Source organism: Streptomyces sp. G7(2002) (assembly GCF_028870195.1).
Classification (GTDB): Bacteria; Actinomycetota; Actinomycetes; order Streptomycetales; family Streptomycetaceae; genus Streptomyces; species Streptomyces nigrescens.
The window spans coordinates 2,173,973-2,230,410 of sequence record NZ_CP102609.1 but is presented as its reverse complement, the minus strand read 5'-3'; the positions used below and the strand labels follow the sequence as shown (position 1 = coordinate 2,230,410).

At 67.8% G+C, this 56,438-nt stretch carries 58 protein-coding genes and 1 pseudogene (2 of these 59 running past the window's edge); 26 read left to right on the top strand and 33 right to left on the bottom strand.

Annotation, left to right across the window (positions count from 1 at the left end; genetic code table 11):
* Positions 1 to 89: pseudogene (locus tag NUT86_RS40605) on the bottom strand (helix-turn-helix domain-containing protein) (its annotated part extends 13 nt beyond the left edge of the window); the annotation flags it as partial.
* 629 nt (positions 90 to 718) lie between these two features.
* Here NUT86_RS40605 and NUT86_RS08980 point away from each other — a divergent pair.
* The 11 genes from NUT86_RS08980 to NUT86_RS08930 all read left to right on the top strand — a co-directional run bounded on the left by NUT86_RS08980 (position 719) and on the right by NUT86_RS08930 (position 12,855).
* Complete coding sequence (locus NUT86_RS08980) at positions 719 to 958, top strand: DUF5999 family protein (protein ID WP_274734646.1); 240 nt, start codon at positions 719 to 721, stop codon at positions 956 to 958.
* Positions 959 to 1,356: 398 nt separating this feature from the next.
* Entirely contained in the window at positions 1,357 to 2,265 is a 909-nt protein-coding gene (locus NUT86_RS08975) for an aminoglycoside phosphotransferase family protein (RefSeq protein WP_274734645.1), read from the top strand.
* 126 nt (positions 2,266 to 2,391) lie between these two features.
* The gene (locus tag NUT86_RS08970) at positions 2,392 to 2,649 is read left to right on the top strand and encodes a helix-turn-helix domain-containing protein (protein WP_274734644.1); all 258 of its coding nucleotides are present in this window, start codon (positions 2,392 to 2,394) and stop codon (positions 2,647 to 2,649) included.
* Positions 2,650 to 2,834: 185 nt separating this feature from the next.
* A complete protein-coding gene (locus NUT86_RS08965) occupies positions 2,835 to 3,434 on the top strand; it encodes an NUDIX domain-containing protein (protein ID WP_274734643.1) in 600 nt (199 codons plus the stop codon).
* Entirely contained in the window at positions 3,431 to 5,428 is a 1,998-nt protein-coding gene (locus NUT86_RS08960; protein ID WP_274734642.1) for an ABC transporter ATP-binding protein, read from the top strand. Before NUT86_RS08965 ends, NUT86_RS08960 begins: the two co-directional genes overlap by 4 nt.
* 32 nt (positions 5,429 to 5,460) lie before the next feature.
* A complete protein-coding gene (locus NUT86_RS08955) occupies positions 5,461 to 6,510 on the top strand; it encodes a hypothetical protein (RefSeq protein ID WP_274734641.1) in 1,050 nt (349 codons plus the stop codon).
* 69 nt (positions 6,511 to 6,579) lie between these two features.
* Positions 6,580 to 8,385 (top strand): glycoside hydrolase family 15 protein, encoded by a 1,806-nt coding sequence (locus tag NUT86_RS08950; RefSeq protein WP_274734639.1) that lies wholly within the window; start codon positions 6,580 to 6,582, stop codon positions 8,383 to 8,385.
* A gap of 21 nt (positions 8,386 to 8,406) precedes the next feature.
* A complete protein-coding gene (locus NUT86_RS08945; protein ID WP_274734637.1) occupies positions 8,407 to 8,601 on the top strand; it encodes a hypothetical protein in 195 nt (64 codons plus the stop codon).
* A 204-nt stretch (positions 8,602 to 8,805) separates the two neighbouring features.
* Positions 8,806 to 9,864, top strand: a complete 1,059-nt coding sequence (locus tag NUT86_RS08940; protein ID WP_274734635.1) for a hypothetical protein — start codon at positions 8,806 to 8,808, stop codon at positions 9,862 to 9,864.
* Positions 9,806 to 11,431 carry an amino acid permease gene (locus tag NUT86_RS08935; protein ID WP_446750755.1) on the top strand — a complete coding sequence of 542 codons (1,626 nt, stop codon included), beginning with the start codon at positions 9,806 to 9,808 and terminating at the stop codon, positions 11,429 to 11,431. The genes NUT86_RS08940 and NUT86_RS08935 overlap by 59 nt, the downstream gene beginning before the upstream one ends.
* The gene (locus tag NUT86_RS08930; protein ID WP_274734632.1) at positions 11,428 to 12,855 is read left to right on the top strand and encodes a glutamine synthetase family protein; all 1,428 of its coding nucleotides are present in this window, start codon (positions 11,428 to 11,430) and stop codon (positions 12,853 to 12,855) included. The genes NUT86_RS08935 and NUT86_RS08930 overlap by 4 nt, the downstream gene beginning before the upstream one ends.
* An 86-nt stretch (positions 12,856 to 12,941) precedes the next feature.
* On the opposite strand, the gene NUT86_RS08925 is transcribed toward NUT86_RS08930, so the two are convergent.
* A complete protein-coding gene (locus tag NUT86_RS08925; RefSeq protein ID WP_274734630.1) occupies positions 12,942 to 13,349 on the bottom strand; it encodes an acyl-CoA thioesterase in 408 nt (135 codons plus the stop codon).
* A 112-nt stretch (positions 13,350 to 13,461) separates the two neighbouring features.
* Positions 13,462 to 14,904: a helix-turn-helix transcriptional regulator gene (locus NUT86_RS08920; RefSeq protein WP_274734628.1), complete on the bottom strand. Its 1,443-nt coding sequence runs from the start codon at positions 14,902 to 14,904 to the stop codon at positions 13,462 to 13,464.
* Between the two features lie 1,288 nt (positions 14,905 to 16,192).
* On the opposite strand from NUT86_RS08920, the gene NUT86_RS08915 reads away from it, so the two are divergent.
* The 9 genes from NUT86_RS08915 to NUT86_RS08875 all read left to right on the top strand — a co-directional run bounded on the left by NUT86_RS08915 (position 16,193) and on the right by NUT86_RS08875 (position 23,469).
* A complete protein-coding gene (locus tag NUT86_RS08915) occupies positions 16,193 to 17,212 on the top strand; it encodes a hypothetical protein (RefSeq protein WP_274734626.1) in 1,020 nt (339 codons plus the stop codon).
* On the top strand, positions 17,212 to 17,997 hold the full coding sequence (locus NUT86_RS08910) for an ATP-binding protein (RefSeq protein WP_274734624.1): 786 nt from the start codon (positions 17,212 to 17,214) through the stop codon (positions 17,995 to 17,997). The genes NUT86_RS08915 and NUT86_RS08910 overlap by 1 nt, the downstream gene beginning before the upstream one ends.
* 96 nt (positions 17,998 to 18,093) lie before the next feature.
* Positions 18,094 to 18,690 (top strand): WhiB family transcriptional regulator, encoded by a 597-nt coding sequence (locus tag NUT86_RS08905; protein WP_274734622.1) that lies wholly within the window; start codon positions 18,094 to 18,096, stop codon positions 18,688 to 18,690.
* Complete coding sequence (locus tag NUT86_RS08900) at positions 18,687 to 19,709, top strand: DUF2637 domain-containing protein (RefSeq protein WP_274734621.1); 1,023 nt, start codon at positions 18,687 to 18,689, stop codon at positions 19,707 to 19,709. The genes NUT86_RS08905 and NUT86_RS08900 overlap by 4 nt, the downstream gene beginning before the upstream one ends.
* A 101-nt stretch (positions 19,710 to 19,810) precedes the next feature.
* A complete protein-coding gene (locus tag NUT86_RS08895; RefSeq protein WP_274734619.1) occupies positions 19,811 to 20,035 on the top strand; it encodes a hypothetical protein in 225 nt (74 codons plus the stop codon).
* Positions 20,036 to 20,304: 269 nt separating this feature from the next.
* On the top strand, positions 20,305 to 20,655 hold the full coding sequence (locus NUT86_RS08890) for a plasmid mobilization protein (protein WP_274734618.1): 351 nt from the start codon (positions 20,305 to 20,307) through the stop codon (positions 20,653 to 20,655).
* Between the two features lie 2 nt (positions 20,656 to 20,657).
* Positions 20,658 to 22,406 carry a relaxase/mobilization nuclease domain-containing protein gene (locus NUT86_RS08885; RefSeq protein ID WP_274740422.1) on the top strand — a complete coding sequence of 583 codons (1,749 nt, stop codon included), beginning with the start codon at positions 20,658 to 20,660 and terminating at the stop codon, positions 22,404 to 22,406.
* A 61-nt stretch (positions 22,407 to 22,467) separates the two neighbouring features.
* Positions 22,468 to 22,887 carry a hypothetical protein gene (locus NUT86_RS08880; protein ID WP_274734617.1) on the top strand — a complete coding sequence of 140 codons (420 nt, stop codon included), beginning with the start codon at positions 22,468 to 22,470 and terminating at the stop codon, positions 22,885 to 22,887.
* Positions 22,888 to 23,091: 204 nt separating this feature from the next.
* Entirely contained in the window at positions 23,092 to 23,469 is a 378-nt protein-coding gene (locus tag NUT86_RS08875; RefSeq protein ID WP_274734616.1) for a DUF6193 family natural product biosynthesis protein, read from the top strand.
* A gap of 83 nt (positions 23,470 to 23,552) precedes the next feature.
* Here the strand turns inward: NUT86_RS08875 and NUT86_RS08870 are convergent, their stop codons facing one another.
* Entirely contained in the window at positions 23,553 to 23,858 is a 306-nt protein-coding gene (locus NUT86_RS08870; RefSeq protein WP_274734615.1) for an esterase, read from the bottom strand.
* Between the two features lie 110 nt (positions 23,859 to 23,968).
* The gene (locus NUT86_RS08865) at positions 23,969 to 24,235 is read right to left on the bottom strand and encodes a hypothetical protein (RefSeq protein WP_274734613.1); all 267 of its coding nucleotides are present in this window, start codon (positions 24,233 to 24,235) and stop codon (positions 23,969 to 23,971) included.
* Between the two features lie 206 nt (positions 24,236 to 24,441).
* Between NUT86_RS08865 and NUT86_RS08860 the strand changes: the two genes are divergently transcribed.
* The 4 genes from NUT86_RS08860 to NUT86_RS08845 all read left to right on the top strand — a co-directional run bounded on the left by NUT86_RS08860 (position 24,442) and on the right by NUT86_RS08845 (position 27,081).
* On the top strand, positions 24,442 to 24,630 hold the full coding sequence (locus NUT86_RS08860) for a hypothetical protein (protein WP_274734611.1): 189 nt from the start codon (positions 24,442 to 24,444) through the stop codon (positions 24,628 to 24,630).
* A 98-nt stretch (positions 24,631 to 24,728) separates the two neighbouring features.
* The gene (locus NUT86_RS08855) at positions 24,729 to 25,019 is read left to right on the top strand and encodes a hypothetical protein (protein ID WP_274734610.1); all 291 of its coding nucleotides are present in this window, start codon (positions 24,729 to 24,731) and stop codon (positions 25,017 to 25,019) included.
* Positions 25,020 to 25,721: 702 nt separating this feature from the next.
* A complete protein-coding gene (locus tag NUT86_RS08850; RefSeq protein ID WP_342456231.1) occupies positions 25,722 to 25,997 on the top strand; it encodes a DUF397 domain-containing protein in 276 nt (91 codons plus the stop codon).
* 292 nt (positions 25,998 to 26,289) lie between these two features.
* On the top strand, positions 26,290 to 27,081 hold the full coding sequence (locus NUT86_RS08845; RefSeq protein ID WP_274740420.1) for an SAM-dependent methyltransferase: 792 nt from the start codon (positions 26,290 to 26,292) through the stop codon (positions 27,079 to 27,081).
* Between the two features lie 21 nt (positions 27,082 to 27,102).
* Here the strand turns inward: NUT86_RS08845 and NUT86_RS08840 are convergent, their stop codons facing one another.
* The 8 genes from NUT86_RS08840 to NUT86_RS08805 all read right to left on the bottom strand — a co-directional run bounded on the left by NUT86_RS08840 (position 27,103) and on the right by NUT86_RS08805 (position 33,155).
* Positions 27,103 to 28,035 (bottom strand): helix-turn-helix domain-containing protein, encoded by a 933-nt coding sequence (locus NUT86_RS08840; protein WP_274734607.1) that lies wholly within the window; start codon positions 28,033 to 28,035, stop codon positions 27,103 to 27,105.
* Between the two features lie 277 nt (positions 28,036 to 28,312).
* The gene (locus tag NUT86_RS08835; protein ID WP_274734606.1) at positions 28,313 to 28,540 is read right to left on the bottom strand and encodes a hypothetical protein; all 228 of its coding nucleotides are present in this window, start codon (positions 28,538 to 28,540) and stop codon (positions 28,313 to 28,315) included.
* A 32-nt stretch (positions 28,541 to 28,572) separates the two neighbouring features.
* Positions 28,573 to 29,427 (bottom strand): DUF317 domain-containing protein, encoded by an 855-nt coding sequence (locus NUT86_RS08830; RefSeq protein WP_274734604.1) that lies wholly within the window; start codon positions 29,425 to 29,427, stop codon positions 28,573 to 28,575.
* A gap of 30 nt (positions 29,428 to 29,457) precedes the next feature.
* Positions 29,458 to 30,303 (bottom strand): DUF317 domain-containing protein, encoded by an 846-nt coding sequence (locus tag NUT86_RS08825; RefSeq protein ID WP_274734602.1) that lies wholly within the window; start codon positions 30,301 to 30,303, stop codon positions 29,458 to 29,460.
* Positions 30,304 to 30,399: 96 nt separating this feature from the next.
* Positions 30,400 to 31,134, bottom strand: coding sequence for a winged helix-turn-helix transcriptional regulator (locus tag NUT86_RS08820; RefSeq protein WP_274740418.1), 735 nt, complete (start codon positions 31,132 to 31,134; stop codon positions 30,400 to 30,402).
* A 128-nt stretch (positions 31,135 to 31,262) separates the two neighbouring features.
* Positions 31,263 to 31,739 (bottom strand): type II toxin-antitoxin system RelE family toxin, encoded by a 477-nt coding sequence (locus NUT86_RS08815; RefSeq protein ID WP_274734600.1) that lies wholly within the window; start codon positions 31,737 to 31,739, stop codon positions 31,263 to 31,265.
* Entirely contained in the window at positions 31,736 to 32,542 is an 807-nt protein-coding gene (locus NUT86_RS08810) for a hypothetical protein (RefSeq protein WP_274734598.1), read from the bottom strand. Before NUT86_RS08810 ends, NUT86_RS08815 begins: the two co-directional genes overlap by 4 nt.
* 1 nt (position 32,543) lies before the next feature.
* The gene (locus NUT86_RS08805) at positions 32,544 to 33,155 is read right to left on the bottom strand and encodes a DUF4913 domain-containing protein (protein WP_274734596.1); all 612 of its coding nucleotides are present in this window, start codon (positions 33,153 to 33,155) and stop codon (positions 32,544 to 32,546) included.
* Between the two features lie 719 nt (positions 33,156 to 33,874).
* Between NUT86_RS08805 and NUT86_RS08800 the strand changes: the two genes are divergently transcribed.
* A complete protein-coding gene (locus NUT86_RS08800) occupies positions 33,875 to 35,065 on the top strand; it encodes a hypothetical protein (RefSeq protein ID WP_274734594.1) in 1,191 nt (396 codons plus the stop codon).
* A gap of 348 nt (positions 35,066 to 35,413) precedes the next feature.
* On the opposite strand, the gene NUT86_RS08795 is transcribed toward NUT86_RS08800, so the two are convergent.
* The 13 genes from NUT86_RS08795 to NUT86_RS08735 form a co-directional block, all read right to left on the bottom strand.
* The gene (locus NUT86_RS08795; protein WP_274734592.1) at positions 35,414 to 37,207 is read right to left on the bottom strand and encodes a type IV secretory system conjugative DNA transfer family protein; all 1,794 of its coding nucleotides are present in this window, start codon (positions 37,205 to 37,207) and stop codon (positions 35,414 to 35,416) included.
* A gap of 94 nt (positions 37,208 to 37,301) precedes the next feature.
* A complete protein-coding gene (locus NUT86_RS08790) occupies positions 37,302 to 37,727 on the bottom strand; it encodes a hypothetical protein (RefSeq protein ID WP_274734590.1) in 426 nt (141 codons plus the stop codon).
* A gap of 34 nt (positions 37,728 to 37,761) precedes the next feature.
* Entirely contained in the window at positions 37,762 to 38,268 is a 507-nt protein-coding gene (locus tag NUT86_RS08785) for a hypothetical protein (RefSeq protein ID WP_274734588.1), read from the bottom strand.
* A gap of 31 nt (positions 38,269 to 38,299) precedes the next feature.
* Complete coding sequence (locus NUT86_RS08780) at positions 38,300 to 38,797, bottom strand: hypothetical protein (RefSeq protein ID WP_274734586.1); 498 nt, start codon at positions 38,795 to 38,797, stop codon at positions 38,300 to 38,302.
* 44 nt (positions 38,798 to 38,841) lie between these two features.
* Complete coding sequence (locus NUT86_RS08775; RefSeq protein WP_274734584.1) at positions 38,842 to 39,612, bottom strand: hypothetical protein; 771 nt, start codon at positions 39,610 to 39,612, stop codon at positions 38,842 to 38,844.
* 27 nt (positions 39,613 to 39,639) lie between these two features.
* Positions 39,640 to 40,356: a hypothetical protein gene (locus NUT86_RS08770; protein ID WP_274734582.1), complete on the bottom strand. Its 717-nt coding sequence runs from the start codon at positions 40,354 to 40,356 to the stop codon at positions 39,640 to 39,642.
* 449 nt (positions 40,357 to 40,805) lie between these two features.
* Positions 40,806 to 42,314 carry an ATP-binding protein gene (locus NUT86_RS08765; protein WP_274734580.1) on the bottom strand — a complete coding sequence of 503 codons (1,509 nt, stop codon included), beginning with the start codon at positions 42,312 to 42,314 and terminating at the stop codon, positions 40,806 to 40,808.
* Between the two features lie 20 nt (positions 42,315 to 42,334).
* Complete coding sequence (locus NUT86_RS08760; protein WP_274734578.1) at positions 42,335 to 42,790, bottom strand: DUF6238 family protein; 456 nt, start codon at positions 42,788 to 42,790, stop codon at positions 42,335 to 42,337.
* Between the two features lie 41 nt (positions 42,791 to 42,831).
* On the bottom strand, positions 42,832 to 44,301 hold the full coding sequence (locus tag NUT86_RS08755) for an SCO6880 family protein (protein WP_274734576.1): 1,470 nt from the start codon (positions 44,299 to 44,301) through the stop codon (positions 42,832 to 42,834).
* 94 nt (positions 44,302 to 44,395) lie between these two features.
* The gene (locus NUT86_RS08750; protein WP_274734575.1) at positions 44,396 to 45,781 is read right to left on the bottom strand and encodes an SCO6881 family protein; all 1,386 of its coding nucleotides are present in this window, start codon (positions 45,779 to 45,781) and stop codon (positions 44,396 to 44,398) included.
* 31 nt (positions 45,782 to 45,812) lie between these two features.
* Positions 45,813 to 46,502: a hypothetical protein gene (locus NUT86_RS08745; RefSeq protein WP_274734574.1), complete on the bottom strand. Its 690-nt coding sequence runs from the start codon at positions 46,500 to 46,502 to the stop codon at positions 45,813 to 45,815.
* Entirely contained in the window at positions 46,502 to 46,810 is a 309-nt protein-coding gene (locus NUT86_RS08740) for a DUF6112 family protein (protein WP_274734573.1), read from the bottom strand. The genes NUT86_RS08745 and NUT86_RS08740 overlap by 1 nt, the downstream gene beginning before the upstream one ends.
* A gap of 73 nt (positions 46,811 to 46,883) precedes the next feature.
* The gene (locus tag NUT86_RS08735) at positions 46,884 to 48,017 is read right to left on the bottom strand and encodes an NlpC/P60 family protein (protein WP_274734570.1); all 1,134 of its coding nucleotides are present in this window, start codon (positions 48,015 to 48,017) and stop codon (positions 46,884 to 46,886) included.
* A gap of 611 nt (positions 48,018 to 48,628) precedes the next feature.
* Here NUT86_RS08735 and NUT86_RS08730 point away from each other — a divergent pair.
* Entirely contained in the window at positions 48,629 to 49,378 is a 750-nt protein-coding gene (locus NUT86_RS08730) for a DNA-methyltransferase (RefSeq protein ID WP_274734568.1), read from the top strand.
* A 93-nt stretch (positions 49,379 to 49,471) separates the two neighbouring features.
* On the opposite strand, the gene NUT86_RS08725 is transcribed toward NUT86_RS08730, so the two are convergent.
* The 7 genes from NUT86_RS08725 to NUT86_RS08695 all read right to left on the bottom strand — a co-directional run.
* Positions 49,472 to 50,389, bottom strand: a complete 918-nt coding sequence (locus tag NUT86_RS08725; protein ID WP_274734566.1) for a DUF5655 domain-containing protein — start codon at positions 50,387 to 50,389, stop codon at positions 49,472 to 49,474.
* A gap of 265 nt (positions 50,390 to 50,654) precedes the next feature.
* Positions 50,655 to 51,530: an immunity 49 family protein gene (locus NUT86_RS08720; protein WP_274734564.1), complete on the bottom strand. Its 876-nt coding sequence runs from the start codon at positions 51,528 to 51,530 to the stop codon at positions 50,655 to 50,657.
* Positions 51,527 to 52,378, bottom strand: a complete 852-nt coding sequence (locus tag NUT86_RS08715; protein ID WP_274734562.1) for an immunity 49 family protein — start codon at positions 52,376 to 52,378, stop codon at positions 51,527 to 51,529. Before NUT86_RS08715 ends, NUT86_RS08720 begins: the two co-directional genes overlap by 4 nt.
* Before the next feature lie 12 nt (positions 52,379 to 52,390).
* On the bottom strand, positions 52,391 to 55,288 hold the full coding sequence (locus tag NUT86_RS08710; RefSeq protein ID WP_274734560.1) for a hypothetical protein: 2,898 nt from the start codon (positions 55,286 to 55,288) through the stop codon (positions 52,391 to 52,393).
* A complete protein-coding gene (locus NUT86_RS08705; protein ID WP_274734559.1) occupies positions 55,285 to 55,737 on the bottom strand; it encodes a DUF6507 family protein in 453 nt (150 codons plus the stop codon). Before NUT86_RS08705 ends, NUT86_RS08710 begins: the two co-directional genes overlap by 4 nt.
* A 123-nt stretch (positions 55,738 to 55,860) precedes the next feature.
* Entirely contained in the window at positions 55,861 to 56,172 is a 312-nt protein-coding gene (locus NUT86_RS08700) for a pore-forming ESAT-6 family protein (protein WP_274734558.1), read from the bottom strand.
* 57 nt (positions 56,173 to 56,229) lie between these two features.
* Positions 56,230 to 56,438: the 3' portion of a hypothetical protein gene (locus NUT86_RS08695; protein WP_274734556.1), read on the bottom strand. Its footprint extends 124 nt past the window's final position; only the last 209 of its 333 coding nucleotides appear in the window; the start codon falls outside the window, past its right edge; its stop codon occupies positions 56,230 to 56,232.

Genomic DNA, 56,438 nt, shown 5'->3' with positions numbered 1-56,438 from the left:
GTCCCATTTTCCAGCATGGACAATGCGGACTGACTCAGGCCCGTCATCTGAGCCGTGTCCTCCTGCCGAAGCGAGGCAAGGCGGCGCACCAAGCTCAGCGTCTTCCCCAAGTCCCATGCGGCCAGAGCCTCCTGCACCTGGTGATCCCGCCAAACATGCTCCGGAACCCTCGACGACAGATCCGCGTCGCCGACACCAAGGATGCGAGCACATGCCCCGCACCGCGAAGTGACGTTGTACCGACTCAACCGGCAACCACACCGGCTGCAGCACCGATTCACCTCCCCGACCACCACGTCTCCCGTCCCCTGGGCTCGACCAACGCACAGTGTTTGGTCGTTATCACTTCAGTGATATCACCGTCGGGATGTGCGGCGAGGAAGTGCGGCAGACATCCTCAACCTCCTGCCAACTAGCGGGAGAAGCGCGGTAGACGCGTCTCCACCTGGCCAATAGACCGGATCCAGTCCGGGCTTCAGAAGGTGTTGGCCTACCGCGGCGCTGCACTCAGCCAGGTGTCGTGCCGTACCGATCAATTGACTTGGCCGGATTCAAGCGTTGAGGCGACGTCCGTGACCGGAAGGTGAGGGTGGCAGTGATCGACAGGTTCGCTCCTGCCATTCATCTTCCCGGGCCGTGTACCAGCCGAGACCACCTCCTTTCCCCGGTTCCTAGCCAGTCAGGGATCGAAGGAGTTGTCAGAGAGGAATCTTCTCAGATGTGCCTGCACCAGCCGCCCTGTCCAGTTCCCGACGCGTCTGACTGCGAGGCCGCGCGTCCAGTGGTTCAGCACCCGGAGCAAGGGTGGTCGCTCTTGTGTAACGGGGTGGTTCTCCTCGACGACACAGGGGCAATTCGTCCCGATGGCGAAAGTGTCGCCCCGCACCTGTTTGGCAGGTCGAAGTCCCATCAGCCGGCCTCATCCGAGCTCCGGCGCACCACCAGCTGTGGTGCGTGATCGGCAATGCCCGGTCATGCCGTTTCGCTGGTTTCACGTTCCGGTGGAGCCAGAAGCCGTGGGGGAGCGTCCCCGGTGAGCGCCTGGCCGTGAGAGGGCGGCATCTGCTTTGTCCCCACGAGGACCAGCTCTTTCACCGAGGTGGGTGCCACCCCTTCCGCGTGTGGCTTCTCCCGCAAGATCCAACTGTTGTCACCGATTCAGAGCCACTGCCGCGCAGCTGGATGCGATGCGCGCAACGAGGCCGCAGCACGTCGCCGCAGCTGCCTGACCGTCGCACCGGTCTTTGCCCTTCCCGTATCCACTCCAGCTCGAAGCCGGGCCCCCTTTTCAACCTGCTGTGATCGAGGAGTCTTCATGAGCCGCCAAAGGCCAGTCGAATACGGAGATGGGTGGTCGTGTTGACCAGCACTCCGATGGCCCGGCCCCGCATGAGCATTCCCGGGAGCGTCCTCGATTGGGCTTCCTACGTGATCGGCCCCATCACGCTCGTACGCCACACTTCGTGGGATCGGGGAAACTCCAAGGTCTGGGAGCTGACCTGTCCCGACAGCACCCGGTACTTCCTAAAGATCTCGCCCTCCAAGGCGCTCTACGCACGCGAAACTCATGCCTACCGCTTCGCTGTGCCCTCCCTTGGCCCCGACCGCGCTCCCCGTCTCCAGGCCGCCGACCCCGATCAGCTGGCCCTGCTGCTCACAGCAGCACCCGGCCAGCCCGTCGCCGCGGGGCTCACCATGCGCGACCTCCTCAAGGTGCACCGTCAGGTCGGCTGGCTGCTGCGCGCGCTCCATGACGCTCCGCGCGCCTCCAGCAGCGCTAGTTGGGACTTTCTCGCGGAGGTCCGCGCGCGAACGGAATCCGTGGGCAAACACGTAGCTGCGGCAGGTGACCTGCTCACGCGCGCCGAGCAGGAGACGGTGCTTCGGCTGGCCAGGAACCTCCCGCACCTGGAGGCGTGCCCTGCCGCCTTCATCCACGGCGACGCGCAGGAACGCAACGTTCTCTGGGACGGGCGTAGCGATTGCGCTGCCCTGCTCGACTTCGAGCGGGCGCGACCTGCTTTGGCTGTTGATGACTTCGTGCATCTGGCCGTCGGCCCGTGGCAGCAACAACCGCGGCTGCGGAGGGTGTTCTTCACAGGGTACGGACGGGAGCTGACAGGGCCCGAGCGGCAGGTGCTGCCGGCGCTGGCTGCGGCGGATGCTGTCAGCGGCTTGGTGTGGGGCACGCGTGCCGGAGACAACGAAATCGCTCATCGTGCCCGCGTGACGCTCAAGCTGCTTTGCAAGGGAGCAGTCCTGTGACCCTGCACGAGGCGACGGGCCGCCCGTCCGACGGCCGAAGGCCAGGATCCACCAGCACCGTCGGTCGCCGTATGCGTGAGCCGCCATGTCGAGAGGCAGGCCGAGACCTGGCTGGAGGGGGGCCGCATGAAAGCGCGCCGGACGGAGCAGGGCGGTGCCTTCGACGGACTGTTGCTGACGGCGCGGGAGTCGGCCGGAATCCTCGACGTCAGTACACAGGTCGTGGAGCATCTCGTCTCCGCGGGATATCTCACCGCGGTGTATCGCGGTCAGCACTGGTTCGTCACCCTCTCCAGCGTCCTGGCATACCGGCGCCGGCGCGGTCACTCGGCGCGAAGCCTTCAGTTGGCAGCATGCTCCCAGGAGGCCCCGCGCTCTTCGTAAGAGCGCGCCCCTTGCCGAGCCGTTATGTCGCGGACTCGATGAGCCTCTCGTCTCCGGTCGACTCCTGTGGGGAGCGACCGGCCGCAGACGAGGCCGTACGCCGAAGAGCAGACCTCGGGCACTTCCTGGGCCTGGTGCTCCCTTCCCCCCGCTTTCCCTCCGACCGCCTATGTGAGGAGCAGCCCGTGACCATCACCGCTGTCCGCCCCCAAGCTGTTCACAGATTCGGGGACTTGGCGCCGCCCCGGCTCTGTATGGAATGGCCCTGGCACGAAAACGAACCGGTTCCCGGCTCCCTGCCCGTCACGCAATGCTGGGGTTGGCTCTTCGTGCCCGACGGACGCTGCCTCGTCCTGATCGACACCCGCCGCAGACTGCCGATGCTCCCGGGCGGAACCGTCGAGACACAGGACGCCGACCCCACGCAGACCCTCCAGCGAGAAGCCCACGAGGAAGCACACCTCGCGCTTGGACCGACGCATTACCTCGGGTACCTGCACGACACGACCTCGGCTGCGTACATCGGAATCGGCGCCTGTGCTCGCGTCCGCATGGCCAGCGTCATAACCCATATCGGGCCTTCCGTCCCCGACGCGGCCACCGGCGACACCATGCTTCGCCTGATCGCCACGCCGCACCGCATCGTCGAGCTGTTCGGCTGGGGAGAGCAGGGACGCCAGCAGGCTGACGCCGCGATCCGCGCCGCCACCGGCCTGTGGAACTACCCCATTGCTCCCCAGTCCCCGGACATACAGCACGTCCCCGTCGAAGGGCTCCGCCCATGAAAGAAGAACCCGCCTCGACTCCCCGCGGGGCCTCTGCAGACGGCGATGCGACGCCGGATCACGAGGAGCTGTTGTTCGGCGGCCCGTTGCGTTACGACATGGGTTGGAACAAGCACCAGGACGCGTTCCTTCAGCTGAACCTTCGTTCCATGGTCACCCAGCTCCCGAAGCTGCTGTCCGGCACCATCCGACTGGCTGGGCAGGCGGACCGGCGAGCTCTGCGGCTGGTCGCTCTCGCGGAGGTCGGCCGGGGAGTGAGCCAGGCCGTCGGCCTGATCGCGGTCAACCGCGTGCTCAGCCACCTGCTGGACGGCGGCAGTACCGTCGACCGGCTCAGCCACGCGGCTCCTGCCCTGGCCGCTGCCGGCCTCACCGCCATGGTCTCGGCCGTCTTACGCGCCTTGTCCACTGCGGGCACCGGGCAGCTGGAGCCGAAGGTCGAGCGGGTCGCCACCGAGATGTACCTCTCCCACACCGCGAACGTGGAGCTGGCGGCGATCGAGGACGAGGAATTCCACCGGCTCCTCGACAGCGCCCAGTACGGGGCCGGATCCGCGCGGCGGTTGGTCAGGTACAGCACCAGCATCGTCAACGCCCTGTTGTCCCTCGTCGCCACCGCCGGGGTTCTCTCCGTGCTGCACCCTGTTTTGTTGCCGATGCTCGTGGCGATGTCCCTGCCCAGCGCGTGGGCGGCCCTGTCCGTGGCGCGCCGCCGCTACCTGTCTTTCCACGCCTACGTCCAGCACGCTCGTGCTGGGCAGCTGATCAGCCGCCTGCTGATCAGCACCGACGCAGCCCCCGAAATCCGCGTCCACGGTGTCGCCCCGTTCCTACTTCGTAGCTTCCGTGCCATCTCCGAATCCCAGGAGGCCGAGCAGAAACGCCTGTCCCGCCTGGCCGCACGCACCGGTCTGATTGCTGCCGCATGGAGCGGGCTGGCCGCCGTGGCCACCTACGCCACCCTCGGCGGGCTGCTGTGGACCGGAGCCATGGCGTTGTCGGTGGGTGGGACTGCCGTCCTGGCCATCCGTAACGGAGCCTCCAGCCTCCAAAACCTCGTCCAGCAGATCAACTCCGCACACGAGGACACCCTGTTTATCGGTGACCTCCACCAGCTGTGCAAGGAAGCCGACACCCGAGCCATCCCCACCGACGGTCTCTGCCTGCCCGACCATCCCAAGCAGATCACCTTCGAAGACGTCCACTTCACCTACCAGGGCAAGGACACAACCCGCGCTCTGACCGGCGCCACCCTGACCATCCCCACGGGGAAAGTCGTTGCCCTCGTCGGTGACAACGCCAGTGGCAAGAGCACCTTGACCAAGCTGCTGTGCGGGCTCTATCAGCCGGATGCTGGGCGCGTCCTGTGGGACGACACCGACGCCGCGCTCGTCGACCGCTCAGCGCTCATCGACAAGATCGCCGTCGTCGGGCAGGACTTCTACCACTGGCCCTTCACTGCCGCCGTCAACATTGCCATCGGCCGCCCCGACGACCCGATCGTCCAGGAGCGCCTGGACCAGGCCATCGAGTCCGCCGGTGCCACCGAACTGGTCAAGGAGCTGCCGCGTGGCCTCAAGACGCTCCTGGCCCGCGGATACAAGGGCGGCCACAACCTCTCGGGCGGCCAGTGGCAGCGCCTGGGCATCGGCCGGGCCCACTACCGGGCAGCCGACGTGCTGATCGTCGACGAACCCACCGCCGCCCTCGATGCCAAGGCCGAACAGGAATTTTTCGACAACATCCGCACCCTGGCCGCAGCCGGCCAGACCGTCCTGCTCATCACCCACCGGCTCGGCTCGGTGCGCACAGCAGACCTGATCCACGTCCTCGACCACGGCCGCGTCGTCGAAAGCGGCACGTTCGACGAACTCCTCGACGACAGCGGCCCGGGGGTCTTCCGCGACCGCTACCGCATCCAGGCAGCCCAGTACACAACGATCCCCACCCAGAGCGTGACCGCCTCCGACACCACAGCGAGCAGCCCCCGATGACCCGCACACCACGCAACCGCCCCCGATGGCGCATGCCCGCGGACCAGCAGTCCGAAATACCGACGGACCGACAGCCGATGGTCTCTGTAGCAGTCCTCGTCGTCGCCGCACCCGACCTCTTGATCGTCACCGATCCCAACCGCCGTGGCTATATCGAACTCCCGGGCAGCCTCACGCACCGCCACGAGACGCCTGAAGCGGCGGCCGAGCGGGTAGTTCGCGACCTGCTTGGCCTCACCCTGCCGACTGGACAGTTGGTTGGCATCGACAGGGTCGAGCATCCCAACAGGTCCGTCATCACCCACATCTTCGCCGCCGGCCCACTGACCCGACGGCAGACCCGCACCCTCAGACTCCACAACACCGGCGACACCGTCCGGCTCCTGTCCACCGCCAACGCCCTGCCCCTCCTGCCACCACGATCCCGGGCGAGAGCCGCCGCCGGGCTCAAAGCCCTCGCGGCAGATACCGTCGCCCACCTCGGCACCGGAGCCATACCGTCCAACAACCGGTCCTCCGCCCGGCCGGCACGGAGGAAGAGAGCCACAGCGGCTCCGGCAATTCGCCAGCCTGCCGTGCTGGTCGAGAGCAGCGCTGTGATCACGGACCGGCAGGATCGGCTCCTCATCGTTCGAGACAACGCCACCGAAGCGTGGCGCCTTCCGGGTGGCGCGGCTGATACCGGCGTCGGCGAAACGCCACGAGAGATCGCGGAGCGCTACGCGCTCCGAGGGCTCGGCCAGTCGATGGCGCTCGACCAGCTGCTCGCCATCGACTGGTGCCGCTTCTCCTCTCGCCCCGTTCAGGTGCACTACTTCTACGGAGCGGAGACGCCCGGCTGCCTCCGCATCGACAGCGTTCTGTGTCCACAGCGCGGCCCCTCGGTACGGAAGTTCATCCCTCCGGCCGCAGTCAGTACGTTCCTCTCGCCGCAGGACACCCGGCGCGTGCACGCCTGCCTCACAGCCCGCGCGGCACAGACCGGGGCCGTCGAACTCTCCGACGGTTACCCCGGATCCCACCTCTCTCTCCCGCAGGTCGGCGCAGGTTGCTCCCGCACCAAATCCATCCAGCAGGCATGAAGCTCCCGCACCTCCTGCACCGCCGCCTGGCTTGCACCAGGCCGGCCCGTACGAAGATCGGAGACATCCATGGCCGGCCTCATCGAGGACTACGGGCTGATAGGCGACACACAGACGGCCGCCCTCGTCGGCAGGAACGGCTCAATCGACTGGGCGTGCCTGCCGCGCTTTGACTCCCCGGCGGTGTTTGCAGGGTTGCTGGGCACGGAGGAGCACGGGTTCTGGCAAATCCGGCCTGAGCACGTCGGCCGGGCCGCGCAGGCGGATCGCCGGCGCTATGTCGGGGACTCTCTGGTGCTGGAGTCGGAGTGGGACACCCCGCGCGGCACGGTCCGCGTGGTCGACTTCATGCCGCCCCGTGATGGTGCGCCGCAGGTGATCCGCATCGTGGAGGGCGTCAGCGGGCGGGTCCCGATGCGTTCGGAGCTGCGGATGCGGTTCTCCTACGGCTGGGTCGTGCCGTGGGTGCACAAGATCGACGACCGTACGGTGGCGGTGGCCGGGCCCGATTCGGTGTGGCTGGACACCGAGGCGGAGACCTACGGCAAGGACCTGACGACCTTCTCCGACTTCACCGTTTCCCCAGGTGAGCGGATCGCGTTCACGATCAGCTGGGAGCCCTCGCACAAGCAGCCGCCGGCCGTCGCCGACCCGGAGGGGTCGCTGGAGGCCACCGAGGAGTTCTGGCGCGAGTGGGTCGAGCACTGCACGTACCACGGCCCCTACCGGGATGCGGTGGTGCGCTCGCTGATCACGCTGAAGGCGCTGACCTACGCGCCGACCGGCGGGATCGTGGCGGCGCCGACGACCTCGCTGCCGGAGTGCCTGGGCGGGGTCCGTAACTGGGACTACCGCTTCACCTGGCTGCGGGACGCGGCGATCACCCTGTCCTCCCTGCTGCGCACCGGCTACCGCGAGGAGGCGCGGGCCTGGCGGGAGTGGCTGCTGCGGGCGGTGGCCGGCGACCCGGACAACCTCCAGATCATGTACGGCATCGCCGGCGAGCGGGAACTCGGCGAGAACGAGCTCCACTGGCTTCCCGGGTACGAGGACTCCCGTCCCGTACGGGTCGGCAACGGCGCCGCGGGACAGCTCCAGCTCGATGTCTACGGCGAGGTCACCGAGGCGCTGCACCTGGCGCACATGACGGGGCTGGCCCGTAACGACTACGCCTCGCTGCTTCAGCTCAAGCTGATCCAGTGGGTGGAGAAGCACTGGGACGAGCCGGACGAGGGCATCTGGGAGGTCCGCGGCCCGCGCCGGCACTTCGTGCACTCCAAGGTCATGACCTGGGTCGCGGTCGACCGCACGGTCAAGCTGATCGAGTCCGGGGATGTCGACGGACCGCTGGAGCGCTGGAAGGACCTGCGCGAGACGATCCACCGGGACGTCTGCGAGAACGGCTACGACAAGGAACGCAACACCTTCACCCAGTCCTACGGCTCGCAGGAGCTGGACGCCTCGCTGCTGCTGATCCCGCAGATGGGATTCCTGCCGCCGGACGACAAGCGCGTCATCGGCACCATCGAGGCGATCCAGCGGGAGCTGTCCACCGAGGACGGCTTCGTGCTGCGCTACCCGACGTCCGGTGCGGATGACCTCGGGGTGGACGGTCTGGAAGGGGAGGAAGGTGCCTTCCTGGCCTGCTCGTTCTGGCTCGCGGACGATCTCGCGATGATCGGCCGGGTGGACGAGGCCCGCAAGCTCTTCGAGAAGCTGCTCTCGCTCCGCAACGATCTGGGCCTGCTCGCGGAGGAGTGGGACCCCAAGGCCCAGCGGCAGGTGGGCAACTTCCCGCAAGCGTTCAGCCATGTTGCTCTGGTTGACGCTGCGCTCCGGCTCGAAGCCCTTTCGCCGGACCTGGCGGTGGCATGACGCCCAAGAGGGTACAGCGCCGTGACACTTCACCTTTCCCTGGTCGTTGCTTTGACCGTGATCGTGTGTCTGCTCGTCCGCAAGGCCGGGCTGAAAATCGGCCACGCCGTGGCAGCCATCTTGCTGGGCTTCTATCTTCAGGGAACCTCGCTCGCTCCCAGCATCAGCCAGTTCGCCCAGGCTGTGATCACGGCGATCAGCAGCCTCCGTCTCTAGGCCGACCGCCCGGATGTACCGGGTTGGCCGGCGCCGCAGGGATACACCGGGCGCGCACGCCCCGAGGCGTACCCAGCGGCCTCACTCAGCCCCACCCTTGCGAGGACTCATGACGCCCCTGACGAACACAGTCCCCGGCCCCGCGATGTGCACCTCGGTCGGACATCAGGTCAAGCCACCCGCAGGCCCCAACGCCTCAGCCGCATGCGAGACGACCTGATGCGCCCGGTGTATCACCCGGCCGGCGGTGACGACGACCTTCGCGTGGCCATGGTCGAACTCCAAGCAGGCCGGTGGAGAGCCGCTCGGAATCTGCTGCTCGCCACCAGCTCGCGTGGGCTCAGAACCTCGCGCACGCAGGTCCTTGCAGTCGCCGCCGCGGGCGCCGACGTCGTAGACGTGTGGCTGGCCGAGGAGCCGGACGCCTACGACCCGCAGGTGATGCGCGCTCGGGTGTTCGTGGAGAGAGCCCTGCGTGCCCACCGCCAACAACACACCGGTGTCGCCGAATTCGAGACGCGGGCCCGGCATGCGGCGCAGATGGCTGCGCAGCGCGCTCCGCAGGATCCGGTCCCCTGGGTGTGCCTGCTGGCCCTAGCTCAGGTCGACAGGAACCAACGCCGGCCCGAACACCGCGTGCGGTCGGCAGAACCGATGCTGCCGCCAGGACCGTGGCAGCTGCTGGACGAGGTGGTCCGACGCGATCCCTACAACCGCGAGGCGTACCACCGGGTCCTGCAATTCCTGCTCTCCCGCAACGCTCCGCCCTCCGCGCAGCTCGCCTCCGTCTTCGACTTCGGGCGCTGGGTGGCGTCCTGGGCACCGGCCGGAACACCCATGCTTCTCCTGCCCGCCTACGCCCAAATCGAGCAGTGCCGCCTACAGAGAGCCGACGGAAGGGTTCATCCCCTGTGGCGGCGACAGTGGGCCGAGGAGCCCATGCACTCGTACTCCCTCGACGCCTTCCACGGCTGGTTCAAGAAGGCCGATCCCGCTATGCGGTCTCTGACCGACCTGAACTACCTGGCCTACGCGCTGTGGGCCGGTCACCAGTACCTGGAGGCGGCCGCGGTGTTCACCGCGATGGAGCCCTACGCGACACGCGAGCCGTGGGCTTCGCTCGAAGAACGGCCACCTGGACCCCACGGCGGTCAGGAATTGATGCTCCGGGCTCGTAGGGAGTCGTTGGCCTACGCGAACAGCCATGTCCCTCCCGCTTCCCCGCGCCAGAGCCCTGCTGGGCACACCAGCCGATTGGCATGAACCTGCTTATCTCGCCTCGACTTCGTCCCTTACCCCTGGAGGTTTCGTGTTCCGCTCAGGACCACCCCGTCACACCGCTCGTGTCCGTTCTGACGATGCCTACTTGCGTGAACTCGGCTATGAACCCGTGCTGACGCGCCGGATGGGGTCCTTCGGCAACTTCGCCATCAGCTTCTCCGTGATCTCAGTTCTGTCCGGGTGCATGACCCTGTACGGCTTCGGCCTGACCACGGGCGGCCCGGCCGTCATGATGTGGGGCTGGCTCGCGGTCGGCGTGATGGTGATGTTCGTTGGTGGCGGTCTCGCGGAAGTGACCTCCGCCTACCCGACATCCGGGGCTCTGTACTTCCAGGCCGAGCAGCTCGGCGGCCGCAAATACGGCTGGTACACCGGCTGGCTCAACCTCCTCGGCTTGCTGGGCGCGATTGCCGGCATCGACTACGGGGCCGCGCTGTTCGCCGGCGCCTTCTTGAACCTCCAGTTCGGCTTCGAGCCGACCGAGGGCAAGACCATGGTGATCTACCTAGCCATCCTCGCCCTGCATGCCGGACTGAACCTGTTCGGCGTCCGCCTGGTCAGCATCCTCAACAGCATCAGCGTCTGGTGGCACCTCGCCGGAGTTGCCGTGATCGTCGGCGCTCTGGCCATCGTGCCCGCACACCACCAGGACGCGAGCTTCGTCTTCGGCAAATTCGTCAACGACACCGGCTGGTCTTCCTCGCTGTACGTCGTGCTGGTCGGCCTGCTGCTCGCCCAGTACACCTTCAGCGGTTACGACGCCTCCGCTCACCTGTCGGAGGAGACCACCAACGCCCAGGTGTCCGCCTCACGCGGCATCATCCGGGCGATCGGTTGGTCGTGGGTTGCCGGCTTCGTCCTACTGGCCGGGCTGACCTTCGCCATCCAGGACTACGCAGCAACGCAGGCCACAGCGACCGGGGTTCCGCCCGCCCAGATCTTCCTGGACGCGCTCGGGCCGGCAGGGGCCAAGGCGCTGCTGCTGGTGGTCATCGTCGCCCAGCTCTTCTGCGGAAACGCCGAGACAGCCGCGGCGTCCCGGATGGTGTTCGCCTTCAGCCGGGACGGCGCACTGCCGGGATCGGGCCTGTGGCGGCGGGTGCACTCGCGCACCGGCACCCCGCGGAACGCCGTCTGGCTGGCCGTCGGCGTCGCCGCGCTGCTCGCCGTGCCGAGCCTGTACAGCCCGACGGCTTACGCGGCGATCACCAGCATCAACGTCATCGGCATCACCCCCGCCTACGCCATCCCCATCTACCTGCGGATCAAGCACCGCAACCGCTTTGCACCCGGGCCGTGGAACCTGGGCCGGTGGGGTGTGTCGATCGGCTGTATCGCCGTCGCGTGGGTGGCGTTCGTGACCGTGCTGTTCTGCCTGCCGCAGGCGGCCCCGGTAACCGTCGAGTCCTTCAACTACGCCCCGGTCGCACTGATCGCAGTGCTGTTGCTGGCCTGGCTCTGGTGGCGTGTCGCGGGAGAACGCACCTACGACGTACCGGCCCACCACGTTGACCGCTCCATGGACCGCTTCGACCAGGAGATCGTATGACCCCGCCCCCTGCCGACTCCGGCAACCGATCCGGTCCGCTCCCCACGGCCCCTGGGCAACGGGAGAGCGATGGGCCCGCCAGCCAGCTCACGCTCGACCAGTTGCGCGAGCACGTTGCCGCGGGGCGGGTCGACACCGTGCTGCTGGCCGTCCCGGACCTGCAAGGCCGACTGAAGGGCAAACGCTACGGCGCGCAGCACTTCCTCGACCGCCTCGCCACCGGCAGCGCCGACATGTGCGCCTACGTGCTGGCCACCGACGTCGACATGACCCCCGCGGACGGCTTCGCACTCACCTCGTGGGCCACCGGCTACCAGGACCTGAGGGTCACCCCGGCGATCGAGACGCTGCGCCTCACGCCGTGGATGCCGAAGAGCGCCTTGGTCCTCGGCGACGTCGTCGACCACAACGCCGCCCCAGTCGAAGTGGCCCCGCGCCAGATGCTGCGTCGCCAGCTGACCCGCCTGGCGCGCCACGGGCTGCACGTCAAAGCGGGCCTGGAAACCGAGTTCGTGCTCTACCAGGGCACCTACGAACAGGCCGCCGAACGCGCCTACCAGGAGCTGCGGCCCCTGACCGCCGAGAACCTCGACTACTCCCTGGACCACTCCCCGGCCGCAGACCGGTTCCTCCGCCGACTACAAGCCGCGCTCGCCGGCGCCGGCCTTCCCGTGGAAGCGGTCAAGGCGGAGGGCGCACCCGGCCAAGTAGAGGTCACCTTCCCCTACGGGGAGGCTCTGGCCTCCTGCGACGGACATCTGGCCTTCAAGCACGCCGTGCGCGCCATCGGCAGCCGAGCCGGCCTGGCTCCCACCTTCATGGCAGCGCCGGAGACCGGTGTCGGCAGCGGACTCCATCTGCACATCTCGCTGTGGAAAGACGGCACCAGCGTGATCAGCGACTCCGGCGACGCCCTGTCCACACTGGCCCAGCACGCCATCGCCGGGCTCCTCGATGCCCTCCCGCAGATGGGCGTGCTCTACGCACCGAACATCAACTCCTACAAGCGATACGCGCCCGGCTCTTTCGCGCCCACCACGGCCAGCTGGGGCTACGACAACCGCACCTGCGCCATCCGCGTCGTCGGCCACGGCGAAGGCCGACGACTGGAAGTCCGCGTCCCAGGGGCGGACGCCAACCCCTACCTCGCACTGACCGCAGCCGTCGCAGCGATCAACCACGGAATCGAGCATGGCCTCAAGCCCGGCCCCGCTGAGACCAGCAACGCCTACCGCGAAGGAACCACACCTCTACCAAGGACCCTGCACCAGGCAATGATCGCCTTCCGGCACAGCCCCACCGTGCGCGAAGCCCTCGGCACCGACGTCGTCGAGCACTACACCCACCTCGCCCAACTGGAACGCGACCACCACCACCGCATCGTCACCGACGCGGAGCGCCGCCGGTGGCTCGCTCGGGCCTGACCGCATCGGGCGGGGGTGGGCCGCTGACGGCGGCGGATCGCGGAATTCTGGGGCGGACGTTGCGTCAGCCGCTCAGGTCGACCGGCTCAGTGCTTGGTATAGCGAGCGACGAAAGCCCGTTCCGTCTCAGAGAGGCGCCGCGGAGACCCCGTGTCGAGGTTATAGGCGACAATCTTGGTGGTGGCTTCGACATACAGTTGCTCGGCATCCTTGATCGCGTAGGCGAGTTCAAAGGTGGCGGCGGATGCCTTGGTGACCCAGACGTGCACATCGACGGGTTCGGGCCCGTAGAACAGTGGGGCGCGGTAGTCGATGATGGTTTGGCTCACGACGAAGGCGTTTGAGCGGCGCCCTTCTTCGTTCGTGGCGACGACTTCTTGGAACATACGCGTGCGGGCTTCCTCCATGTAGCGGAGGAATTGCGCGTTGTTGACGTGACCGTAGGCATCGGCGTCGCTCCAGCGCAGCGGGCAGGCATAGGTGTACTGGTGCACGGGATTGGATCTTTCTTCAGACTTCAGAATGGAAGAGCTGGCCATAGAGCATCAGGGCAGGCGAATCGGTGCAGACCAGCACGCCTTTCCCTACCCGGCCTTTGCCTGGGAATCACGAGACGAGTTCGGCTTGCACTTCGCGGGCTATGCCTCGGGGAGTACGCAGCGCTGGACTGTGCCCGTCCAGGTCCCGCTGGATTTCGCGCAAGAGACTTTGCTGCTGGTCGAGTTCGTAGAGGAGCTGTTGGACTCGGTCCGCGGCAGCCTCGGGGGCAGCCGGCAAGGCGATCCGCGTGAGGCTCTTCAACTCGGCTCGTGCGTCACCGTGTATTGCGGCGGGCGGAACGCGGGCGATCAGTGTGGAGGGCGATACTTGCGAGACGCCCCATTCACCGGGTGCTTCCTCAACTGCCCAGACCACATTGCGAGTCGATGGCGACAGAGTCAGCTGGGAGGCTGGCCCCATGAGGCGGCTGAGCGCGGGCAGGGAAATTCCGTCCTTGCCGGCCTTGGCCGCGGCCTTCTCTGCGCTTTCGACCACCAGACGCGCAGTGTGGAGGTCCATGTCGCGGAGGCGATCGGCTTCCGCGATGCGTGCTTGGGCACGGCTGCGTTCATGAGCCGTGTTGTGTGTTTCCTCTGCCCATGCGTTGCGTGGGCCGCCCAGCGCATCCCGTTGGGCATCCGGTTCCGCTTCCACCCAGGTCATCACAACGAAGCGGCAGTCCGGCATGATCGCCGGGTATGCCACGTGGCTGACGATCTCGATCGTCTTCCAGCCGAGGGTGGGGACGCTGGCGAGGAACACGTGGCCATCGCGATGCTCGACGAGGTCGGCGTCCGCGTCCCAGATCTTCTGGATCTCGGGATTCTTCTTAACGTCCGCGATCAGTTCCTGAAGATCAGTGTCACCGCCGTGGGTGGTCAGCGCGAAGCGCAGCATCCGGACGAAAACCGCGGCGTGCTTGTGCCAGTCGTGGTAGGTGGCACGCCCTTCCGGAGTGGTCAGCGCCCACCTGATGATGTTGGCGCGCGGCTCCATGACCCACGGCCACAGCTCGGCCATGGCCTTGTTGTAGGCGAGGATGTTCCAGTTGCGGTCGGACAGGTAGGTCGGCGAGGGCATCTGGCGGTCGATGAGCAGCCTCAGGGCCGGCCCGAGCTCGGGCCGACCGTCAGCTGTCGAGGCTCGCAGGTAGGTGCCGACGTTGTAGAGCAGTAGGGCGTGGCGTTCGTCGGCGTCCAGCTTCAGCAGGTCTGCCAGGGCATCGCACTGGGGCTGCGAGAACCGCGGGGTCGCGCCGCGCTCGATGTTGCGGTACGTGCGCTCACCGATTCCCAGGGCACGCGCTAGGACGATCTGGTTGACGCCGGCGGCCTTCCGCCACCGCTTCAACATCCCGCCGAAACCCATGTATTGCCCGGCTACTCCGACGGGCGCCGCAGATATGCCCTTCTTGGCAGCCGTGTCGTCACTTTCGGCCCGCCGCCTCGCGGCCATCAGCCTCTCCCTGTCATTGCGTTGGCGTGACAGGAGACACTCGCTTTTGGGCATGCAAAAAAAGGGACAGCGCAGCCGCCGTCCCCCGCCCTTAACGTCTCCCCGCTAAAACCATACGCGGTATTTGAACGATCTTGACCACGTGTGGCGGCAGCCACATACTCGCGAGAATGTGACTGTCAAGTATTAAATTAAGGCTCCCAGTGATCGCGCTCTCGATCGCCAGTGAACCGGACATCCCACCCTCGCGCTTACGTCTGATCTGTGAAACCGGCAAATGTTTGCCGATTTTCGCTGCTGCCCTTCAGTGTTGGTCTAGACCGGCGGTGCAGTCACCTCTTCTGCTCCGCCAGAATTCCGCATATCCCCTAACCTGCAAGGGAGTTGTGCGCTAGGGGTCACCCAGGTGGACCGTCCGTAAGCTCGCGACCTATGCAGCTAAAACGGGCATACGGTCTGCTTTGACGGAGCTTCTCGGTCTTGGCTTAAATCCTTACGACCAGCCGATTCGACAGAGCGTTGCGGCATCAGACACAGGAGGTCACGTGGAGATCAATTTCGGAGTCCGCAGTCCAACTCGAACTCTCCACGCCCCGCATCTGCAGTCGGCCGTCGCCTCCACTGCGAGTTGCAGCGAGCCCTGTAGCTAAGTCTGGATCTTGAGGCCGTCCTTGCGTATGTTCGTCGTCCCTCGCCGGGCACCCCGCTCAGCGACAGACAGCAGGTAGGAAACATATGCGGGGCACATGATCGGGGCGGTTCCGTCAGCCCGTAAGACAGCGACGGCGCCTGAGAGCGGTAACTCCCAGACGCCGGACGCCAAATGGCACTCCTGCCCCGGCAAGGGCTGGAGATTCACCCATCGCCGCACTGGCCCTTTTCCACGAGGCACACCGGTGCGGGTTCACTACGAAGGAGAGTGTTGCATGTCGCTTGCCCTGCGCAAAAGGCCGGAGCGCCCGGCCGGCATGGCAGCCTTCCGCACTTCCTGCTCCCCGGGACGGCTCCAGCAACGTTGGGGGGTGGTCCATGATGCGCCTCTCACCAGCGCTCGCCAGCAGCGCCTGGCCCGCCTGTTTGCGAAAATGGTGCCTGGAGCTTCCGCCCTCCGCGTTTCGCGGCGACAGCCTGGCCAGAGCTGGTCGAGTTCCTGCGCCCGCGCGTACGACGGCCAGGGGGAGCCCATAGCCCTCAACCGAGCCCAGCGCGTGACGCTCGCCCACTGGGTGATCCGCGCCAACGCTGAGCTGATGGGGGGCGAGGCATACGACCTCAGCCTGACCACCGGGAGCCTGCGGCCCGCCGCCGAGGCGTGCGCTGCCACTGGCAAGGGGTGCTAACCGTGGCCAGGATCCGCACTATCAAGCCCGAAGCCTTCACCAGCGAGTCGCTCGCGGAGGTGAGCGTCCACGCCGAGCGGACGTTCTTCGGCCTCCTCACCCAGGCCGACGATCACGGTCGTTTCCGCGACAACCCGGCCATCGTCGCCGGGCTCCTCTGGCCCCTGCGCGCCGAGCACACTCCGGTCCACGTCGAGGACGACCTGCAACAGCTGGCCGACGCCGGGCTGATCTGCCGGTACACCGGCTGCGACGGCCGCCGATACCTGCACATCGTCACCTGGTTCGACCACCAGAAGATCGATAAGAGGTCGCAGACCCGCATCCCGGCCTGCCCGGACCACCACAGCACGGAGCGCTGCGGGGCCTGCGACGGCACCTGCAGCGTGCCCCACGAGACCTCGACGAATACTCCGCGACGACTCCCGGAGGCTTCGGCGAAGGCTCCCCGAGCCGTCGAGCGGCCATCAAAGACCCCAGTGACGCCTCCATCCGACCTGTCCACGAGCGCGAACGGTGGGCAGGCGACGCTCGACGGCACCCTCGACACCTCCAAGCGAACCGCGAAGAAAACCGCAGGTCAGAAGCGAGTCGGGGAGGCTACCCCGAAGTCTCCCCGAAGCCTCCCCGAGGGTTCGGTGCCTGGATCTAGGATCTTGGATCCTGGATCTTCTAATCCTTCGGGGCGCACGGCGCCCACACCCAGCCCATCTGCTAAGGATCTCGTCGGTGAATACGTCGCCGCCTGCAACCAGCGCCCGCCGGGTGACGTGATCGGCCACCTCGGCCGCATTGCCAAGAAACTCCTGGACGAGGGCATCGCCCCTGAGCACATCCGTGGCGGGCTGCGGCGCTTCGCCGCCAACCCCAAGCACCCCAGCGTGCTGACCAGCATGGTCAACGAGGCCATGAACGCCTCGCCGGCCGGGTTGGTGCGGCCGGAATCGCGGCCTAACCTGCCCGGTCACCGGGCCTGGGCCAATCCCGCTGACCCAGCCGCCGCCTACGCCGAGGAGCTGTGATGCGCGACCACGACGCCCAGCCCGTCGGCGGCATCGCCCGTCGCCTGGCCCACATCCTCACCTCCCGGGGCATCGACCCCAACACTCCGCTCACCGACCCCGCGGAGCCGGTCCCCGCCCTGCAGGCGGCGCAGGCCCGCATCCCGGCCCGCTACCAGGACGCCGTTGCCGACCACCCCGCGGTTGCCGACTGGGTCTGCGAGGTGGCCCAGATGGGACGCCCCGGGCCCAAGGGGGCACCGGGCATCGCCCGGGGCCGCTCGCTGCTGATCGTCGGCACCACCGGCACGGGCAAGACCCACCAGGCATACGGCGCGGTCCGGTCCCTGCTGCTGGCCGGGGTCAGGCTGCGGTGGAAGGCGATCACCGCAGCCGACCTCTACGCGGAGCTGCGGCCTCGGGCGGGCCACGACGGCGAACGGGAGCTGCTGGACCTGGCTCGCTGCCCTCTGCTGATCATCGACGACCTCGGGGCGGCCAAGAGCAGCGAGTGGACCGAGGAGATCACGATGCGGCTGGTCAACCGCCGCTACAACCAGATGCTCCCGACCTTGGTGACCACCAACCTCGGCATGGCCGACCTGCGCCAGCACATCGGCGACCGCGTCGCCTCCCGTCTGACCGAGATGACCGACAAGGTCGTTCTCGACGGCCCCGACCGCAGACGCGCCCTCGCAGCCAAGCGCCGCAGCACCGCTGCCACTGCTGTGCCGTCGACACGCACCGAACACACCGGCCCAGCAGCCTTCAGCGTTCTGACAGCCGCTTCGCGTCTCGCCCGCTAACCGCCTTCTCGCGACCGCCGGTCGCCTCCCGCACGGACAAACCCCCAAGGGCGCATCAGCCTGCCCGAACGCGCCTCGGGGCAACGGAGACACACCATGCACCACACCAAGAACGAGACGCCGCGCACCCTCGGCGATCTGACCTGGTACGACGAAGCCGCCTGCCGCTCCACAGCCCCCCACCAAGTCGATCCGGACGACTTCTTCCCCGAGCCGGACGAGATGGACCGCATCCGCGCCGCCAAGGCCCTGTGCGAACAGTGCCCCGTCTTGAACACCTGCCTCGACGCCGCCCTCGAAAACGGCGACCAAGACGGCATCCGGGGCGGCATGACCGACGAGGAACGAGCCCCGCTGCATCGCAACTTCCGGCGCCGACTCAGCTACGCCCGCGTCAACGCCGTGCTGGTCGGCCAGGACGTCCACCTCACGCATGCCGAGCGCGACGCCGTCGTCTCCGCCGCCTACCTGGACGGCATCCCGGCAGAACAACTCGCCCGGATGCTCAAGATCACGAAGGAGCACGCCCAGAAGCGGTACCGCGAGACCCGCCGTCAGATCCGCGACCGCGCAGTCGATCAGAAGCAGCAGGCGCACAACGGCGAGAAGAAGCCGAAGCCGACGAGCGAGCCTGCGGTGCTCAAGGCGGGCAGGACGAAGCCCTCCCGTGATGACCTCGGGACGGCCGCGTGAACACCCTCGCCGCGATACCCACGCGGATCACTCGGTGGGACCGAGCGGCCATCGTGGCCTTGGGCGGCGCCGGCTGCGCCCTTTCCTACGACGCCCTCCAGCAGATGGCCACCGCCATCCACATCCGCGGACTCCTCACCTACCTCTTTCCCCTGGTCATCGACGGATTCATCGCCTACGGAGTCCGGGCCCTCCTGGTCCTGCGCACCGCTCCGCTCGCCGCCCGCAGCTACGTCTGGATACTGTTCGGCACCGCGACGGCCGCCAGCATCTGGGCCAACGCCCTGCACGCCGTACGCCTCAACCAGCAGCAGCCACAAGGCGAGGGACTCCGGCTCGGCGACATCACCGTCGGAATCCTTTCCACCCTCGCCCCGCTCGCCCTGGCCGGAGCGGTCCACCTCTACATCCTCATCGCCCGGCAAGCCGACGAGCCCGCTGTCCCCGGAGACCCGGACACTGCCGGTGCCCGAGCTGGCCGGGTCACCGCCGCCCTCCCGGACACTCCCGGCGGCCAGGACAAGCCCCGGGAGGCGCCGGTCACCTCCGGACACCTGGTCGAGCTGCCCACACCGGAGGCCAACCGCCCAGCGGTCACCGCCGGTCCGAACATCCGCAAGACGCGTGCCGCAATAGACGCGTCCGGACAACAGGAGAGCCTGGCTGACCCGGAGACGGAGCACGACGACCGAACCGCTGACCTGGGCGGACACCCGGTCAGCAGACCGGCCCCGGTCACCGGCCGCTATCCGGCCGCGCCTCGTGCCAGCCAGCCGGAGACTGCCCCGGTCACCACCGCGGAGACCGAGGACAACCACACACCGGACACGGATCCGGTGACCGAGAAGCTCCTTCCGATCGCCCGCCAGGCGGTCACCGAGGCGGGCAAAACCACCCGTCAGGTAGTCGCCGACGCCATCCGCGGACAGAACCTCCCGCTCGGCAACGACCGGCTGACTGTCCTGATGCACCGGCTCCGCACCGAGGCCCCCACGAAGCCGGTCACCACGACGAGCTGACCGGACACACGGAGCATGGCCGGTGACCCGCCCGACCCACACGCCAGGTCACCGGCCCGCCCGCCCCATCGTCAACTTCTCCACACAGCGGAGGCACCACGATGCGCACCACCCCGGCCACCCACGCCGAGGCCGACGCCTGGATCACCGTGCTGCGCGACTATGGACACCTCCACCGCGCCGAACCCGGCCCCGACGGCAGCTGGACCGTCCAGCGAACCCGGGCAAGCACACCCCGAACCCTGCACCACCCCGTCCTCGCGCTCGACTACGTCGCCGAGGTCCTGCGCGACGTACACGGCCACACCGTGGAGACGCCCCGATGATCCCCTCCGAACCGTCCAGCGCCACCCCTGACCTGCAGCGGGACCACTGCCCGGCACGAGGCCGAGCAAGCTGTACCTTCCGAAACTCCTCCGCAGCCACGGGCAGCGGAGGAGTTTCGCAAGGGCTTGCCCCCGCCCCGGGAGGGACGGGGGAGGTCCGGCACCAGGGGGTGCCGGGCTCTGAGGCTGCGACCGAGGGCGGACCGCAGCCAGAGGGGGAAGCGAACGCGCCCGCTGCACCACGTACGCGTCCTCGCCTGCGCCAGAGCGTGCACCGCGACCAAGTCCGCAGTGTCCGCCTGACCCGAGACGAACTCGACACCGTCACCCGCGCCGCCGAAGCCTCCGGCCTGAAGACCGCCGGCTTCCTTGCCGACGCCGCCGTCGTCGTCGCCCAAGCCCAAGGCGGTTCCAAGGCGTGGCTGTTGGATCAGCGCGGTCGGGTGGAAGAACTCATGGCCGCCAGCGCCCAGCTCGCCCGCGTCGGCAACAACCTCAACCAGATCGCCCGCATCCTCAACTCCGGCGGCCACGTCGCTCACGTGGACGAGGCAGTCGCCCGGGTCCTGCGGGCCGCCGTGCGCGTTGAAGACGCTGCCATCGAGATCGCGCTGCGTTGACGATGGTGCCCGACATCTCCACCGGCAGCCGCACCTACGGACTGCTCAACTACCTCTATGGTCCCGGTCGGCGCGACGAGCACACTGACCCGCACCTGGTCGCCGCCTGGATGCCGGAACTCGCCCCCGACCCCGGACGCGACCCGGCCGCCACGCTCAAACAGCTCACCGACCGACTCGACCTGCCCGTCCTCGCCCTGCCCAAGCACCGACGACCGGCCCGGCACGTATGGCACTGCCCTGTACGCACCGCACCCGGCGACCGCCACCTCACCGACGCCGAATGGGCCGAAGTCGCCCGTCGCATCGTCCACGCCACCGGCATCGCCGAACACGGTGACGACAAGGCATGCCGCTGGATCGCCGTACGGCATGCCGACGACCACATCCATATCGTCGCCACCCTCAAGCGCGAGGACGGGCGCAGCCCCCGTCGCCATGAGGACGGCATCCGCGCCCAGGCCGAATGCCGCAAGATCGAGAAGGAATGGGGCCTGCAGATCCTCAACGAAGGCGACCGCACCGCCGCCCAACGGCCCACCAGTGCCGAACGCTCAAAAGCCGAACGTGCCGGACGCACCGAGACACCCCGCGAGACCCTGCGCGAGCGCGTCCGCCAGGCCCTGGCCGGAGTCGCGAGTGAGGAGGAGTTCTTCCGCCGCCTCGCCGAGGCCGGCCTCCGCGTCGAAAAACGCCTCGCCCCCTCCGGCGATATCCTCGGCTACAAAGTCGCCCTCCCCGGAGACCGCAACCGTCACGGCGAACCGATCTGGTTCCCCGGTTCGAAGCTCGCCCCTGACCTCTCTCTCCCCAAGATCCGCCAGCGCCTCGACGCAGGACTGCCCGACAGTGACGCCTCCGCCGCAGATCGCTCCGGCGAACGAGCCCCACGTCCGGCTCGCGCCCGGCGTGAGGCAGCCCCTGTCGCCGAGCGGGCGGCTTCGGCACTGAGCGGAGAAGACGAGGCTGACGCCGCCGCACAACTGGTCGGCGTCGGAGAACTGCTCGACGCGGTCGCCCAGACCTCGCCGGCCTCGACCCGCAAGGAACTCGGCGAGGCCGCCCGCGCCTTCGAACGCGCCACCCGTTCCCACATCCGCGCCGAACGCGCCGACAACCGAGCCATCCGCTCCGCCGCCCGCGGCATCGTCCGCGCCGGCAATGCCCTCGGTAAGGGCGAGGACGGCGGCGCCACTGCGATGCTTCTGTCCACGATGGTCCTCGTTACCATCGCCGCCGCACGCTGGCACTCCGCCCGTGGCCACGCCCAACAGGCCGCCGCAGCCCAACAGGCTGCCCAGCACCTGCGCGCCGCCTACCGGACCGCTGCCGCCATCCCCATGACGGCCATGCGTGAGCACGGCCGCCGCCTCCCCGAACCCGTTCGCCAGCGACACGTCGGGGCCCTTGAAGCCGTACTGCCCCGGCACGCAGACCACGTCTTGCGTGAACCCGGCTGGGACGCACTGGCCGCCACCCTGGACCAGGCCGAGCGAGCGGGACACAACCCCGACGTCCTGCTCCAGCAGGCCATCGCATGGCGCGAACTGGACACCGCCGACAGCGTCACCGACGTCCTCGTATGGCGACTGCGACGCGTGGGGGACCTGCCCGCCACCACCGACTTGCCCCGCACGCGGACGAGCTCGCGAACGTCCCAGCAGCAACCCCCGGCACCGAAACACAAGACACCCGGCACCACGGCCCGAACGAATCCCAGCGCTCCCCGTGCCCGAGGGACAAGGCGTTGACCAGCAGAGCAAAGGGCTGGACACCGGCAGCCATGCCGGTTATGGCTGGTTGAAGAGAGACATGGAGACGATGCGGATGCTCAGCGAGAACCTTCAGGACCCGAGAACCCTGCTGCCCCAGACGGCATCCGGCGATGACCCGCTGCTGCGGCTCCAGCAGGAGGCACAGCCTGCTGGCGGGAACATCGGTCTGCGCGCCACCACGCACCCCGAGGAAATCGTCATCACCGGGATCACCGTCATGTGCCCCCAGTGCGGCGCCCGCCGCGACTGGATGGTCATCTGCGACCGCAACGAGGTCAGCATCCGCTGCCGCTGTGCACACCAGTGGGTCGAGCGCGAACTGACCCGCGCGGACTACCTGGCGATGGTCGGCGAAGGCATCGGCCAGGACTACCCGAGCCTGGAGGACGCAGCCCAGGCCGCGGGGTACGACGGCACACTGGCCGGCACCTATCTGTCTGATCCCCGTCCGGAGTGAGGCTCTCGACCGCGCCCGCGTATGGCCCGGCCGCGGGGACAGCGGCACTACACCCGCCTGACGTCTCGGAGTCGGCCGCCTGCCCTGCCCACACGGGACGACACGAAACGTGCGCCCTCTGAAGCCGAGGCGTGCCCGGGACGGGGCCAAGAGTTACCACCGCGAGCTGGCCGAAATCTTTCGACGTCGAGCAGAATGCGGGGCATGACGGAGGGCGTGCCAGAGGAAGACATGATCGAAGCCGCATGGCAGAAGCTGCTTACCACCCAACGCGTGGACGGCCAGTTGCTACGCGCCGCCTACGCCGAGCCCCGACTACGGCAACTGTTCCCCTGGGTCGGCATGGCCGAGCTGCACTTCAGCCGGTGCACAGAGCCGCGTTGGACCTGGGACATCCCGTTCATCGCCCCGATGATGGGCGGCGGCTTCATCGTCCGCGGCCCCTCACGGTCCCAGAGCGTCGGCCCCGCCCCAACCGCGGAGGCTGCCATCGCGATGGTGGTCGAACGACTCCCGCCAGACTGCGGTCGCGCCTTCGTCGGCACGCCCGAGGAACTGGCCGAAAAAGAACAGTCGGAGTAGTAGGGGCGGATGCTCCAGAGACCATGAGCCCACTGAGGGCTGCCCCGACGTGGGGCAGCCCTCAGCGGTTGGGATGGATGGCGTCAGGAAGCAGCCAGGTGGTTGGCGAGGTGGAGGGCGTCAGTGGCCACTGTCAGAGCAGCGTGAAGACCGGTGACCTCGTACAGCGTGGGATGGACGATGGGCGTCCAGTCACCGTTGAGGCTGGGCCAGGTGGCGAGTACGACAGTGGTCGCAGCCAGCCCGAGGCGCGCGGTCACGTCCATGCCGCCGTCACGGCCGGGCTTCCAGCTCAGCAGGATCGCGCCGGGCTGGAGCGGCTCAGGGCCCCGGGCGGTGTCCCACATGGCGCGGATCGGCTCGGTGGGGCGTGGGGGGACGGAGCGCAAGAGAGCACCGCGCGCCGACGTGGACATGGGGCGGCGAACAAGATTGCTGAGGTCCAGGTACGGGGCCGGGCCGATCGCCTTCGCCAAGAGGCGCGCAGGGGCGCGGTGGTTCATACGGTCGCCCAGCCGAGCTCGCTGCGGACCGTGGGAGGGAGTACGCCCTCCTGGCCGTTTTCGGCGAGGTACACGGCGCCGTTGGGGCCGGGGACTTCGACGATGCGGCCGATGTAGTGGGCGTATGGCCAGTCCGGGTTGATGGCGAGGTAGGCAGGCAGGTCGGGGTCGACGGTCTGGAGCTGGTGGATCAGTTGGCGGACGGTGATCTTGAACGGAAGCACGGCGGGGGCTTGGAACGGGGCGGTAGCGGTGAGCGTCACGAGCAGCAATCCCTTCGTTGACCTGCGGTTTTCCTCGGCGTCCGTACGTTGACATGGTCTGGGAGGGGGGCTCCAGTCCTGTCCGGCGGTGTGCGTCTGCCGTCGGCGAACTGGCGAGGGGCGGGCTGCTGATGTCCGCGCAAGGGGGAATGAATCGGTCGCCCGCGGGGCTGTTCCGGGGCGACCGATCGCTGTGGGAGGTTGGGTTGGAGAACGAAGAGATCCGTACGTACGCCGAGGAGGTCGAAGATGCGGAGGCTGCGTCCCTGGGCCGGGCCCGTATGGCCGACGGCAGACGGATCGAGCTGACCGTGGACGAGCTGGCGCAGCTGGTCGGCGCCGAAGCCATGGGCGAGCGTGGCACAGGCCGGCGCGGTGCGGCCGGCGTCGTCTAACGACGGGGCGAGCGCACCTCGCGCCTTGGAAGGGTTATCGCAGGCTCTTGGCGCCGTACAGGGTTTCTCTCCACAGTCGGTCAGCCGGAGAGTCGTTCATGTTCGTCTTCCCAAACTTTGAAGAGGAGTTGCGGGTCCGTACCGCTGATCTGCGCGAAACGCAGGATGAAGAGACTGCTGGGGAATCTCTTGCCGGACAGAAAGTCAGCGACGTCACAAGGAGCGAATCCGCCCCTGCGAGCTACCGCTTCAGCCGTCAGGCGTGCCTGCAAGCAGATCTGCTCCAGGACCACTCCTATGTGATGTTGTGTCTGATGCATGCGGACTCCGGGCGGGTGACAAGGAGTGGCCTGGGCGCCGCGTCATGCGGCGCCCAGACCCTCGTTTAGAGCTGTTGGCACGAGCAGCTGTCGGAGCTGTGCCGCTTCAGGTGCAGAGCCAGGAGAGCGAGGGCTGCGACTTCGTCGAGCCAGGATCCGTGCTGCTGGAGCAGCAGCGCATCGGACTGACTTGCCAGGATTCGCAAGCAGGTCTCAAGGCAGGACGTGCACGGTCGCCTCCATGGCTTGCCGCGCGGTCGGGCATGGCGTGGTTTACGTCGCCGTCGACGGGGGGAAGGCCCCATTGCGTTCTTCTCCTTCGAGGGTTCGTCGGCAGGGACTCCGGCTGAGGTCGCGATCCGTAGGCCGGGTCCTGATGCCGCTCGCCTGAGTAGCTGAGTGCATCTGACGCTAAACGGAACGTGGCGATGCGCTGAGGGCGTTCTTCCGAAGTGAAGCTTTCGAACAGGGCGCTTCTGCAAGTGAGTTGGCCCCCCGCCCTTCTGCGCTGCGGGGCCCTGTAGGTCCGGGGCTCGGAGCCCCTCCACTCTCTTTCCCCTGGTGAGATGGCAGTTTCGGGGCTTTGCAGGCTGCGATTCCCGCCCTGTCAGGGGCGCCGGCCCTTCAGGTGTGCGCAGCGTCGGTGGGGCAACTGGTGGCCCGGAAAAACGCGGCTGTTCGGGTGGCACTTGCACCCGAGGCACCGTCCGAATCCGGACATTGTCGCCTCACTCGCGCATACCCCGCCGGTTGTCCGGTGAGCCTCCCTACATGGAGCTGGAATGCAATTGCATTTTGGCGACGGGGAGTTCGTCCACCACAGGGGGTAGCTCGATGGAGAAGCTGACAGATGCGGCGCAGGTGCCCAGTGCCGCCTGGCGGAAGAGTTCGCACAGTCTTCCCCAGGGGTCGTGTGTCGAGGTGGCGCAGCCGCCGGGAGGGGTAGTCCTCTTTCGTGACTCGAAGATCCAAGGCGGCCCAGTCGTCGCCGTCTCCAGGGGCGTCGCCACGGCCTTCATCTCGGCAGTGATCGACGGCAGTTTCTGAGGTCAGGTTCGCCAGAGGGTGTACGTGATCAGAGCCGCACGTGGCGTGTGCTTCTGCAACTTAGGGAGTGGATCACGTGCGGCTCGCCGCCCCCAGGCTGACACCTGATCAGTACTTGGCGGGATGCGTCATCACTGGCACATGAGCCATGCAGTCCTCGACATTTCAGGTAACTGGCCGGTAGGCAGGTCAATAATGCAAGTGCATCTCGCCTGGATCCGGGGTAGAGGACAAAAGTGGCATGGGGGTCGCGGTGGGGAATCAGCAAGAGCCCGAACCAGACTGGGCGGACATGAACTTAGGGCAAGACCGGGCCCACAGCGCACGGATGTACGACTACTACCTCGGCGGGAAGACGAACTACGCCGTGGACCGGGAGGCTGCCCGGGAGGTCATGCGGGCCTTCCCTGCGATTGAGACAGTGGCTCGCGTGAACCGCGCCTACATGCACCGGGTCATGCGCTTTCTTGCCGGTCAAGGCGTACGTCAGTTCATCGACGTGGGCACCGGCATCCCGACCGCCCCCAACGTCCACCAGGTGGTGCAAGAAGTTGCTCCGGAGTGCTGCGTCGTCTACGTGGACAACGATCCGATCGTCCTCGTGTACGCGGACTCACTGCTGAGCGGAACCCCTCAAGGGCACACTGCGTATGTGGACGCCGACGCCACTAAGCCTGCGGACGTGCTGGCTGCCGTGAAGGCCGAGGACATCATTGACTTCGAGCGCCCCATAGCTCTGAGCCTCCACGCCTTGCTCCACTTCGTCCCTGACGAGCACGATCCCTACGAACTCGTCGCCACGTTCATGGATGCCCTGCCGGCGGGCTCGTTCCTGAGCCTGACCCACTGCACCGGCGACTTCGCACCGGACCCCTGGCAGGCCATCACCGATACCTACGCCCGCCAGGGCACCTCCGTCCGAGTGCGTTCCCGGACGGAGGTTGCGCGGTTCTTCGACGGTTTGATCCTGGAGGAGCCTGGCGTCACGGTGGGGCACCGTTGGCGCCCGGAGGCTGCCAGCGGCCCGAGTCTCGCGGATGATGCGCAGGCTTCGTTGTATGCGGGTGTGGCCCGCAAGCCGTGACCACGGCCACGGCGGGGCGGCTCAGCGGTAGTACTTGGATCGCAGTAAGTCGTGCAGCTTCTGCGTCGTCTTGCGCGGGTTCAGGCACATGTGCCGGAGTTCATCGAACTTCTTGACCCTCCGGTCCACGGTTTCCTCGTCCTGGATAACCAGCCCGCCGTCAAAGTTCTCGGAGTAGGCGATGGTGGGCAGCAGCGCTTCGGCGAAGTCGAAAATCGTCGTCGGCCCCACCTCCAGCGGCAGGTTGGGCCGGCTCAGCTCAGCGAGCCGCAGCTGATAGCGCGGGTCCTCGTTCAGATCCATCAGGTGCCGGAGCTGCCGGCGCATGATCTGCGCGTTACCGACCGGCCGCCGGAGCGAGGCTTCGTCGATCACGCAGATCAACTCCTTGCCGCGCGCCGCGGCGAACTTGGCTTGGCGCATCTGTCGCAGCTCGGCCAACGCGGCATGGTAACCCTGGTCCGGCCCGCGCTCGATGAGCGCTTGGGCGTACTCAGGGATCTGTACGAGCCCATGAAGATACAGCGGCTCGTAGGACCTGATCCGCTGAGCCATGTCCTCGAAGCTCAAAACGGCCTGCAGGTACGCCGTTGTTATCCCCGACCACGGCTTCCACCACATCGGCCGCTTGCCGATAAGAGCCAGCTCGCGCAGCGGCTCCTGATCCTTCTCATCGACCCTGTACAGCGACAGCAGGCACTCCAAGTCCTGCTCCTTGACCGCGTTGCGCCCGCCCTCGATCCTGCTGACCTTCGACTTCGACCAGCCCAGCGCCGTGGACACGTCCTGCTGCTGTAGCCCCATGCCCTCGCGCTTCTCGCGCAGTTCCCCGCCGAGCCTCATGCACGGCGCCGATGGGGCCAGCTCGTCCCGCAGGAACAGCACTCGATCCCGGGCCTTCTGGCCGCCCTCACCGGTTTCCTCAGCGTCTGACGCCCGCTGGATCACATCCACTCCCTGACTTACGCGCTCTCCGTGATGCATTCGATACTCATGGTGCACGAAGCCTCGTCGGTCAGAAGCAGATTCGCAAGAAAGTCCGATATCGACCATATGGGGGTCTTGAATATGCCCTAGACCTATCTCATCCAGGGTGACCGAACGTGCGGCAAGTGGTCAATACGGCGTGCGGACCGATACCTCGCGGCGTTGCCGGCCAGAACAGCGAGGGGGTGCGGAGGCCCGCGGTGTCGGCGATGACCCGCGGGGCGTCTGCCTCGATCAACGGCGCCTAGGACGGGCGGAGTTCGTTCAGTTCGCAGACAACCTCGCCGCCGCCGACGAGCGCGTCGGAGAAGTTCAGTTCCAAGTCGTCCATGAGGTGGGGCGGGGAGTCGAGCAGGGCATAGACGGCAGCACGCAGGCGGAGACTGAGTCCGACGTCCATGGCCCAGGGGCCGGAGTCGGGCGTCCGGGACGTGCAGCTGTCCGGAGCGTTCGAGAGGTCGGGGTGCGGCATGGGAGGCCCCTTCGAGGAGGCCGCGGAGGAGGTCATCGGCGGCGGGAGGGTGTCGGCAGCGCGGCGCTCGGCCTGCTGGCGGCCATCGCCATCGCCTTCGCCGGAACGTGGGCGAGGGCACGATGACCGGCGGAGCGGGCACGAGCTGCCGTTGCGCGGCGGACGTCGAGCGGAGTTGGCGCCGGTGGGGGCACCGGCGTCACGCGGGCCGCAGTGAGGTTGCGCTTGGGGATCTCGGCCCTATACCGGGACACTGGCGTGGGGTCGGCGAGGGCTGTGGCGGTGGCGGCGATGAGGTGCGAGGGGGTGTGGGTGGTGAACGTCGCGTGCCAGTTGGAGCGGTAGCCGTCGCGTCCGCCGCTGGCGCTCCAGCGGTACTGGTAGCCGGACAGCTCGGCCTGATGATCCAGTGCCCCTCGGACATGGTCCATTTCCGCCAGTCCGTCGGGTGCGACGGAGACGCTGAGGTGTGGCCCTTTGTCGGTGCGCCAGCCGGCCTCGGCGAGCGGCTGGAAGCCTAGGTCCCTGCTGGTACTGCCGTATAGGTACGTGGCGTGGCCTTGCGCGTAGTCGTGGGCGAGGGCGGTGGTGAAGGCGGTGACGAGTTCCGTGGGTGTGCTGTTGTCGAAGGTGGCCAGCCAGCGGGGCGGGCCGAACGGGTCGGAGTGCACCGCAATCTTCCACAGGGTGGTGTCTTCGCCTTCGGGGAGGTAGCCGAGCCGGATGTGCTGTTCGGGCGATGTGACGTAGATGTTCGCCAGTTCGTCGGGGTGGAGGTGGAACCCCTGGTCGAGGAGCGGCTGGAGGGCGGGATCGCCGGTGAAGGTGCTGCCGGCGAGGTAGACCGGGGAAACGTAGAAGTCCCCGTCAGGAGCGTGGGCGGGCATGGCGGTCGGATCTCCGGGTGCGGTGTGGGGTTAGCGCTGACGGCGCGAGCCGGCGATGACGGGCGTGACGGGAGCGGATGCGGCTGGTGCAGGCTGGACTTGGTGTGCCGCGTGGGTGGGCGAACTGCGGGCGAGCGCAGCCGTGCTGCGTGACCGCGCCTGGTCGGGTCGCAGCGGCTGGGTCTTGACCAGGGAGCGGTGGTGGTTGGGGATGAGGAATGCCGTGCGGACTACGGGCCTTGGGTCGGTCAGGGCGTTGGCCGCGGCGGTTATGAGGTGTTCAGGGGTGCCCCGGCTGAAGTACGCCTGCCAGCTCGGCGTAGTGATGGGGTCGGGGCCGGCGGATATCCGCCATGTCGACTTCGCCGGGTCGAGCAGCTCGTCGTACTCGTGGAGCCAGCCGCTGCGTATCCGGAAGGCGGCGTGGCCGTCGGGCGACACCGTGCGGAACGGCCGCGTGCCGCGGACGGCCTCCCACTGATGACTGGTGAGTACGGTGGCGGGCGTGTGCCCGGTGTGGTGTTCGCCGCCGTTGAGGTAGTCGGCGAAGTGGTTGGGCAGCCCGGCGACGAGCGTGTCCGTGAAGGCTGCCACGATCTCTTGGGGGGTGTCGCGGTCGAAGGTGGTGATCCAGTCCGGTACGCCGAGCGGGTCCTCGGCATACGAGATCGTCCAGCCGCCGTAGTGGCTCTCCGCCGCGTTGGCGATGCGCACTCGTTGGCAGGGGCTGGTGTAGTACGTGTCGCAGCCGAAGGCCAGGACCTTGGTCCAGCCTGCTGCGGAATCAAGGGTGTTGAAGACGGCTTGGCCGGGGCCGGGGCCGGCTAGGTAGACGGGGGCGATCAGGACGTCGACATCCGGGTCGGTGGTGGGCATGAGAACAGCTCCGGAGGGGGTGAGCGGGCGCCCGGGCAGCTCGCACGGGAACGTGTGCGGGCACCGATGTGATGGCAGGGTCTGGCGGCATTTCGATCACCTGGTCCGTGCGGGGTGGGAGAGCGCCGTGATGTGTGTCGGGACAGGTGGCTGGGGTGCCGGGGCGTGGGAAAACAACCCCGGGAAGGCGGAGGGGGTTCGCTGTACGGCCGCGTTGGCCCTCGTCGTGCGGGCCGCTGCCGGCTCGGCGGGGGTGCGCTGCACAGCGACGGAGAGAGCCACCGACTCGAAGGCGGCCAGCTCCGTGTAGACCGGCCCGAGTGCCTGGGCGGCCGGCGTCAGGCCGTAAGCGGCACGGAACGAGGGGCCGGTGCGGGTCAGGAGCTGATCCTCCTGGAGCTGCTGGAGGCGGTAATGAAAGGTGCCCGTGGCGAGTCCCGACGCCTTTCGCAGTTCGCCGTGCGGAAGGGGGCCGTGTTCCGAGAGGGCGTGGAGGATTTCGACAGCCCCCTCGCCGCGCAGCTGGCGCAGGGCGTCCTCCGTGCGCTCCGCCTCGGCGACCGCTGGGCCGCTTCCACCGGTGTGTGTGCGGTGCCAGGAAGCGAGCGTGCGGTGCACGCTGTGCGCATTCTGGCCCCAGGGAGAGACTTCGTAGATCCCGTGCCCCGGTCGGTCCAGCAGGCCGTTGGCGTGCATTCGCCGCAGGATCTGCTGCGTGTTCTGGGTGCTGAGCCACGGCAGCGCCGCGGCGATCTTCGTGAAGCGCATCTGGCCGTGCTGCGCGACGGTCCGGAGCGTCCAGGTCGTCCAGCGGGGAGCGAGGCGGTCGATCGCCTTGCTGACGAGTGTGGCGTCGTGTGCCGATATGCGGTCGTCGGGCTTGTCCAGTTTTCCGGGAGTCGGTCGGGGGCTGTCAGCGGGAGCGCAGAGCGTCCAGCAGGGCGGGTGAATTCGGGGGATCAGGAGCGGGTGCGCCGGCCCCGTGGCTGTGTGGCGGGGGTCGCCGGCGCCGGCGGATGGGTGGTGGTCCGGCTGCCGCTGCTTCCGTGGGGTGAGCGGGCCCTGGCGGCCTCAGCGCGACGTCCGAGAGGCTGTGTGGCGGCGGATGCCTCCCGTTCGCGCTCCAGTCGGCGCGCTGCGGTGCGGTAGGCGGCCTGGTCCTGGCGCTCGCCGACGGCCAGGAGGTAGATCTCCCTCTTGTACTGGGAGGGTGCCGGGGCGTCGCGATACTGGATGACCAGCCGCCATCGGGTCTCCGGATCGACGTAGACCTTGTGGCAGCCCGCCAGCTCGCGCTGTAGAGCGGCGCCGCGCTCGTTGCCGTGGACCAGGTGCTGCAGTTCCAGCAGGGCCAGGTCACGGATGTCTTCCGGGATAGACCGCAGGTCGGCGAGGGCCTCGGGATGAGCCGCGAAGGCGTACCGGGCCCGGCTCACGGCGCGCTCCGACGCACACGTGCCGGCGCAGCCGACGGCGATCGAGGCGGTATGACGGCAGCCCGTGGCACGGCGAGGCCACCGGAGTTGAACGTCGAGCGGGCACGGGCAGCCTCGGCTCGCAGGCCGATCGCGCCGTCGGGAGCCGGAGCCAGGGGAAGGGGAGTGGAACGCTCCCTCACCCAGGTGTCCGCGGCTTCGACGGAGGGGAAGGTGCCCTCCCGCACCGTGTAGGAGCGGAAGTCCTTGGTGGTCTCTTCGAGGAAGACCCGGCACGGAGCGAGCGCGGAGGCGGGGTGGCTGTCGTGGACGAGGGCGCTCACCTCGATACCGAAGTCGAAGGAGCACGGGTTGTCGGTGGAGTGGTCCAGGACCGTGTACCGATCGTCCGGGTTGGCCCTGAGCATGTCCTCAAGTCGGGCCGTGAGCACGTCGGCTGGCCGCGGACCGTGGTTCTTGGACAGCTCCGCCGATTCGGCCGGGCAGCCCTGGCGGATGAGCCAGTTCTGCGCCAGGGGAATGACCGGGTGGCGCTCGTGCGCGAAGTCGAACGTGCGCTGGGCGGTGTCCCGGGTGATGTGCAGCGTGACGTACTCCGCCGTACCGGGGATGTCCCAGATCGCGGTTCGGTCGTACAGGAGCAGATAGGTGTCGCGGCCATCGGCGCTGTGGTGCTCGGCAAGAGGCACGAGCATGTCGTCCGAGAGCGTCACCGAGAAGAACGCGTCCTCGGTCCGTTCGGTGGCGGCTTCGAAGCCGTCGATCCGGTAGTCCGGACACGGTGGTTCGTAGGAGTTGGCCATGTCAGACCCCGGCAGGCTCGGGCGAGGCCAGCAGGCGGTGGTTGGGCCGGGCCGGGCTGCTGGTGCACGCCCCGAACGGGCCGTCCGGTGTGCGGAGTTGCAGCAGGGCCGGGTCGAGGTGGTCGCGGTGCCAGATGGAGGCTCCGGCCAGGCCGGCCTTGACGTCGGTGAGCTGCTGCCAGGCCAGCCACAGGGCGTGCAGCCGGGCCACGGCCTCGGGGTGCTCGTGCCACTGTTGGCACCACGGACGGCCGGTGGTGATCTCCCGCCCGTAGACCGGCAGCAGAAGGTGGTGCACCCAGGTGGTCAGCGCGGCGAGTTCCTCGGCGTACGCCTTGCCGTCGAGCGCGAGGATGAAGATGGAGGACGGCCCCTCCGCCCCGGGGGCAGCCGCATCGCTGCCCGCCGGGGCCGAGGCCGGAGTGGTCTCTTCCGTGTGAACGGGCTCGTCGTGTTCGCCGTCCTGCTGGGGTGGCTGTTCGTCGGTGAGCCGGGCGAGCGTCTCGCCCTGCTTGCGGCTCTCCGTGACGAGCTCTGTGACGGTGGCGACGAGGTCGTCCAGGTTGTGGTCCGGTATGCGTACTGGCTCGCTGTCGTGAGCGGGTTCAGACATCGATACCCCTTGGAGTGAACGTGTGGGGTGTCGAGGTTCCGGAGAAAGCACGGTTTGGCCACGCCGGAAATTTGGTGTAGACGGCGCAGGTCAGAGCAGTGTGCGGTGGCGGCAGAGTGGCCGTGGTGGGGCGAGGATCTGCAGGGCGCGGGCGGCCTGTTACGGCACAACACCGTTGCCCAGGGCTGCCAGTTGGGCAGGACGTCCGAGCCCTCGGGTGGCGGTCACCCAGCCAGGATCAAGGCCCTGCATCCACTCCACGAACAGCGGGCTCAGGCGGCCCGAGTCGTCAGTCCGCCGCGGGGCGGGGCGGGTGCTCTTGTCCCACCGGGCGGACCCCTCAGCCCCTGAATGGCCTCCGTGTCCGAGAACAGCGACAGCACCTCTGTCAGTGGCGCCTCGCCGACGGGCCCCGTCCGTCCCCGCCCCGTGCGCATGCCCTTCATGCCGGACGGGTGAGAGCCGGGCTGCTGAGGTGGGCAGGAGCCACTCGACCTCGTCCGCCAGGTCCGGGCCGTGACCGCCCAGTTGCCGCTTCAACGGGTGCTGGCTGCCGCCGTTGGTCGCCAGGTTGCTGGTTGGTGTCTTGAGCAGGGGCGGTCCGCCCGGATGGCCAGGCGGCAAGGAAGATCCGCCACCAGGTCTGCCCGTGGCCCTGACCAGAGACGTTCAAAGTCATGGCTGGCTGTCAGTGGCGCGGCGTAGCATCTGGTCATCTGGTGGATCATTCCAAGATCGGATCAACCGTGCCCGACCTGTCAGCCCCGCTCGATGACGCGCAGCACACCTTGCTCAAGATCATGGCCGAGCAATACTTAAAGACCGGCCAGTGGCCGTTCTGGCGCTACGTCGAGCAGATGATGGATCATCTCGGGTACGACGACGCCGAGCAGGTACTCAAGTCTCTGCCGGTAGTCGGGACCAATAGCCCCGTTGGCGTGTCGTATGGCCTGGCTTGGTATGACCGGGTGCACCTGGCGGATGACAGTCGTCCGGCTCTCACTGTTGCCGCTGGCCTCCACTCCCCCGAGTTGAGGCATGTCTTTGGCGAAAACTTCATCTCGGTCTTGCAGTACTTCGTTAAGCACCAGCGGGCCGTCAGGCCGTCCCCCGACAAGGTGGAGGCCAGCTATATCACTTCGGATGATTTCAAGCGAGATTTTCCCGCTGTCACGCAGGAGTTCGTGGCAGCTTTGCCGGGCATCTTCGAGCATGAGCCGGTACTTCGGCGCGGTGTTCAGCCGTGGGGAACGGGTCCTGGCGGGTGGCGCTTCGAGCTCCATAAGTGGCTCAAGGACTACCGCGGCGTTGACGACTTGAACGGCTATGTGCAGCAGGTTGCTGAGTGGACTGTGGCGGCTAACACCGTCATCATCCCGGAAAGCCAGGCTCCTGTTCTGGCACAGGTGCTTGGTGCTTCCGGTGGCAAGATTCGGATTGGAGAGAGGTTGACGGCTGGCATGCCGACGGTCACGGGTGCCGTCAACCCGCGCCCGGTCGCTCCGCCCGAGGACCCGCCGCAGTACGTCAATGAAGACCTCATCAAGGAGTTGGAGGCCAAGCAGGGCCAGACCCGACTCAGCCCGGACAAGCTCCTGCAACTCGTCCGGGAGCTGAACGCCTGTTTCCGGGAGGGTCACGCCTACGCCTGCCACGCCCTGGTGCGGGCCATCATCGACCACGTGCCGCCGATCCTCGGACAGAAGTCCTTTCAGGCAGCGGCTAGTAACTACGCTTGGCCTACCGATGCAGACCGGAAGTACGCCAAGAAGCTGCTGGAGTTCAAGAACCAGGCGGACGACGTGATGCATCGCCAGATTCGCACCAGCCGGAGCGTCATCACGATGCACGACGTGCCGTTTCCGGGGTACATCAATGCGCTTCTCCGGGTCTGCGTCGACCAGCTCTAGCGACCTTGGTGAAGCGGACTCCGCTTGGAATGGCGTTGCCGGCCACAACGCCGTTCCCACAGCTGGAAGCCTCTCGGGTGCCGAGCTGTAGAAGGAGCCACCCGTCGCCGCCAACGTCAGGAGTCGGTCGACAAGCAAACTGAGCATCGCAGCGTGTGCGGGACGGGAGAAATGCTCCGGCCGCAGCCAGGGCGAAAGGCGGCTAAGTGGCCGGGAGCCAGGAAGACCGCTCCAAGGACCGCTTGGACGAGTGAAGAAGGTGAAGGCCGGGAAGCGGATCGGGCGGGCGGCGCGGCGCGAGGGCCGCGCCGCGCGGTCTCGCCCGGGTGCGGAATTGCGCGGGATCGGTCATGCCGCGGGAGTGAAGTCGTCTTGGCGCAGCGTCTTGGCGGCAGCGCGTTCGCTGATCGCGGCTGTGGCCTTCGCGGATGCGGCGCCCAACTTCTTGGCGTTTCGGCCCTTGTACCAGGGCTTGAGATCGATACGCGCGAGGCGGATGCCGGTGGCCATCAACACGGCGGTGCCCTTGGGCATCGCGCGGAGCACGTCCAGCGGCAGCACCCGCTCCTGGCGCATCGAGACCGAGGTGGACTTGCCCGACTCGCCGGTGGAGACCGAGATCGTCCGCACTTCGTGGTCACCGCCGAGGCGCGAGATCTTGTCGGCGAAGTCGGCGTCGTCCATGCCCGAGCCGATCACCTTGATCGTCGCGGCGGAGAGCAGCGCGTCCATGCCGGACTGGCCCCAGACCCTTACGCCCTGCTGGTAGGACTGCAGGATCGTCATCGGGATGACGCCGCGGGAGCCGAGATGCGAGTACAGGTCCGGCAGGTCGGCGATCTTGCAGACGTTGGCGGCCTCGTCCAAGATCGCCAGCAGCGGAGCATCCAGACGCCCGCCATCGCGTTCGGCCTGGATGACCGCGGCGCGCATGACGGCGTCGGCGGCTGCGGCGATGATCGCCGAGGCCGAGCCACCGCCGTCCTTCGACAGCAGATACAAGGTGTCCTTGCTGGTCGCGAACGCCTCCGGCTTGAACTCCCGCACCTTTTCAAGGCTCTTGGGCGGGGTGACCCAAGCGGCGATGCCGGGGTCGAGGAGGCAGCTGGCGTACTGCCGGGCGGTTTCGAAGATGCCGTCGCGGGTTTCGACCGCGCCGGCCACGGTGCCCTGCAGCTGGGCTGCGACTGCGTCGAACCCGGCGTCCTGGAGCAGATCGATCGCCGTGCGGTCGGCCGGCGAGGCCAGCCAGGCCAGCACGTCCGTGATCGGGCGTCGGGCCTGGGCGGCGGCCAGGAAGAACGCGGTGAGGGTGTTGGCGGCGGCCGTGGACCAAAAGTCCCCGGCACTCGACTCGTCGACGGAGGCGGTGACGAAGTGCCCGGCGAGCCGCCGGGCCCCGGCGAGATCGCGGGCGTCGGCGAGGATGTCCCACCACATGGTCTGTGGCGCGTGGGCGATCTGCTGCGGATCCAGCGTCCACACCGTCCCGACCTCGGCGCGGGCGTCGATGGTTGCGGTGTAGGCGTCGCGTGCCGCCTTGTTGGAGGTCAGCAGCACGGGGCCGGGGGCGCGCAGGATGGCGGGGATGGCCAGGCCGGAGGTTTTGCCGGAGCGGGGGGCCATGATCGCCAGGATCACGTCCTCCCAGGAGGAGCGGAGTTCGTCCTTGCCCGGCTTGCAGGTGCCCAGCAGGACGCCCCGGTCGTCGGGGGCGACGTTCTTGGGCTTTTTGCCCGACAGGCTGGGGCGCAGCTCGATGGCTTTGGCGGCGATCTGCTTGGCCAGCAGAGGCTCCAGGTCACGTCGGGTGGCCAGCCCCGACGGGCTGCTGCGGAAGCGCAGCCAGACCTTCGCGGCGACGACGGCGGTGGCCATGAGGACGAGGGCGGGCAGGACGTAGCAGCCGGTGACCAGGGCGGGCTGCGGCAGGTGAGGCCAGACCCGCTCCGGGTGGAGCAACGTTTCTTCAGGGTGGTAGGCGGCCCATGGGCCGGAGCCTGCGACGGCATTGGTGAGGTTGCCGAACAGCCAGGCCAGCGAGCCTCCTGCCATGCCGAGCCCGGCGACGGCGAGCAGGAGGTAGAGGAGGAGGTCGGTACCGGTGGTGGTCGAGGGCGTGCTGGTGCGTGGGGACGACAAGGCGAGTTCCAGGTGGCGCGGCGCGGTGAGGGACGGCGGGGCGACGCGTTGTTCTGGTGATCACGAGGACTCCCGGGGCTGTTGAAGGAGGGGTCTACGGGCGGCGGGAGGCGGCGGCCTGTACGTCCGTCGGCGTGTGCGTGTCGGTGGACGGGCTGGTGGGCCAGCCGGGGTGGTCGGGGCGGCGGTCGCGGATCTCGGCCCAGGCGGCATCGCGGGTGGAATCGCAGACGAGGTGGGAGGCGATGTCGGTGTAGTGGCCCGCATGGAACAGATGGACCACCGCCTGGGTGGCACGGGCCTTCTGCTCCGCCTCGCTCAGCCCCTCGGGCAGGCGCAGACGGAAGGCTGTGGGCGTCCTTTCGAAGCCGCAGGCCAGGAAGGTCCGGCGGGCGCAGTTGTTGCGACAGTCGGCGGTGACCGCGCCGCTGGTTGGGTCGCGGTAGATCTCGGCTTCCCGCCCGTACACCTCGTTGAGGGAGGAGATGCAGCGGGACAGGAATCGGCTGATGCGAGACATGGGATGGCCTTTCTGAAGGAGAGCTGGTGGCGGGTCAGGCAGCGAACTGGGCGGTCAGGGCGCCGGCGTAGTGGTCACATGTGGAGCGTGCGTGGAAGGTGTCCTGATGGATCCGGGCCCAGCGCCCGTCCTGGCGGATCACGTTGGCGACGAGGTCCACCGAGCGGTGGCCCCGGCGCAACGCGACCCATCGGCAGGCGGCCGTGTCGCCGCCGGGCTCGATTCCCGTGGCGGCGACGATGTCCTTCACCAGGGCCTCCCACTGCTCGTCGGACAGGACGCGGCCGGTGTGGTTGACCACGGAGCAGTGCCAGGTGGGACGGACCGGCCGTCGTCCGGTGCGCTGCTGGCGTGCGTGGAGAGGTTCATCGAGCAGCTGGGCCAGGTGCGCGGGGGAGAGCGCGCTCGCGGCTTGCAGATCTGGTGACCAGGCGGCGAGGAGGTAGGGAGCGAAGACTTCGACGCGGTTGGCGTGGAGCGTGGTGAGGAGCGCTGTGGTGTCGGCGGAGCGCTGTATGTGGCAGTCGAAGGATGGACGCACGGCAGAGCCTTTCGGGCGAAGGGGGAGGGGCTTAGAAGTGGGGATTTTCGTTCGGCCGGTCGCTCTCGGTGGCGGCGTCCAGCAGTTCTGGCAGGTCGGCGGGGTCGGCGTCGCGCTGGTCGATCCACCAGCCGGCGCGGGTCAAGGGCCGGATCGCGTCCTCGATGGCCTCCCATTCCGCTTCGCTGGTGGTGCCTTCGAGGACGAGGGCGGTGTAGGCGGTGGAGACCAGCCGGTGGCGGCATCGGGCGCCCCAGGCGATGGCACGGTCGGTGCCTTCCAGATCGGGCATGCGGTATTGCTCGGACCACTCCTGGGCTTCGGCCTGCTCGGCGGCCCGTTTCTTCGCCAGCCACTCGGCCTTCGACTCGACGTCCTCGCCCCGGGCGGCTCGCCAGCAGTCGGTGCAGCCGCGTGCTGAGAGCCAGCGGGCGTAGCCGGCACGCCGGTCGGCCGACCGGTCGGAGAGGTCGGCCTCGGTGGTGTGTCCGCAGGCGTGGTCGATGGTCCACAGCGTCTTGACGGCCATGACAGGAACTCCTTCTTCTGTGTTTCTGGGGTTGGAAGGGGTGGTCAGCGTGTACGGCGGGGACTGGGAGGCGCGTCGAGGGAGTGGGGTGCTTCTTTCGGGGCCGCAGCAAGGTCGGCTGGGCGTTTCAGTGAGGAGGCCACGGCAGCGCGAGCACGGGCGGTGTGCGTGACGGAGGGGACGTTGTGCCGCTTCGGGAGCGGAACGTCGGCCAGCGGCGGGGCATCCATGGCTGTCACATCCGGCATGACCGACAGATCGAGCTGCGCGTCGGCCAACCGGTCGCCGAGAAAGGCGACATGATGCGCGATCGTGCGCAGGTGCTGGCCCAACTCCCGGCCGTCCGGGGTATCGAGCCGCTCGCACCAGGCGGCGGCGGTGTCGATGAACTCCTCCAGGTCGCCGACGGCACCGTGGTGCTCATCGAGGATCTGCTCCAGGACCTCGGCGACCTCGGCTGAGCGACGCAGCTCGTGCAACTCGCCGCTCAGCGCGGTCAACGACTGCCCAGGCTGCGTTGTACGTGCGGCCATGCCGTCCGGTGTGGGGACGGGCGGCGGCAGCATGATGCGGGGATCGGCGGCAACGGAGACGCCGGCGTCCTGAAACTCGCGGGTGGCGGCGGCCACGGTCCGGACCGCGGTGTTGTGTGGTGTGCCCTCCGGCAGGAGGTAGACGTCCAGGTCCTGGCTGTAGCGGAAGTGGTGCTTGCGCAGGACCTCGTCCAGGTGCGGCCGGTCATCCGCTACCGCGGCTCCCACACCAAGATCGGGATTAACTCCGAAGGCAACGTCGGGCTCGTAGGGCAGGTTCATCACGAAGACTCCTTCGAGGCAGCGGCGTCAGCGGGCGTGGACCGGCTGCTGGGTGGCGGCGGGCGGGCGGTAGGCGACAGTGGCGGCTGGTTGCTGCTGCGGCAGCGCGACGCCGGCACGGGCCGGGGAGATGGCGGTGGCGGCCTGAGCGCGGCGCTGCATCATCGACAGCCTCGGGCCGCGATGCTCATTGCCGGGCATCGAGTAGAAGGCGTCGAACGCGCGGCCGGTGTGCTCCAGCCGGGCCTCGACATACCGCAGATCGCCCTCGCCACGGAGTAGCAAGCCCTCGCGGGTACGTACGTCCGTGCCGACCGCGCGCAGCGTGCCCTCACGGTCACGGACCTGGTCGTGCACCACAATCTGAGCAGCCCGTATGCCAGCGTCGAGAGCGCGGGCGGAAGCGAAGGCCGCCTGCCCGGCACGGGGCACCTGAGCGGCGGAACGATTCTCCAGTCGGTCAAGACCCTGGTGGGGGGTGAGCGGAGCGTGGGGATTGCGGTCGTACGCAGCGTCGGAGGTGACGGTGTACTGCGCGGCCCGCAGGGACTGGACTGCCTGTTGTCCTCGGCGGGTTGGGTCCCGGTTCGGCTCGGTGAGGGCGTAGAGGTTGCTGCCAGGCAGCCGCTCGAAGCCGACCCGCCGCAGCATGTGATCGACGACGTGGTTTTCGTGCGAAGTCGCTGCCACGACGCCAAAGCGCTCGTGGTGGCTGACAGTGATGTGCGGACGTGTCTCCGCCACGAGTAGTGCACCTCGCAGAGGTTGGGGCCGTGCGGACGACGAGGATGCGGCCCGAAGACGGGTTTGGTGATGCCGGAAAAATGCGCTAGCGCGAGCAAGGCCGACGGTCGTGCCCATGCACATCGACCGGCCCTGTGGTGGCGGCGCGCTTCGGTTCAGCCATGACGGCTCTCAGCGCGATCACGAGCGGGTGCCTGGCCGTGCAGCACTCGCGCGGCGCATCTCATCCAGGACGCTGAATGGGCCTGTAGCCACAGGGATGTGGCTATGGGCCGCGTTGGCCCTTGCGGCGTCGATGTAGAGCTGGACGAGCCGACGTGCGGCACGGCGGATGGTGGTCTGCAGAGGCATGGAAACGGATTCCTTCAGATGTTTGAGAGGGGAGGGCGGAGGGAGCCGAAGTGCGGTTTCGGCTCCCTCCGTGGTGTGAGCCCGGCCAGCGGGTGCGCTCAGGCAGACATCCGGGCGTCTGTATCGAACAGTTCGCGCTCGCTCGGATGGAGCAGATGTTGAGTAATGAACGACCTGTCCGCGACCTTCCACAGGCCACGCCCCTTGGTGAGGGCGGCCACGGCCTGGGACTCCACCCCGGTCAGCCCCAGCAGGGTTGCGGCGGAAGTGAGTTGGTCGGCTTCCTGGCGGTAGATGATCCGGGTCGAGCAGTCGGTGAGCAGACCCTCGGCCAGTGCCCGGCCCCGGGAGCCGGCATCGCCTGCGGTCAGCAGATCGCTTAGGCGGTGGATCACCATGAGGTTGGCGATGCCAAGACCGCGGCTGAGCTTCCACTGGCTCTGCATGCGCTCCAGCAGGGCGACGTGCCGCATGACGCGCCATGCCTCGTCATAGATCACCCAGCGCCGCCCGCCGGTGGGGTCGGCGAGCGCGGACTCCATCCATGCCGAAGCGCAGGTCATGGCCAGAACGAGCGCGGTGTCGTCGCCGGCACCGCCCAGGCGCGACAGATCGATGGACAGCATCGGCGCACTGGGGTCGAACGCCACGGTGCTCGGGGCGTCGAACATCCCGGCCAGGTCACCGCGTACGAGCCTACGTAGCGCGTGGGCCAGGTCTTCGGCTGCGTGCCCGAGCCGCCCGGTCAGCTCGCCGAGAGCAAAGTCGAGCCGCTCGGGAGAACCGAGCACGTGCGCGACGTCGCCCAGCAGCGCTGTGGTGCCGCTCGCCTCGGCGTGGGCGACAGCCTGGTCGAGGGCGACGTCAAGAGCGGTGTGCTCCATCGGGTGCAAATCCCGCCGCAGGACGGTCTTCGCGAGCGATCCAAGCAGGAGAAGGCGGCGCTTGCGGACCTCGCCTGCCCAGTCCTCCTCACTGACGCCGTGCGCCCTGGCGGGTGCGTCCAGCGGATTGAGCCGTCCGGGCAGGCCGGGCCCAAGGGCGATGGTCTGGCCGCCCAACTCCTGGGCGACGACAGTCCACTCTCCCTTGGGATCGCAGGGGACGTAGATCCGGTAGCCGAACGCCACGGCACGCACGGCGAGGGACTTGGCCAGGGCGGACTTGCCCATGCCGATGATCCCGGCGAGCAGGATGTTCGGATTCGTGAACCCGTCGAGACGTCCGTAGAGGGCGAACGGGTCGTAGGTGAACGCCGCTTCGGCGTGGACGTCGCGGCCGATGTAGATGCCCTGGGCGCCGAGGCCGCCCTCGGCGAGGAACGGATACGCGCCGCTCGCGGTGGCGGTCGTCATGCGGTGGGCGGGGAGCTTGAGACGGCCGCCGCGGGCGGAGTTTGGGCCGGGTCGGCCGGCGGCTGGGTAGGTGGCCCGCAGCTCGGGGTCGATGCCCGGTTCGGCACGGCGCGCTTGGGGGCGCGCGGCGTGGCGGGCCTGGTCGCGGGCGGCGGCGAACTGGTCGCGGGCCGCGCGGGCGGTGCGGCGGTCGCTTTTGCGGGGGACGAACAGCGGGCTGGCGCTGGCGCGGTCGCGGATGTGGGTGGGCATGACGGTGGTGCTCCAGCGGGTCAGTGGCGGGTCAGGCCGGTGAACGGGTCGCGCAGATCAGCCGGAGTGTGGTCACGGCGGACGTGTGCGGCGGTGGCCAGGTGGCGCTGGCAGATGGTCAGTTCGGGCGCGCCTTCAGGGAGGCGGGCCCGGCACGCCTCCCGCGTGCGGGGGCGGCCGGTGCCGGGGTGAGCGGCTGAGTGGTAGGCGTCGTGGAGGTGCTCGGCGGCCTGCCACAGCCGGATCCGGCAGGCCCGCAGGTGATCGCCCTCGGCCTCGGCCAGTGGGGTGGTGCGGGTGGTGTGGGTGTCGAGCAGGCCGTAGAGAGCGGTGAGGTGGGCGTGGAGGGCGTCCAGCTCGGTGCGGTGTGCGGCCGTGGGCCCGGCGGGGAGGTTGATCGCCCGGTGGAAGTCGAGCGCCGCGGTGGCGAACGGGACGAAGTCCGCAGCCAGGTCGGGCAGGGGGTCGGTCGGCATGGGGTGGCCCTTCGGGTGAGCGCGGTGGTGGAGCTGGTGCGCTAGGGGCGGGCCAGCGGGAGGGCGGCGCCTGTGAAGGCTTCGGCCTGCTGCCAGGTCAGCAGTCGCAGATCGAGGAGGGCGGAGACCGCGGCCGTCTCAATGGCGGCGCAGGCGGAGTTGAGTTCTTCGTCGGTATCGGCGCTGACGGTGAGCAGGCCGGTCAGGGCGACGTCGGCGTGGCCGGCGATCAGCTGGCGCTCACGAGCCTTGATGTCGGCGTACTCGACGGAGTCCTCTTCGGAGTCGACCCGGCCCTTGCGCTGCCGTTCGGCCGCGTCCGCGATCACCGTGGCCTTCTTGCGCTGCACGTCCTTAAGCGCGGCATCCAGCCCCTTGGGTGCGTAGGTCAGCGACAGCGTGCGGCGTACCCCCGAGGTGAACAGGAGCTGATGCAGGAAGCCGGGGGAGGTTTCGATGCGGGGCCAGTTCTCGATCCAGTACGTGGCGTGGCGGGCCGAGTCGGTCTGGATGCGGTCGGCCTTCTCCACCAGGACGACCGGGCCGGCAGCGGCTGGATCGGCTTGGGGGCGGCCTGCCTCGGACCACTGATCCAGAGCCGCGGACGCCTTCGGGTCGTAGGCGGTGCGGATCACGGCGGCGATCTCGCTCGCCCCGAGCCAGCCACCGGGCATCAGACCGGAGTTGCGGGCGGCCTGGTCGAAGGTGGAGGTCAGCTGGGACAGGACGGCGGATGCGCCGGTGAGTCCGCCGCCGGCCTGGTTGATCAGACGCCGGGCGGCCTTGAGATCGAGCGCGAGCGCGACGTACGCCTCGTGCGGGGCCGCGGCGGGACCAGCGGCGGCCAGCAGTTCGCTGTAGATGGGGCCGGCGAGGTGGGTGTCGGCGTTGCCGTGCTCGGTCCAGTAGCGGTTGAGCGCATCGCCGGAGTCGGGCACGGTCCGCTCCAGCACCTGGACCCGAGCGATGTGACCGGTACGGGAGAGGGCGGCCAGGGTGCGGCCCCAGCCCGCGACATTGCTGGTCTGCGTGGCCGGATCCAGCAGGGCGAAGGCACGGGAGGACACCTTCACTACAGCGGTCAGCGTGCCGTGGTGCGGATCGTGCACCGCACCGAAACCGCCGCCCGGAGAGGTGACCACCCGCAGGGAAGCAGCGGTGCCGGGAAGGTGCAGTAGACCCTCGCGCCGCGGTCGGCGGGAGGGGCGGGCCAGCCAGATGAGCTGGCCCTTGAAACGCCGCAGCGCATAACGCAGGGCGATGGGAGCCCAGTCGGCGAGGGACCGCCCGCGGTGGCGGATGAAGACCGCCGCCAGGATGATCGCCCACAGCGGGATGAGCTTGAGCGCACCGGTGACGCCGGATTGCATCAACACCCCGAGCAGGGCCAGGCCGGTGAGAGTGACAACGACGAGCTGGGCGACCGACAGGCCGAGCAGTACGCCTCGACGTGAGCGGTGGGGGAACTTCACGGTAGCCGGGCAGTCAGGCAGAGAAGCGTCGGGATGCATGGCAAAGCCGTCCTTGGAACGTGGTGAGAAAGAAGGAAGGAGAGACGGGGCGGGCGGGCCGAGCGCGTCAGGCGCCCGCCCCGTCAGATGAGGGCTACGACCCCGATCCGCCCGGTGGCTTTGGATAGATCCACCGCTGCGGAGTACTGCCGCCCTGCGGAGGAGGCCCACTTGCCGGTGGCGGCGCGCTGGGCCGTGGCGCCGGCGGATCCATCCGCGTACCCGCCGCGGCCGAAGCGCCCGGCGTGGACGAAACCGGCACCGAAGGTGCCGCCGCACCCGAGGCGGCTCCCTGGTCGGGGCGCTGGATCAGGGGCTGGCCGCGGTCGCCGTCCGTGGGAGGTCGCTGGATCAACGCCCGGCCCTTGTCGCCCGTGGCGTTGGGGTCCTCGCCGTAGCGGAAGCGGGTCTGCTTCGGCTTGCCACTACCGCTCGAGCCGCCGGTCGGGTCGATGCCGGACGCGATGCCATCGGTGCCCTGGCCCGGCACCTTCGACGGCCCCTGCGGAGCAGGCGTACCTGTACCCGCCTGCATGGCGAGCTGGCCTGTGGTCTTGGCTGCACCCGCCGCCACCGTCATGCCGGCGACGCCGGTGCGGTGCAGGTCGTCGTGGCCCCCGCCGTCAGCGGCCCAGTGGATGAACTTGTAGGTGGCGTAGGGGCACAGCATCACCAGGACCATCACGACGATGCCCGCGATCGCATCCGACAGGGCAGCGAGTCCACCGTGCGAGTCGGACTTTCCCATGGCCGAGACGCCCAGCAGGAACACGATCGTCATCAGCAGTTTGCTGACGACCAGGGTGGCCGTGGCCTCGATCCAGCCGCGGCGCCAGCGCTTAGCCACTTCCCAGCCTCCGCCGGCACCGGCGAAGACCGCCAGCGTGACCAGGACCAGGATGCCGACTTTGCGCGCGACCATGACGGCCCAGTACAAGAACGCACCGATCGCGCAGCCGAGTGCGACGATCGAGGGGACACCCCAGCCCAGGCCGTACATCGCCCCCAGCTCGTTCACCTTGATCATGCGGCGGACGGCATCATCGACGGAACTGTTGGCGGCCTTGAACAGACCGGCACTGAGCGCGTCGACCACAGTGATCGCGACGGTGGTGCAGGCAATGGCGGCGAAGGCGAAGAAGACGCCCACCATCGTCCCGAACGCGGCCTGGGCAAGGGCACGTTCGTCCCTTCGCCATGCAGCACGGGTCAGCTGCAGACAGAACGTGCCAACCGTCAGGATCAACCCGATCGGCAACAGCAGCTCGTAGTTGTTGCGGAACCACTCGGCGTTCAGATCGATGGCGGTGGTCTGATCGACCGCCTTGGACGCGAGGTCGGCGGCCGACTGGGCTACCTCGCCCATCGACTTGGCGATCCAGGCGCCGATGCCGTCGGTGACCGCCTCGCCGGTGGAGCTGACGACGCCACCGACGGCATCGCAGACCGTATTCATCAGAGGAAGATCGCAGGCTCCCATCAGGGCACCTCCTTATCCGGGATCAGGGCCGTCATGGCGCGGCGTTGGGCAGGACGGCGGCCAGCGCACAGTCCTGATGCGGCCGGCACTGGACGGCGAGGGTCATCGAGCGGGCCTCGGCCCCAGCTCCAGACCCCTTCCAAGCGAGGGTCTGGTTGCCGGTGACCGTGACGGCGTAGAGGTACGCCTCGGTGATCGCACCGGGATCCTGGGCCAGGGCCGTCTTGAACGCCTGAGGGAAGTGGCCCTCGCCGATGCTGGCGCTCGCGTGCTGGTGGTTGTCGTGCATCCGCGACCACAGCACCGGGCTGGGCACCTGGTCGGTGATGGACTTCCAGTCGGTGTACTTCTTCTCGCCGGTCATCCACCGCTTCAGCCCGGCGAGGTGCCCGGCCTGGGAGAAGGCGCGGGTGTCGTACGTCCACAGGACCTTCGTGGCCGCCTTGGCGAACACGATCGGATCGCTCGTCTTCGGAGGATCCGCGACAGCCACGCCCTTGCCGTCTGTCGCCTCGGGTGAGGGCGACGGCTCCTGGGCGGACGCCGATGGCGGGGAGGGCTTGGCCGAGGCCGGGCTGTCCGTACGGTTGAGATACGCGACGAGACCGGCGACGGCCAGCAGCACAGCGAGGATGATGCCGCCGATCAGCGAGCGCCGCAGGACCGAGGCCGGTTCTCCGTACGTGCGCTCCTCGGCATTGCGGAGACGTTTCTTCGACATCAGTGGACCTGCGTTCCCATTGCGGAGAAGAACGCGACGATGCCGTTGGCCGCACCCAGCAGCAGGGCGCATCCAGCGGCGATGGCCGTGCCCTTCTTGCCGTTGGCCTCCGCCTGGTGGCCGCCGCTGTGGTGGCCCCAGGCCCAGACGACCGCCGAGATGACCAAGGCGCCAACCGCGGCGATGATGCCGAACAGATTGATGCTGCCCATCACGTTCTTCAGGACATCGAGACCGGGAAGCCCGCCCTGCTTCGGCGTGACGCCGGGGTTGTAAGCGAGGTACTGGACGTGCTGCATGAGCTTCATGGGAACTCCTGTGCGAATTTGGGCATGCGAAGGCCGGAAGGGGAGGAAGAGAGAGGAGAGGAAGAGAGGCCGGTCAGGCGACTCGGCGGGCAGCGAGGATGTCCGGCCGCCACGAGGCGAGGGTCGAGATCTTGACCACGTCGCCGGTCTTGGGAGCCTGCAGGATCAGCCCCTGGCCGATGAACATCCCGACGTGTTCCGGCACCGCTGCTGTGCCGCGCGTGAAGAGCAGATCACCAGGCTTGAGAGCATCGACGCTGACCGCCTTACCCTCCTTGACCTGCGTGTACGTAGTCCGGGAGATCGAGACCCCACCAGCCTTGTACGACGCCTGCATCAACGACGAGCAATCACAACGACCCATCGGGTCCTGACCGCGCGGATCGGTACAGCTGCCACCCCACTGGTACGCAGTGCCAAGCTGACCGAGCCCCCAACGGATCGCCGTACGAACGGGCTTGGGCGCGTCGGCCGGGATCTTGTAGCCCTTGGGGACAGACCCGGCCGGGATCGGGCCGAACCCGCTCCCATCGCCTCCGGTCCCGCATCGGCCAGAGGAGACCTCCGGCTGGGCGTCCTTGCCAGCGTCCTTGCCGGAATCGCCCTTGGCGGGGGAGTTCTTGGCGATGGCCTTCTGGAGCGCCGTGGCCAGCGGTTCCCACTTGGCGTAGGCGTCCGGGAGCCCGCTCGCCTGGACGGCCTGCGCGGCCTGGGCGATGGTCATCGACTGCCAGCCCGAGACCTTCAGCAGCCCCTCGTAGAACTTCGTCGAGGCGTGCACCGGATCCCGGGCCTGCTGCGCGGTGCCCCAGCCCTGGCTGGGACGTTGCTGGAACAGGCCGAGCGAATCCCGGTCGCCGTAGTCCAAGTTCAGCAGCCCCGACTCCTGCAAAGCAGTCGCCAGCGCAACGATCTGCCCGCGCGGGGGCACCTTCATCGCGACGCCGGTGGCCAGGATCGTCTTGGCGTTCGGTATCTGCTCCTTCGGGTTGTCCAGCCCCGCAACGGACACCGAACCCTTGCCGCCGCCCTTGAGGATCGACTCCACCTGTTCGGCCACGGCTTTGGTATCTACCGCGCCAGCACCACCGGCTTCGCCGCAAGCGGCCTGGGCGTTGCTGGCGCCGGCCAGGGCAACGGCGATGGGCGCGATCAGCAGCATCGGGGCGAGGACGACGCCCCCGGCTATCGCTGCGACCTTCTTCACAGCCGACCACCAGACGCTCGGCGTATCCAGATATCCGGCTCGGGCGAGGGGCGTGCCTGGGCATGTTGCATCAGCAACTCCTTACTTGCTCGTAGGCAGCGTGGCGCCGGCGTTCTCGTCGAAAAGGCCACCGGCACCACACCGGTTAAACACTCGAAAGTCCCCGAAGGGAGGGCCGTGCTTCGGAGCTGCTAACTCCGAAGCGCCGATCCCTCTATCGCAATGCGGCAGCCAGCCGCGCTCGTAATCTCAGGCACCACACGGAGAATTCCTCTCCCTCGCATCCGTCAGAGCTCTTCATGGGTGCCGAACGGGCCGCCAATTGGACGAGGCAACACGCATCAGCACAGCTCAACAGGGCCGGGGCCAGGGCCCGTCCTGCGAACACGGCGAGACTGTAGAGACAAAATCCGGCCGCACCAAACGAGCCACGATCATGAAAGAAACGACCAAGATCACGCCATTGGGTGCCGCCGAAAAAAGGCGCTAACCTCCAGCCCACTGCCCGCCCGGTCAGCCACCTGCGCGGTTACCCCGAGCAGTTCTTGCACGCATACCCCGATCCACGAGTGCGTGCATGTAGTCGTCCTCCAGAAAGAGAGATTCGCCGAATGCCGTCGTACACCCTGCACCGAGGCGACGCGCTTGCCGTCCTGAAGTCCCTGCCGGACGAGAGCGTCGATGCCGTCATCACCGACCCGCCCTACAACTCCGGCGGACGTACCAGCTCCGAACGCACCGCCCGCACCGCACGAGCGAAGTACACCAGCGGCGACGCCCGCCACGACCTCGCCAACTTCCCCGGCGAAAACCGCGACCAACGCTCCTACCGCGCCTGGCTGACCGAACTGCTCACCGAGGCATACCGCGCCAGCCGCGAACACGCCGTCGTCATGGTCTTCTCCGACTGGAGGCAGGACCCCACCACATCCGATGCCCTGCAGATGGCCGGCTGGACCTGGCACGGGAAGATGCCGTGGATCAAGCCGGCCTCACGGCCCCGCAAGGGCGGACCGAAGCAGGACTCCGAGTTCATCCTCTGGGGCGTCAAGGGCACCCTCGACAACACACGCGACCTCTACCTGCCCGGCCACTTCATCGCCTCCCAGCCCCGCAAGGACCGCGTCCACATCACGCAGAAGCCAGTGGAGGTTATGCAGCAGCTCGTCCAGGTCTGCCCGCCAGGCGGCACCGTCCTCGATCCCTTCACCGGCAGCGGCTCCACAGGCATCGCAGCCCTGAAGGAGGGGCGCAATTTCGTCGGCGTCGAGCTTTCCAGCCACTATGCCGACGTGGCCGAACAGCGCCTCCGCAGTGTCCTCACCCAGGACGACTTCGCACTCGCCGGGCCCGAGGAATGAGAACAGCACACTCAGGCAGACCGGGCCAGAACACAGAACAAGGGCGGTTGTGTCATCGAAAACCCGATGACACAACCGCCCTTGACCGTTCAGTCAGCCAGCTTCGACGCTCTGCCGGATGAGGTCACCGGCTCGCGAGAGATCCTCCAGCGATCTGATCCGCACCTCGACCCCGTCCTTGATTCCCAGGCAGCCCAGACCGCGGACGTCTCGCGCAAAGCCCTCCTCCAACTCCAGAGCGTCCGGGTCCAGCTTCAGGTTGATCACGAGCAACCGGTTCCGCGGCTGTACGCGCACCGTGGCGACATTCTTGATCCGCCGGTACGCGATGTAGTGCAGCTGGGTCTCCTTCTGCACTTCCTCGTGCGACAGGAGCACCTCCTCGAGTTCCGTGTACAGATCCTGAAGATCCTTCGGCGACTCGTCGAGGTACTGCTGCACCGACTTCGGCGAAACCGCACTGGAGACCCGCGCTGCGGTGGCCGCCTTTCCCCGAGCCGGGACCGCGGCGCCGGCAATGGAGGCGACCAGCTGCAACGTCAGCACATCGTCGAAAACGCGGTAACTCACCAAGTCGATGCGACGGCCGATCATCTCGATGGCCACCGTGTCATGGTGCGTGAAGTCCCCAGCGACGCAGACCAGCCGGGGATTGCTCCAGTCGATCGCCTCGGCCGCTTCGGCGCCGAACTTCTCCTTGACCAGGCTCTCGAACTCATGGTGATGGTCATGGAGCCACGACAGATACGACAGCGCCTGATTCGTGACGTTCTGATCACGGGAGCGCTTGTACTCCACGATGACCGGCGTCCCGTTCTCGTCCAAGCCCAGAGAGTCGATCCGGCCCCGGTGTCGACCCGTCGCATATTCGCTGGCCAGGAGATGGATGCCGAGCATCACCTCCATATTGGCCTCGATCAGCGACTGCAGATGACGCTCCAGCGCCATCGACGATCCGGGAATCTCCGTGGCCTGCCCGGCGCGCACCCTGAACGCCTTCAAGCTGCTCATACGCCTCCCCCGACTCCACCTCGATCACTGCGAACGAACAATCGAGCCCAGGAGGCATTTATTCCGGCAGAGCCTCGCCGCCTTCCATCGAACCGTGAGCACATTGCGCCAGGGCTGAGACAGCGCGCTCATTCGCTGTCCTCGATGTGCTCGAATGCATTCGGGGCCAACTGGCCCTCGTTCGCCGCAGCCGGGACGAGTGCGGTCACGTCAGAGGACATGCTCGGGTCCGCACGGCGTTCGCGGCGTGGACCTTTGCAACGGGCTACGCGTCGAACTCGCCGCGCCAGGCGAAGTCGAGGAGGGCCTTGGGGAGGTAGTCGGTCTCGACCTCGACCGGGACGCCGTTGGCCTTCGCCAGGCAGGCGATCGCCAGCGGAGCGAGGGCCACGATGCCCAGGACGTTGTGGGCGCGGTCCTCGTCGGCGGTCCAGTACTCCTTGTGCCAGCGGACGGCGTCGGCCAGGGCCTCGTTGAAACCGGCGGCGTCGTTGCGCAGGTAGCGGTAGAGCATCATGATCGGCGGGTAGCGGAGCTTGATCATCCCGCCCGCGTCGACGACGCGGGCGTGCTCGGGAGCACTCAGGTCCACGGCGCTCACCAGGTGCGTGCGCAGGTCGTCCCGGTGGAGCCAGAAGCTCTGGAGGGTCTCCACCCAGGCGTAGGTGTACTCGTCCAGGGCGCCGCCGAAGTTGCGCAGCAGGGACACCGGGATCCGCGCCAGCATGTCGAGGCGGGCTGCTTCACGGCAGATGACCGCGAGGTAGAAGGCGTTGAGCCAGGCGTTCGCGTGGAGATAGGTCTGCGGCCCGGTGGTGGCGAGGTGGCGCTCCTCCTGGCGGATCTTGCAGGTGATCGTTTCCCAGTTGGGATCGGCGGCGGCGAAGACGGCCGAATGTACCTGCATGGCCAGCAGCCAGGACTCCCAGGTCTCCAACATGCCGGAAGTGGGGTCCCCGACACAGCGGACGAGGGCGACGTTCAGCGACTCCATGGCCGCTTCCGACCTGGAGTTGTGCGAGGTCTCGATCTTCTCCAGCGAATAAGACAGTGACTCCTCCATGACGGGAACCACCGCCGCCATGTCCTCCTGGGTTGCATCGGCCAGGAAGTCATGGCGGGGAACGCTCGGGTGTCTCACGTGTCGAACTCGCCCAGCCAGGAACGATCCAGGAGCCGGATGGGCAGGTACTCAGATTCGACCTCGATCGGGATTCCGGCGTCATGGGCGAGGCATGCCATGGCCAGTGGTCCCAGGGCGAGGTAGCCAGCGATGTCCTCGGAGCGGTCCTCCCGGCTCCAGTACGCCTTATGGAGTTCGAGCGCCTCCGCGAGCGCTTGGTTGAAGCCCTCGTGATCCTTGCGCATGAACTGGTAGAAGAGGTGGATTGGTGGATACAGAATGCACTGGAGGAGGTCGCGGGGCGCGATCGTCGCGATGTCCGGGTGGGACATCTCGATCGCGGCCGTCAGCTTCTCGGCGAGCCCCGGCTCCTCGCGCCAGTATGTCTGGAGGCTGTCCACCCAGTGGTAGACGTACTCGTCGCCCTCTGCCCCGGACGCCCGCAGGAGATCGAGCGGCACCTGGCACATCGTGTCCATACGGGCCTGGTCACGGCAGATGATGACGAACCAGAGCGTGGTCAGCCAGTTCCCGGCGTTCGCGTAGAACTGCGGCCCTGTCGCCTGGATGGTGCGCATTTCATCCGTGATGCGTGCCTCGATCGGTTCCTCGGCCGCCGCAGCAGCGAAGGCTGCCGTACCGACCTGCATCGCGGAGACAGTGGCCACCCAGGTCGGGAGTCGGTTACCCCGCGGGTTGAGTGCCTGGTGCACCTGCACCTGAAGAAGTGCCTCGTTCAGCGCTATGCCGAAGATGGCCGGCGACGCATCCAGGCTCCGGACACTGTCTTCGAGCTCTTCGGCCAGACGCTCGACAGCCTCCTCGTCGATCGAGGGGTTGCCGTGTCGCGCCACCGTCACCGTCACCAAATTCTCCTGTCACTGAAGGTCGAAAGTGAAGTCTTCGTCTTTGAACTTCCCGATATTAGCTCGCCGCGTCTTGAAGCCGCCATAACTCGGGCCATTGGAAACACCCTTGACCAGGATGTAGTGTACCTTGTCTTCCTTTAGTGCCTGTTTTAGTTCGTTGTACAACTGCAGTTCCTTCGCGTTTCCGTTAACCCCTCTCTTCCGCATTTCATTCATGATGTCGAGGAAGTACTCACGCGACGCTTGCTCGGCCTTGTAGCCGCTGGGGAGAGTGCGTTCGTTAATTTTTGTACTGACGTCACTCTTGGCTTCGAAGACTGTAAAGCCGTCGTCGTTCTTCCATCTCCAAAGCTGATCGAACTGGTCGTTGCCGTTTTTCGGTCCTGCGAGGGTCTCCCTCTTGGCGCCAGCATAGAATTCCCGGATCACGTGATGCTCGGCAACCGCTTCACCGTACGCCTCGGTGTGCTCTGTCATCGCCTGATGGAACGGTGCGTGCTGCCTCTTCAGCGCCTCGTAGGCGGCCTTGCTCTCAGGAGCGCCGTCCGACTTCCAAGCGTTTTTGGCCTTGCTGACCGGGTCGTGCCAAGGGATGTCCTTCCGGATGGACTCATGACGCTTGACGGCCTTTTCGTCGAGAACCTTGTGTGCGTCGACGTCGGTCAACTGCTTTGCAGTACGACCACGGTCCCAATCAGGCATGTATTTGGCTGGGAAGGGTGGCGGAGCACTGTCCTTGGCGATCCATACCTTCGGGTTGGCAGGATCCTTAATCAACTGCGGGGGCGGGTAGCCGCTTTCATCCACAGCGTCGGTGTCAAGCCGTTGGGCGTGAGTCGGGTGCTTCGCGTAATACTCCTTGAAGTACCCGCCCTCATGGTTGGCCCGCCAGACTTGGATCTCCTTGATCTGTTCCGGCTTGAGCGAACCGGGTGGACCGTAGGGGTTGTCGCCGTGCTGCATGAAGCTGGGGGGATCGGGGGTCCGGTCGGGACCAGGGGACCCACCGCCCGGCGTGGCAGCGTCGTTGCCGGCAGAGCCGCCGACCGTGTCGTCGGCTCCGTGGGCCGCGTCGTCCAGGCTGCCCGAACCCGGTGTCCCGGGGTGCGCGGAGCCATGGACGCCGTTGTCGGTCGTGGTGCCGCCAGGAAGGTCACGGCTGCCGCCGCCCGGGAGGTCTCGGCTGCCGCCGCCGCTAGTGGTCGGGGTGGCGGTGCGACTGCCACCACCGGCTGGAGTGTCGTCCAGGTTGTTTGTGGGCATGTGGTTGCCCGCGCTGCCGCTCGGGGCGCTGTGGTCGCCGGCGCGGCCCATGGGGGTGTTGCTCCCCGGCCCGGTGTCGCCGTGGCCTGCGTTGTCGCTGGTGCGGGCCGGGTCGGGTATGTCCGAGCCGACGCGGGTGAAGTCGTCGCCCCGTCCGCCGACGCTGGCCGGGACTCGCTGTTCTTGGTGGGCCGGGGTGTCGATCCGTGGGTTGTCCGCGCCCGAGGCGGGTTGGGCGGGCTTGCCCTGGGGAGCGTCCTTGGCGTCCTGTAGGAGGCTGCCGTCGTCCTTGCTGTAGAGGTGGCCCGCGGCATCTGTGAAGTTCCCGGTGAAGGGGTCCTTCACCGTGTGCGGCGGGAGGGTGACGGTGCCTTCGGGCAACTTGATTCTGCCGCCCGGGAGTTTGGTCGCCCCTTCCGGGACGGCGGCGCCCTCGGGCAGCTGTACCGTGCCGTCCGACATCTCGACGGCGCCTTCGGGCAGGCTATAGGCGCCCTCGGAGATCTTCGGGGCCTCGACGCGGCCGAGGCCCTTGAGGTGGGCCAACCCGTCGCCGACCTTCGACAGGCCCGCACCTGCGCCCTTGATGACGTAGGTCATCGGATCGACGGCGCTGCCCACCTTGCTGACGACGGACAGGCTCTTGGCCAGCGCGCCTGCCTTGCCCGCGCCCTGCACGGCGGCACCGCCACCGCGGGTGAAGACAGCCGTCACGATGTTGAAGGTCACCGCGCCAGCGGCCCGGGAGCCGTTCGACTCCCACTGGTCCCAGGCCACAAAGCCCTTGCCAGCCTCCACCATCGTGTCTCGCGACTCCCGAAGCCAAGGGGGCAGCCATCCGCTCGGCACCATCCAATAGGCTTGTCCCGCAGGCGTCATAGTGATCGAAAGGGCGGTGCCGAGCTTGGCCAGGTTGGTCCACGCTTGGCCGGCGGCTTCCGAGCCGTGCCCGCCGAACAGGGTGTAAATGCCGTCGATGGTGCCCCCCACGCCGTCGACGATGAAGCCCTTGCCGAAGTCGTAGGCGTGCTCTCCCACGTGCCACCAGGGAACGGATTCCTCGACCGCTTCGCCCCAGGGCAGGCTCTTGGACGCCTTGAGGGCTTCGGCGTCGTAGCCGTATCCCTTCTTGTGGGCGGCGTCGATCGTGTGGAGCGCCTTGCCGCCTACCAGCGCGACGATCTTGGCGTGGCAGTCGCGTTCAGCTTCCTGGAACGCGGCCCAGACCTCAGCGATCTTGTTGCGGCGATTGAGGTTCTCGTCGGTCAGGTCGCCGTCCTCGCTCCAATCGTCTTCGGCGGCCTCGTTGTCGCGGAAATCGGCGGCTTCCTGCTTGAGCTGCTTCAGCCGGTTGATCAGTGGCCTGATCTCGCGGGCGTAGGTGCTCAGAGCCCCGGCGATGACATGCATGTCGTGACCCAGGTCGTGTGCCGTGCGCTCCACCGGTTTGGTGACGCCGAACAGCTGCTCCGCCTCGGGCGCCTTGTAGAAGGCGGCCAGTCCGCCGAAGGACTTGTGGACGTCCGAGCCGGCGGTGTGGACCTTGGAGCCGCCGTGGGACAGCGCCTTCGTCTTGGCTTCCAGAACGTCCAGATCGCCGGTGTAGACCGGTACATCGGCCGGGTCGACCGGTCCGCCGCTCACTTCTTCTTCCCCCCGAAGTCCTTGAGAGCATCCAGCCGCACGGCACGGGCGGCGTTCTGTGCGTTCTTGGCCGCCTCCAGGTCGCCCTGGACGTACTCTTTGGTGGCTTTGGCGGCTCCCAGAACGGCGGCCTGGCAGCGATCGGCCATTGCCTTCATGCGCGGCTTGCGCTTCGTTACGTACTCGGCCAGCGCTGCAGCGACCGGCCCCGTCGCCTTATGCTGCCACGGGTCGGGAGCCACCAGCCCCAACGGCTTGCCCTGCGGCATCACCGGTCCGCGCATCGGCGTCATGGCGCTCGTGCCCGGCACGGCGGTACCCGCTGCCTGAGCTACTTCCTGTATGTCAGAGAGCAGTGTGTTGAGGGCTTTCCCCAGATCTTCGGCATGCGTGCCGACGACCTTCAACCGGCCCTGTACTCCCTGTGGCTGGATATCCCATGACGCCATGAACGCCCCCCTGCGTGCATATTTCTCACACCGCTGCCTGACACCGCGCGGCGCGCCCCCCGGCCGGCAACCCGTCGGCGCACTCCTAGGGAGTGCTTCTCCTGTCGATGCGCCGAAGCCGGCTCAGCCGATGTTGTCGACCGCGGACTTCGCGCGCGCGAGCGTCTGGTGCGCGGTACCGTCGTTCTTCTCCAGCGTCGTCTTCAGCAACTGGATGATGTTCTTGACCTCCTGCGAGGCGCGGTTCCAGCGCAGTTCCTTGCCGTGGTACTCCTCCGCGACACCATCCGCCGCGAAGTCCGACATCGCCGCCTTCACCTGTGCATCACGTGCCGCGATCACCTGCTCCAGGCGTGCGATCACCGCCTGGATGTTGCCTTGCGCCTCCGCGGACGCACCCGAGTCGTACGAACGACGGTCCATGCCAGCAGCCATCACAATCACTCCCCCTGAGATCCCTGCGCTCTGAGTACTTCCGCCGCAATCCGGCTGTCAGCGGCCCGAGAAGCGGGCCGCGTCGAAGTTCGCCGCCGACATCTGCGAACGGGCATTGTCGGCCTGCTCCTGGTCGCCGGAGCCGAATGCCGTCTCCATGCCCGACTGGCCGCCCACAATCGCGGCCAGTGCACTGTTCAACGCTGCTGTGATCTCGTCCGAGTGCGACTTGAACGAGTCGAATGCCGCTTTGCCCGACCCGTTGA

Bases quoted from the DNA above. Each gene is read 5' to 3' on its own strand.
- NUT86_RS08705 (WP_274734559.1), bottom strand. From the start codon at position 55,737: ATGGCGTCATGGGATATCCAGCCACAGGGAGTACAGGGCCGGTTGAAG.
- NUT86_RS08730 (WP_274734568.1), top strand. From the start codon at position 48,629: ATGCCGTCGTACACCCTGCACCGAGGCGACGCGCTTGCCGTCCTGAAG.
- NUT86_RS08940 (WP_274734635.1), top strand. From the start codon at position 8,806: ATGCGAGACGACCTGATGCGCCCGGTGTATCACCCGGCCGGCGGTGAC.
- NUT86_RS08755 (WP_274734576.1), bottom strand. From the start codon at position 44,301: ATGCATCCCGACGCTTCTCTGCCTGACTGCCCGGCTACCGTGAAGTTC.
- NUT86_RS08955 (WP_274734641.1), top strand. From the start codon at position 5,461: ATGCCCGCGGACCAGCAGTCCGAAATACCGACGGACCGACAGCCGATG.
- NUT86_RS08895 (WP_274734619.1), top strand. From the start codon at position 19,811: ATGCGCACCACCCCGGCCACCCACGCCGAGGCCGACGCCTGGATCACC.
- NUT86_RS08750 (WP_274734575.1), bottom strand. From the start codon at position 45,781: ATGGGAGCCTGCGATCTTCCTCTGATGAATACGGTCTGCGATGCCGTC.
- NUT86_RS08780 (WP_274734586.1), bottom strand. From the start codon at position 38,797: ATGGCCGTCAAGACGCTGTGGACCATCGACCACGCCTGCGGACACACC.
- NUT86_RS08850 (WP_342456231.1), top strand. From the start codon at position 25,722: ATGGAGCTGGAATGCAATTGCATTTTGGCGACGGGGAGTTCGTCCACC.
- NUT86_RS08885 (WP_274740422.1), top strand. From the start codon at position 20,658: ATGGTGCCCGACATCTCCACCGGCAGCCGCACCTACGGACTGCTCAAC.
- NUT86_RS08835 (WP_274734606.1), bottom strand. From the start codon at position 28,540: ATGCCGCACCCCGACCTCTCGAACGCTCCGGACAGCTGCACGTCCCGG.
- NUT86_RS08790 (WP_274734590.1), bottom strand. From the start codon at position 37,727: ATGTCTCGCATCAGCCGATTCCTGTCCCGCTGCATCTCCTCCCTCAAC.
- NUT86_RS08880 (WP_274734617.1), top strand. From the start codon at position 22,468: ATGGAGACGATGCGGATGCTCAGCGAGAACCTTCAGGACCCGAGAACC.
- NUT86_RS08725 (WP_274734566.1), bottom strand. From the start codon at position 50,389: ATGAGCAGCTTGAAGGCGTTCAGGGTGCGCGCCGGGCAGGCCACGGAG.
- NUT86_RS08830 (WP_274734604.1), bottom strand. From the start codon at position 29,427: ATGCCCGCCCACGCTCCTGACGGGGACTTCTACGTTTCCCCGGTCTAC.
- NUT86_RS08855 (WP_274734610.1), top strand. From the start codon at position 24,729: ATGTTCGTCTTCCCAAACTTTGAAGAGGAGTTGCGGGTCCGTACCGCT.
- NUT86_RS08825 (WP_274734602.1), bottom strand. From the start codon at position 30,303: ATGCCCACCACCGACCCGGATGTCGACGTCCTGATCGCCCCCGTCTAC.
- NUT86_RS08765 (WP_274734580.1), bottom strand. From the start codon at position 42,314: ATGCCCACCCACATCCGCGACCGCGCCAGCGCCAGCCCGCTGTTCGTC.
- NUT86_RS08700 (WP_274734558.1), bottom strand. From the start codon at position 56,172: ATGGCTGCTGGCATGGACCGTCGTTCGTACGACTCGGGTGCGTCCGCG.
- NUT86_RS08875 (WP_274734616.1), top strand. From the start codon at position 23,092: ATGACGGAGGGCGTGCCAGAGGAAGACATGATCGAAGCCGCATGGCAG.
- NUT86_RS08980 (WP_274734646.1), top strand. From the start codon at position 719: ATGTGCCTGCACCAGCCGCCCTGTCCAGTTCCCGACGCGTCTGACTGC.
- NUT86_RS08805 (WP_274734596.1), bottom strand. From the start codon at position 33,155: ATGTCTGAACCCGCTCACGACAGCGAGCCAGTACGCATACCGGACCAC.
- NUT86_RS08960 (WP_274734642.1), top strand. From the start codon at position 3,431: ATGAAAGAAGAACCCGCCTCGACTCCCCGCGGGGCCTCTGCAGACGGC.
- NUT86_RS08930 (WP_274734632.1), top strand. From the start codon at position 11,428: ATGACCCCGCCCCCTGCCGACTCCGGCAACCGATCCGGTCCGCTCCCC.
- NUT86_RS08775 (WP_274734584.1), bottom strand. From the start codon at position 39,612: ATGAACCTGCCCTACGAGCCCGACGTTGCCTTCGGAGTTAATCCCGAT.
- NUT86_RS08905 (WP_274734622.1), top strand. From the start codon at position 18,094: ATGCACCACACCAAGAACGAGACGCCGCGCACCCTCGGCGATCTGACC.
- NUT86_RS08810 (WP_274734598.1), bottom strand. From the start codon at position 32,542: ATGGCCAACTCCTACGAACCACCGTGTCCGGACTACCGGATCGACGGC.
- NUT86_RS08970 (WP_274734644.1), top strand. From the start codon at position 2,392: ATGAAAGCGCGCCGGACGGAGCAGGGCGGTGCCTTCGACGGACTGTTG.
- NUT86_RS08910 (WP_274734624.1), top strand. From the start codon at position 17,212: ATGCGCGACCACGACGCCCAGCCCGTCGGCGGCATCGCCCGTCGCCTG.
- NUT86_RS08740 (WP_274734573.1), bottom strand. From the start codon at position 46,810: ATGAAGCTCATGCAGCACGTCCAGTACCTCGCTTACAACCCCGGCGTC.
- NUT86_RS08950 (WP_274734639.1), top strand. From the start codon at position 6,580: ATGGCCGGCCTCATCGAGGACTACGGGCTGATAGGCGACACACAGACG.
- NUT86_RS08745 (WP_274734574.1), bottom strand. From the start codon at position 46,502: ATGTCGAAGAAACGTCTCCGCAATGCCGAGGAGCGCACGTACGGAGAA.
- NUT86_RS08935 (WP_446750755.1), top strand. From the start codon at position 9,806: ATGTCCCTCCCGCTTCCCCGCGCCAGAGCCCTGCTGGGCACACCAGCC.
- NUT86_RS08845 (WP_274740420.1), top strand. From the start codon at position 26,290: ATGAACTTAGGGCAAGACCGGGCCCACAGCGCACGGATGTACGACTAC.
- NUT86_RS08920 (WP_274734628.1), bottom strand. From the start codon at position 14,904: ATGCCCAAAAGCGAGTGTCTCCTGTCACGCCAACGCAATGACAGGGAG.
- NUT86_RS08760 (WP_274734578.1), bottom strand. From the start codon at position 42,790: ATGCCGACCGACCCCCTGCCCGACCTGGCTGCGGACTTCGTCCCGTTC.